Origin of the sequence: Helicobacter rappini (genome assembly GCF_900198625.1) — a bacterium.
GTDB lineage: Bacteria > Campylobacterota > Campylobacteria > Campylobacterales > Helicobacteraceae > Helicobacter_A > Helicobacter_A rappini.
This window is the reverse complement of record NZ_FZPK01000038.1, coordinates 1-57,671: the sequence shown is the minus strand read 5'-3', so window position 1 is coordinate 57,671 and position 57,671 is coordinate 1. Positions and strand designations below refer to the sequence as shown.

Here is a 57,671-nt window from a genome sequence, read left to right as displayed (position 1 = left end):
CGCCCTACAAATATCATCATAGCTATGCACTCGCTCAAGCATTTGCAGTTTATCATCATAGAAGCTTTGCACCCCAATGCTTAATCGATTCGCCCCAAGCCCCTTTATCTCGCTAAGCCAAGAGTGTGTAATTAAGTTTGGATTCATCTCAAAAGTAATCTCACAATCACTCGCACACAATGGCATTAAAAGATTAAATATCTCTTTATAATGTTTGGAATCTACAAAGTTTGGTGTGCCACCGCCAACAAAAATGCTTGTAATCTTTTTTACACTAAAATGCTTTAATGTGTGCTTTATATCCTTTAGTAATGCTTGAAAATATGGCGTAATCATATTCTCTTTATTGACTTGTGAGAAAAACGCACAATACCCACATTTAGAATCACAAAATGGAATGTGTATATATAAAAGCAAAGAAATCCTTTTTATATGTGAGTTGTAAAATCTAAAGATATACAAATGCTTCTATCTTAAGATTCTAAAACGCTCAATCATTTAGAATCTAGCTATGATATAAAGTATCAATCAATTCACCTTGTTTTAAAAAAAAGTAGTGATCACCATCTAAAACATGTGTTTTTGCATGTGGCATGAGAGAGCAAATTATGTGAAACGCACTTAATGGTGTAGCACTATCGTCTTTACCCCAAAAGATTGTAGCCTTGTGTTTGAAAGCCTTATAATACGGGGCGTAGTCTTCCTGCACGACTTGCTTAAAGACTTCATACATTATAGGACTTAGCTCTTTTGCATCATCTGCCCTTAGGGCGTTTATATTTAAAGGTAGCTTTTTTAGCACCTTTGCGGTGGCTATTTTAAATCTTACTTTGAGTGGTTTTGGCAGTAAGATTCCAGCACTACTAAGCAAAATAATTTCAGAATCTAGCAATAAGGCTATCTTACCGCCAAAGCTGTGTCCAGCGATTATGCGATTTTCTTTAGTAATATTGCATGCTTGTAGAAAGAGTGAAATAATATTTGCATAATCTTGTGTAGTTAAAAAGACTTCATTAGGACTTGCACCAAATCCGGGCAAATCAATATAAATGTGATTATAGTTACAAAAAACTTTATTAAATGCTAATGCCATAAGTTCCTTATTACTTCCCCAGCCATGTAGAAATATGATATATTTTTCTGCGTTATTATCTATCATATTATAGGCGATATGAAACTTGTTATTGTGATATAGAATCTCTTTTGCCGCCATAAATACTCCATGTAATCTAAAAGGTTAATTTTAATATAAAAACATTTTTTCTATCTATTTTTTTGTATAATTATGCTTTTTATTTTTTGAAAAAGGCAATAAACATGACAGAACCAATGAGTAAATATGGATTCAATAAACTAACACAAGAATTAAAAGACTTAAAAGAAGTGCAAAGACCAAAAGTAGCCCAAGAAATAGATATAGCCCGATCTCATGGAGATTTGAAAGAAAATGCCGAGTATCATGCTGCAAAAGAAAAACAAGCATTTATTGAATTTAAGATTAATGAACTAAGTAAAATGCTATCAAACGCACAAGTCATTGACCCATCAACCCTGCCGCATGATAAAGTGAGCTTTGGTAGCACTATAACTATTCTTAATCTTAATACAGATAAGGAAGTCGTCTATACGATTGTAGGCACAACTGAAAGTAATCCTTCAAAAGGGCTTATATCCTTTAACTCACCATTAGCAAAAGAATTGATAGGTAAAGAAGAGGGTGATGAGGTGATTATAAATCTTCCAGCAGGTGAGACTGAGTTTGAGATTCTAAAGATTGAGTATAAACCTATTAGCTTTGAGTAGTTGAGTTAGGAATAAAGAATTTAATCGCTTATAGTATAATATTTGTTTTATTTTTAGAAAGCATAAAGGAAAGATATGTTTCATGCGACAACGATTTTAGGGTATGTTGGACAAAAAGATGGTAAGCCCTATGGTGTGATTGGCGGAGATGGGCAGGTTAGTTTTGGTAACTGCGTGATGAAAGGCAATGCGACAAAAATCCGCTCTCTTTATAATGGCAAGATTCTAAGTGGTTTTGCTGGAAGCACGGCTGATGCTTTCAGTCTTTTTGATATGTTTGAGAGAATCTTGGAGGGTAAAAAGGGCGATTTATTAAAATCTGTGATGGAGTTTAGCAAAGAATGGCGTAAGGATAAGTATCTAAGAAGACTTGAAGCCATGATGATAGTTTTAAATGCTACACATATTTATGTGCTAAGTGGCACAGGTGATGTCGTAGAGCCAGAAGATGGCAAGATAGCAGCTATTGGCAGTGGTGGAAACTATGCTTTAAGTGCGGCTAGGGCTTTAGATAAATTTAGCGATATAGCACCAAAAGATCTAGTCTTAGAATCCTTAAAAATTGCTGGAGAGATTTGCATTTATACAAATACAAATATTAAATTATTGGAGATTACAGAATGAACGAATTAATTATCACACAAACGCCACGAGAGATTGTATCCTATCTTGATGGCTACATTATCGGGCAAAAGGACGCAAAAAAGGCAGTCGCCATAGCCCTTAGGAATAGATATAGAAGACTACAATTACCAAAAGAAATGCAAGATGAGGTAACGCCGAAAAATATCCTTATGATTGGCTCTACTGGTGTGGGTAAAACAGAGATTGCAAGGCGTATGGCAAAGCTTATGGGGCTGCCGTTTGTGAAAGTTGAGGCAAGTAAATATACTGAAGTGGGCTTTGTTGGTCGTGATGTAGAATCTATGGTAAGAGATTTAGTCAATGCAAGTGTAAATCTATTGCAAAATAAGCAAAAAGAAGATTCTGCTGATAAAATAGATGACTATATCCTTAATAGAATCACACAAAAGCTATTACCGCCCTTGCCAGCAGGTGTTACCGAGCAGAAAAAACAAGAATATGACATAAGCTTTGAGAAAATGAAAGAGCGTGTAAAAAGTGGGGCAATGGATGATACAAAAATAATGATTGAGATTGCCAAGCAAGAAGAAAAGATTGATGAAAACCTGCCAGCAGAAATTATAAAAGTGCAAGAATCTCTCATTAAAGCCTTAAACATGAAAGGCGATAAAATCAAAAAAGAAATCACAATTAAGGAAGCAAAAGAGCTGTTACGCCCAGAGGCACAAAATGCCGTGCTAGATTCTGATATGATTAAAACTGATGCATTGAAACTTGCGGAGCAAAGCGGTATAATTTTTATCGATGAGATTGATAAAATCGCAGTTGCCTCAAAAGATTCTAGCAAACAAGACCCAAGTAAAGAGGGCGTGCAAAGGGATTTGTTGCCCATTGTGGAAGGCAGTGTGGTGCAAACTCGCTATGGACAGATTAAAACCGATCATATTCTATTTATCGCTGCAGGGGCATTTCATTTTAGTAAGCCAAGCGATCTTATCCCAGAATTGCAAGGGAGATTCCCATTGCGTGTGGAATTGCAAGTGCTTGATGAAGAAGCACTCTATCAGATTCTAACACAGACAAAAAACTCGATTATAAGGCAATATGAGGCATTGCTATCAGTCGAGGGCATTACTTTAAAATTTGAAGATTCTGCTTTAAGGGCATTAAGCAGATTATCCTTTCATGCGAATGAAAAGACTGAAGATATTGGGGCAAGAAGACTGCATACTACAATTGAGAGAGTGCTAGAAGATATTAGCTTTTGTGCGGAAGACTATAAGGGGCAGGAAGTGGTTATTACAGAATCTATTGTAGAAGAAAAGCTTAAAGATTTAGTAGAAAATGTGGATTTAGCTAGATATATTTTGTAGAATCTGCTGAGTTAGGATAGCGTATTTTAAATGTGTTATGTAGGATTTAAGATTCTACAACAAGTTGTCATGTTGAGCGTAGCGAAATATCTAATATGGAATCCAAAAAAAAAGATATTTCGTGCTTACGCACTCGCACGAGCAAAGATCTTGCCCACACTTGCAAATATGACAAGAATTTTAGATTCTATGGGATTAATGTATAAAAAGAGTTCGTATTAAAACAAACTATTTCTATCACATAGAATCTTGGATTTCATAGGATATTAAGCAAGAAATTGATACAATTACAGCTTTTAAAGGAGCAAATATATGGATAATTTACTAGACAATACGATAATTAAACCTGTTCGCATTGATGATTCTATAAAAGAGAGTTATCTTGACTATTCTATGAGTGTTATTGTCGGTAGAGCCTTGCCTAATGCAAGAGATGGATTAAAGCCTGTGCATAGACGAATACTTTATGCGATGAAGCATAATCTAGGGCTTACAAGTAATGCAAAGTATAAGAAATGTGCTAAGATTGTGGGGGAAGTAATGGGTAATTATCACCCGCATGGTGATACCGCAATTTATGATGCACTTGTGAGAATGGCACAAGATTTTTCTATGCGTTTAGAGTTAGTCGATGGACAAGGTAACTTTGGGTCTATTGATGGCGATAAAGCCGCTGCTATGCGTTATACTGAAGCAAAGATGACAAAAGTCGGCGAAAGTATGCTATTTGATATAGAAAAAGACACAGTGGATTTTGTCCCAAACTATGATGGCTCTGAAAAAGAACCAGCGATACTGCCGACTAGATTCCCAAATTTGCTTGTAAATGGTTCTAATGGTATCGCCGTAGGTATGGCGACTTCTATCCCACCACATAGACTTGATGAAGTAGTCGATGCCCTAATTTATAGAATCAATAATCCACAAAGTGAAATTGAAGATATATTGCCTTTAATTGAGGGACCAGACTTTCCAACAGGTGGGATTATACATGGCAGACAGGGCATTATTGAAGCCTACAAGACAGGACGCGGTAGGATTAAGATTCGAGCGAAAGTGCATGTAGAAAAGACTAAAACAAAAGATGTTATCGTAGTCGATGAGATTCCATATCAAGTGAATAAAGCAAGGCTTTTTGAGCAAATTGACACATTAGCAAAAGATAAAGTGGTAGAAGGTATAGCTGAAGTAAGAGATGAGTCCGATAAAGATGGTATGAGACTAGTTATCGAGCTAAAACGAGAAGCTATGAGTGAAATCGTGCTAAATCATCTCTATAAATCCAGTGCTATGGAGACTACTTTTGGGATTATACTACTTGCTATTGAGGGCAGAGAGCCAAAGATATTTACACTTTTAGAATTGCTTGATATTTTTATCTCTCATAGAAAAACGATAGTGATTCGCCGCATTATATTTGAGCTAGAGAAAGCAAGGGCTAGAGTGCATATTTTAGAGGGATATAGAATCGCCCTTGAAAATATCGATGAGATTGTAGCCCTTATCCGTGCAAGTGAGAATCCAGAAAAGGCACAAAGTGAGCTTATGAGTCGCTTTAGCCTTACAGAGATTCAGAGTAAAGCTATATTAGAAATGCGATTGCAACGCTTAACAGGACTAGAGCGAGATAAGATAGAGAATGAATACAGGGAGCTTGTAGCCCTTATCGCTGAATTAGAATCTATTCTAAGAAGTGAAGATAAGATTAATGGCGTGATTAAAGAAGAGTTGCTAGAAGTGCAGAAGCAATTCTCAAGCCCTAGAAGAACGCTTATTGAAGAAAATTATGATGCTATTGATATAGAGGACTTAATCCCAAATGAAGCAGTCGTTGTAACCATGAGTCATAGGGGCTATGTGAAGCGAGTGTTGCTAAAAACTTATGAAAAACAGCATCGTGGTGGTAAAGGCAAAATCAGCGGCAATACGCATGATGATGACTTTATACAATCTTTCTTTGTAGCAAATACGCATGATACCATTATGTTTATCACAAATCGCGGACAGCTTTACTGGCTAAAAGTGTATAGAATCCCAGAAGCAGGCAGAACTGCAATCGGTAAAGCAGTCGTAAATCTCATAGGCTTACAAGATGGTGAAAAGATTATGACGACCATTACTACAAGTGATTTTAATGAAGACAAATCGCTTGTATTCTTCACAAAAAATGGTATTGTAAAACGCACAAATCTAAGCGAATATAAAAATATCCGCAATAATGGCGTAAGGGCAATAAATCTTGATGAAGATGATGAACTCATCAGTGCTAGCATTATAGATTCTAGTGTGAAAGAGCTTTTCATTGCTACAAAAGAAGGGCAGTGTATCCGCTTTGCCGCAGATTCTATACGCGATATTGGCAGGGTTGCTAGGGGCGTTATTGGCATTAAATTTAAAGTAGCAAATGATAGCGTTATCGCGGCGACAACGATTAAAGGCGATGAAGATAAGCTATTAAGCATTAGTGAATTAGGCATTGGCAAGCAGACATTAGCGGGGAGTTATAGCACGATTAATCGTGGTGGAAAAGGTGTGATTGCCATGAAGCTTACAAATAAAACGGGCAAACTTGTGAGTGTTTTAAGCGTGAATGATTCTAATATGGATTTAATGGTGCTAACCACTTCAGGTAAAATGATACGCGTGCCTTTAGAATCTATAAGGGAAGCAGGACGCAATACAAGCGGTGTAAAAATCGTTAGCCTTGGAAATAAGGATAAAGTAGCATTTGCAAGTATTTGCAATAAAGAAGAGAGTGAAGAAGACAGCGAATCTAGCACGGGACCAACGCTTAATTTTCCAGAATGACTATAAGATTCTAAACACAGGATTTAAGAATGAACTTTTTTAGTGAAACACAAAATACAATCAATGAAGATATTTTTTTAGAAAACTACAACAAAGCCCTTGCGGCATTAACACAATGTCAAAGCAGTAAGAATATAAACTCATGCTTTACATGCAGCATGCTTTTTGATTGCACGATACGAGAGCAATATGTAAGTGCCACTTATGAAAGCATGAGCAAAGGCGAGGAAGGGGCATTTGACTTTAATTAAATTTATTCTAAGAATGAGTTAGAATCTAGTTTTTAAAGATTTTTATATCTTTATTTTGTGTTATCTTTATTAAAGGCTATAAGCATTATTTTTCATATCTTTAAATTAAGACTATTAGCATGAAGATGTAAAGCCACGAGATTTCATACAAGCAATACAAACTAAATAAGTTTCTATCAAAATAGCAAGTCTATTGCTTTGTTGTATCATATTCACATTTATAGCGGTTTAATAAGATTCTATCTTGTGCGCCAAATACATTTGCTATTGCCTCTAGCATGGAATCTGCCTTCTCATCATCTGCCATTGCTTTGATTTTCATCGTTGGAGCGTGTAAAAACTCATTAAATGTGCTATGCAATAGCTTCTCAACATTCTCTCTCAAAGCTTCTGGGATAAAGCCTTTTTTAATCGCTCGATTAATCTCTTTATGGCTTGCAAGTTTTGCTTGTTCTCTCATCGCCTTAATTACAGGATTTACGCCAAGCCCAGATAGCCAATGTGTAAAATCAAGCACAAACTGCCCGACTATACCCATCGCCATTTTTGCACTCTCTTTTCTTGCGTTAATGTGCGTAGCTGCTTTGCTTTTTAAACTATCCACATCAATCACCTCTATATTATCATAGCCTAAAGCCTGCAATGTAGCAGTGTCAAATGAGAGATTTCTAGGCATTGAGAGATCAAAAAATATGCGTTTTTTCTCCACTTTTTCTAGCATTTCATGCGTTACAATCACACCACCTGCCACCGCAAAAAAGATAACATCATACTCATTTATATGTGTTTGCAATAGAGTAAAATCAAGCAAAGAAACATGCTCTAAATTATGTGTTTGTAGTAATTCTTGTGCCTTTGTTCTTGTGCGATTACAAAGTGTGAGATTTACATTATGTTTTGCTAGATTCTTAAGACATAAAAGCCCCATTTCACCAACACCTACGACTAGAATCTTTGCATTTTTAAGCGTATTGTCTAAATATTCAAGTCCAAGATTCACAGCGATTGAAGCAACTGATACGGGATTTTTAGAAATATCTGTAAGCGTTCTCACTTGTGCAGCACATCGAAACGCAAAGTGCAGTAGCCTTGTCAATGCTTTAGCACATAGATTATTGTCATAGCTTAGTTTATATGCGGCTTTCATCTGTCCGCTAATCTGTGTTTCACCGATGACTACTGACATAAGAGAGCTTGCTACACTGAATACATGATGCACCGCATGGCTTTGCAATGCAATATATGCACTATCTTGCAAAATATCCTTATCAATGTCTTTAAAATTTGCAAGTTTTGCGATGATTTCATGGCAGATTGTTAGAGCATGATGGTTAGAATCCCGATTGCCATTACTTTCTAAAATAGCTTTATCTTGACAAGAAGTTGCATGAAGTGTTTCATCATGTCTTAAGTAGCAATGATTAGTTTCTGTAGTCTTAATCTCATTTTGTGTTACAATGAGATCTTTAGAATCTTTTGTTGCTATACCTTGCAAATACACATAAATTTCACATCTATTGCAAGTCGCAAGCAGCATAGATTCTAGGATACCATCGATATTATTTAGTTGTTTAAGTAGCGTAATAGTATCAGTATCATCAAAATGCAACTTCTCTCGCAAAGCCACACCCACATTTTTATGCGAAAAGCTTATAACCGCATACATTATATCCCTTTCATTAAAAATCTCGCTCAATCATAGCTTGTATAATGGCATAGAGTTTTTGATTATTCAGCATAGAAGCGATATGTAATGCCTTATTGCCATACTCTAATGCCTTCTCTCGTGCTTTCTGCAATGGGGAATCTAGTAGCAAATCTTTTAGTTTTTGTGCGTCTTTTGCATTTAAGTCTTGTTTAAAGAGTGATTTTAGCCACACTTGTTTTTCTTTTGGAAGTGCATGATAAAGGTAGATATAAGGGAGTGTTGTCTTACCTGATTTAAAGTCGCTTAGGGCTGGTTTGCCAAGCTTTGTGCTATCTTGTGTAATGTCTAAAATATCATCTATGATTTGAAATGCCATGCCTAGATTAAAGCCGTAGTCATAGTAGAGTTTGTGTATATCTTTGCTAGAATCTGGACTCTGCGTTGTCTCTTTACTAAAGAAACTGCAGCTTTGCCTTGTTTTGATACTTTTTACAGATTTTGTGGTGTCGGCTCGCTCACTTACCTTTAGGTAACTCCCTTCACCTCCCCCTTGAGAGCCACAAAACGAAGTTTCTTTAGAAAAATCACTCAAAGATACTTCCGCAGGGTCTTTATCCATATTCCCACTAGAACCTAGTTTCTTGTCATTTTGAGCCATAGGCGAAAAATCTTTTTTAGATTCCATACTAGATATTTCGCTACGCTCAATATGACAATTTGTAGCAAATTCCAATCCTCTCGCATTTTCTCCACTAGATTCCATATTTTTAGAATCTAGCAATTCCACTTCACTCTTTAGCAACGCCGCACATTCGGCACTTGCAGCAATCAAACTCGCACTTTTATGTCCTATCATGCTAAGATATTTTTCTTCATATTCATTAAAGCTTTGTTCTAGATTCACATCTTCTAGCTCACCAACGCTTAATTCTACAACGCTTTTTGATAGCGATTGTGCTATGCTTTTTGGAAAATGTGAGAGTTCAAAAAACGCACGAGAATAGAGAATGTCTCCTAGCATAATCGCATTTTTATTGCCAAATTGTGCGTTAAGGCTAGGCTTCCCACGCCTTAAATCACTCGAATCTATCACATCATCATGCAATAATGACGCACTTTGTATAAGCTCAATAACCGCACAAAGCCGATATGCCTCATCGCTATCAACAACGCTTAGCACAAGCTTAGATCGAAGCATTTTCCCGCTTTCTAAATGCTTATACAAAGTAAGCGCTTCATCGCTATTAATATCTGCAATCATCTCTGTGGCAAGCTTTGCAATCCTATCAAGCTCCATTATATTCCTTTATATGTGTGCCATGTTTTTAAAATTCTAAATGCAAACTATTATTTTAACATGAAAAAGGCTATTTTTGATAATTTAGATTCTAAAGCTATGTGTTTTATTTGTTTAAAAAAGATGAACATTTCTAAATGTCGAAATTAAATTTTATTAATTATTATGACTTGCAAATCGAGGTGTCTAGAGAATGTGGAAATTATAACACCAATTACTAGTTTAACTGCTCTTAATATTTGTGAAACATGTTAAAACAAGCATCAAGAATAAACATCACATGGTTTTATTTAAGATCCATGTGGTATAGACAGCGTTTTCTCTTGATGTTTTTATGAAATCTTAACTCTATTTCTTAATATTTGTTTTCAAAGTGCCAATACCTTGTATTTCACATACGACTTCATCGCCTGCTTTTAAAAACTTAGGTGGTGTAAATCCCATGCCAACGCCACTTGGAGTCCCCATAGATATGATACTACCCGCCTTTAGTGTAAAATATGAGGATAATTCAGCAATGACATGTGGCACATCAAAAATTAGCTTAGAAGTATTGCTATTTTGCCGCAACTCACCATTCACATAACTTTTAATATCAAGGTTTGTAATATCCAAATCATCACGCAAAACAATACACGGACCCATAGGAAATGCACCCTCTAAACTTTTACCCGCATACCACTGCTTATGCTTTTGTTGCAAATCCCTTGCGGAAATATCATTGCCTATCGTGTATCCAAATACAAAATCGAGTGCATTTTCTCTTGTTGCATGGCGACAATCCTTGCCGATGATTACCACGAGTTCGACTTCATAATCTAGCTGACTTGTATTATTTGTGATGAAAAAATCACCATTTGGTGCGTTGCATTCATTAATGCGTTTGCTAAAATAGACTGCTTCTTCGCGTTTGCCATCGAATGCTTCATTCTTAAAACGCATAGATTCTACTGCGTGTTCCATGTAATTAATGCCAAGACAGATAACATCTTGCATAGGCGTTTTAATAGGTGCGAGTAGCGTTATATCGCTAAGTGGTATGAGTGGATTTGGCTTATTTAGATATTGCTTGAAGCTGTCATAATGCACGATAAAATCGTTCATATTATTGCTTATATCAAGCGGCATAACCATTGTATCATTCTCACATAAGATTCCCAAAAATTCAATGCCTTTATCTAAGAATCTTACAAGCTTACCATGTAATTCCATTCTTTATCCTTTTATGATCATTGCATACTTTTAATGATAGCATATAAGTGAGTAGTATTATTGTCTAGTCAAGTCTTTTTGGAATTTCTTGTGTGCGAATGCAGACACAATATATTCAAATATTTGTTATTAATTATTTACAAGAAAACTGCTAAATCACGAAAAAAATGGAGAGAGGATAGCCAGAATCATAAAGTATCGCAGTTAAATGGGTTTATTAAGATCTAACAAAAAATGGCCGGGAGAGAGGGATTCGAACCCCCGGAGGTGTGACCCTCAACGGTTTTCAAGACCGCCGCTTTCGACCACTCAGCCATCTCCCGCATATTCTAAAATATAGCAAACACTTTTTATGGAGGCGACACTCGGATTCGAACCGAGGAATCAAAGCTTTGCAGGCTCATGCCTTACCACTTGGCTATGTCGCCGATTATCTCATACATACAAAAGTGGTGCCCAAGACCGGACTTGAACCGGTACGGACTAGGTCCGAGGGATTTTAAGTCCCTTGTGTCTACCATTTCCACCACCTGGGCAAACAAGTCTATGATGATAAAAACCATCATAGACTCTTTAGTCATATTTGCAAATAATAATGGGGTATATTAGTTACCCTTTACGATAGTGGTGTATTGACCATACAGACCAAGATAATTTTTAGCCTCTTGATCTATAAGCTTGATATCAGTGATACCACCAGCTTTAGCGGCAGCCTCTACCGAACAATCACCCAAAGCCACAAGACTTAAAATGCTTGTGCATGTAGCTGTGCCCTCTTTAGAATACTTAGCACTATCACCACCAACACCTTGTTTTACGCCTGTATATAAAGAACCCATAGGATATGGTGCAGCACAACCACTAATCAACAACGAACCAGCTAATAAAGAAGCAACTAACAACCCTTTTTTCATCATCTTATCCTTACAAAAAAATCAACAAAAATGGAGCGGGAAACGGGGATCGAACCCGCGGCCCCAACCTTGGCAAGGTTGTGCTCTACCACTGAGCTATTCCCGCAAAACAAATGAGAGTGAAGAATTATAACATAAAAAACGATATTTTACAAAAAAATGTAAAATGGTGCGGAAGAGAGGAATCGAACCTCCATGCCTTGCGGCGCTAGATCCTAAGTCTAGTGCGTCTGCCAATTTCGCCACTTCCGCATAAAAACAAAGTGAGATTATACCGCAATAAACTTAAAATAAAATAAAATTTCTAGTAATTATTTGATTTTAATGCGGAATAAGATTGACACTTCTTTTTGTGTGAGTATAAATTTTTTAAATATATCATGCGTAGAAAACACGAATTTATGTTTGACTCTGAAAATAATATGAAAGATTAAGCATAAAGTCATATTGGGCTGATAAGCTGTGTCGGTCTTACATAAGGGAGTATTGAGACGACTTTGCGTTACAAATCATCTCTCTTTTCATAGGACTTATGCTATAATCCAAACATTGTTTCAAAAATAGTGGTAAGAAAAACATGGTAAATAGAATATATTGTGCGACACAAGATGGACTAAATTCTAAAATCATTGAAGTTGAGGCGACTTTTACGCGTGGATTACCTACCTTTAATATCACAGGACTTGCTTCAAGCTCTATTAAGGAATCTCAACACCGCGTTACAAGCGCACTTGCTAATCTCTCCATAGATTTTCCACCGCTAAAGCTAACCATCAATCTCTCGCCTTCAGATTTACCAAAAAATGGTAGCCATTTTGACTTACCCATCGCACTTTTGATAGCTGCGAGTAGAGAGAGTATTGTGCTTGATTCATGGTTTGCCTTTGGTGAGTTAGGGCTATCTGGTGTGATAAAAAATGTGCCTTTAATCTATCCTATGCTACTTGATATTTCCCTGCAAAAGCCAAACGCAAAGGTGATTCTACCAAGTGAGGCAAGGGCGCTTTATAGTAAGATTCCAAATCTATCTATGTATTTTGCTAGTGATATATTAGAGGCACTTGAGATTCTAAGAGGGAATATAGCACAAGCAAGTACAAGTAGTGATTTTGAGTTTAAATCCTTTAAGATTAATGATATGCCATTTTATTATGACACCTCTTTTGAGCTAGATTTTGCTGATGTGAAAAATCAGGAAAGAGCGGTCAAAGCGGCATTGATTGCTGCGTGTGGATTCCATAATATCTTGTTTGAAGGGAGTCCGGGCTGTGGTAAAAGTATGATTGCAAAGCGTATGCAATACATTCTCCCACCACTTAATCTAAAAGAGATGATAGAGAGTGTAAAATTGCAAGCATATAATGAGCAAACACTATGCTATAAGCCTATAAGGAATTTTCGATCGCCCCACCAAAGTGCATCAAAAGCTAGTATTCTAGGCAGTGCGACGCACCTTAAGGTAAATCCGGGCGAGATCGCCCTAGCACATAATGGCATTATATTTTTTGATGAATTGCCCTATTTCAAAAGGGATATTTTAGAATCTTTGCGAGAGCCACTTGAGAATAATCAGTTGGCTATCTCAAGGGTGCATTCAAAGGTGATATATGATACTTCATTTCTCTTTATCGGTGCGATGAACCCTTGCCCGTGTGGGAATCTACTCTCACCCACAAAAGAGTGTCGATGCAAGGATTCTGAAATTAGAAGTTATCGAAATAATCTAAGTGAGCCATTTTTAGATAGAATAGATCTTTATATACAAATGCAAGAGCATATAGATACACCAAAACAAACTAGCGTTACAGAATCTAAAGATATGCAAAAAATTGTCTTTAGCGTATTTAAACGCCAAGTTGAGCGAGGGCAAATGGATACAAAAGGAAATATTATCTTTAATGGTAAGCTATCGCCTTTGCAAGTGGAGCAATACTGCCCGCTTAGCCTAGAGTGCAAAAATCTTCTAGACCAAGCAAAAGCAAGGTTTAATCTAAGCTATCGAGGCGAACAAAAGATAAGAAAAGTCGCTAGAACCCTTGCTGATATGCAAGATTCTAATAACATACAAAAAGAGCATATTTTAGAAGCCCTAAGCTATCGTAAGGTGTGAGTGATTCTAGTGATATTAAAAACATACTTAGGTTTTAGTATAATTCTAATGCGTTTAAAGAAGAAAGGCTTTAAGTGGTTATCGGTAATTTTCATTATATTCATATAGGCCATGTATAGTTTTATGCAGTCTTTAACCAATCTTACAATCCCTCTCTATTTCAGTTCCTACAAGGCATCAACATAACCCATATAACACATTTAATAATCTTGCATTGCTTTATAACTCCATATTGTTTACATGTGTTTCAACCTTTTAGTGAGTCTTAAACAATGTTGTGAGTGTCAGATGTATTATTTGTTTTTTTGTTTCTTGGTGTTAGATTTAAGTTAATTAATTGGGGCTTTATACTTTAATGGCTACATACATATCAACATTAAGTGATACAAAGTTAAGCCGATATACAAATATGTAAATATACATAATAACCTTTCAAAATCCATTATTACAGCATTATTCATTGAAAGACTTTATGGTGTTATTAGTAAGTGTTGGCGTGTGATACATTATTGCCATCAGCGACATGATTAAACATTGTGTATAATACCCGCATACATTATATTTGCAAAGTTATCATTCAATATTAAAATCCACATGCAGCAAGCTTATTTGCATTATTAACTTCCGTTAAATCATTCCTATTAGCTAAAATGATTTTATTTAGCAGACAACCAATCTCTAGTGTCTTACGGAGATGTAAGATGGATACTATCGGTAAATTTTCTATACAAACTGCAAAAAATAGTGTAGAATTACGACTTGCATAATTTTTAGATATTATGTGCTACATTTAAATCGCTTAAAGCGTAAGATTTGATATTTGAAAGTAAGGAGAAAGACATGAACAACATGATGAAAAAAGGACTGCTAACATGTGCAATATCGCTTGGTGCAGCACAAGGGCTAATGGCAAGCAAGATAGATTTAACGACGCATGGTAGGCTTAGTGCTGGTTTCTTTGGGTATAGTGCGCCAAAAAATGGCTCAAGTAATTTCAATAACCTTGGTTTAAACGCTTATGTAAAAGCTGATTTTGGTTTAAATGAAAATTGGAATGTAGGTATGGGTGCGGCTGGCATTTGGAATGTGTTAAGCATTTTCCCCATAGATAACAATCTTTTGCCTTATACTTCAAATGGTGATGTCGCAGATATTTACATGGTGTATAAAAACAATGGATTAAAGGTTGTGGCTGGTCGATATAATATAGATACAGGCTCAACAATCGTGCGTAGCAGTGCGTTTGTAAATGGGCATTTGCAGGGTGTAAGTGTGCAGTGGAATCCTAGTGGCAACACTTCCGCATATAAAGTTTGGGCACACTATATTAACTCATTTCTTGACAATGGCTATTTGCCCGGTAGGATAGGCTCTGATCTTGCTATGCTGAATCCATATTTTGATAGTGGTAAGGCAAAGATTGGTGGTGAAGTGTTCTTATTTGGTGCAGATTATAGTAAAAAAGGAATCTTTTTATCACCTTACCTATTAATCAACACAAAAGCACCAAATGGCACGACAAAAATGGGCTTTAATCCTGTTTTTCAGATTGGAGCTTCTGCGAAATATACATACAAATTTAATCCAAATTGGCATTCAATCACAAGTGCGAATCTCATGTTTCAATATGGCGACATGGCAAACAATAACGCTGCAGCCGACAATTTCTTAGGTTTTATATATGCAGATGAAGAGGTAAAATATGTCCGCTATGGCACAAACAAGGCAGGCAAACAATATGAAATCTATTCTATTAGTTTTGGTGGTGGTGCAAGATCGGTTTTAGCAAACGAGCAAGGCAAGGTTTTCTCACTTAATGACAGGACAAGATTCTATGGTAAGTTTCTCAATGGTGCTGGTATAGGTCAAGGTGGCACTTGGACATTGTATCTATTTGGTAAAATGAATCACCGACTTTTTGAAGCACAAGTTTTAGCTGGTGGTGGGACTTACACAGAGATTAGTGCTGTTGGTTTATGGAAAGCATACAGACAAAACAGAAATAGTGATGAGGGTTCATTCTTAGGATTTGATGTTGGCGGTGGCTATGTATTCGCACATGGTGCTGGTGCTGCTAACCATGGACTGATGGCATTTGCTAAGCTTTCATATTAAGATATGGTATAAGCATTTTATGTCATGCCGCCAACCATCTGTTGTTGGGTTGGCTATGGATTTAGTGGGCATATTTTTTTGGAATCTCGATGTTTAACCACACCCCATTGGGAACTTTTTAGGGCACATTGTATAAATTCATGCATCTTGCTTATACAAGCTACAATAAGCCCGTATAACAAAAATTCCAATTTGTCATATTAAGTCCTTGAGAAGACAGAAATATCTCCTTTTTAGAATCTAGTGCTCACTATGTTTTATTTTACTCAGCATAACAAACGCTGGATTTGATTATTCTTTATACCGATTGTGATAGTTTATCTTTAGAATCTAAGTTTAACTTGATTTTGCAAATGCTTAAATCAATGAAATATTATTGTTGTTCTAGAGCATTTTTTAATTCAAACTCTGCTTCTTCCAGCATTTTGTTTGCCATATTGATATGTGTTTGTGCATCTTTGTATAATTTCATGCCATCTTTTAGATTTAGTGTGTTGTCGTTTAATTGCTTGATTATGTCTTTCACTTTTTCCACATGTGTTTCAAAATCAATGTCTGTTGGTTGAGTCATGAAGTATTCCTTGCTTTTTTGATTTTAGAGTAGATGATTATACCAAAAATATGATTAATTTAAATTTACAAGCTGTATTTAAGATTATTTTGGCTATAATCCTAGGTTTTATTTTATATTCGTTTGGAGATAAACTACCATGAAAAAAGATATTCACCCTAAATATGTTCCTTGCAAAGTAACCTGTGTAACAAGCGGTAAAGAAGTTGAGGTACTGAGCACAAAGCCTGAATTACGCATTGATATATCAAGCTTTTGTCATCCATTCTATACCGGCAGTGATAAGATTGCCGATACAACGGGTCGTGTAGAGCGATTTAGAAAGAAATATAATCGTTAAGCCCCACTTCTTTAAAGTCTCTCCCAAAAGGGTGAGAATTGCATGTGTTAAATTAGATTAAAGGATCTGTTTAATACTAGAAAACTTGTTGTTTTACTTCTCTACTTATCGTCAAATTCATAAGTCCTTGTTTTAGACTTTATACTTCGTTATAAGTGTGTTCCTGTAATATTTTTTCTGTTAAGTAGATCATTAAAGTAAGGCGGGGGTGTTTCGCAATCACTTCGTAGGAAGCCGTGTTGTCTAGTGGGATTTGTTTGCTTAATATGTGGGGCATGAGTTGCAGCAAATGCGATGAGTTGCTGATATTATAAGCCCTATTCTGCAATCACATTTAAATTTAACTTAGCTTGTAGTCCATGACCAAGTTTTACAACCGCTTGAAATTTGCCAAGAGTTTTTATCTGTGGAATCTCAAAGGCTTTTTTATCGATTGAGATTCTGTGCTGGGTTTGCAATTCATTTGAGATTTCATCTTTTGTGAGTGATCCAAAGAGATGATTGTTTGAGCCGACTTTTTTTGAGATTGTAAGCTCGATTTTTTCTAGTGCTTGTTGCATTTGCTTTGCTTCTGCAATCTGTAATGCTTCTAGTTCTGCTTGTTTTTTCTGCTCTGCTTTGTATTTATTGATAACTTCATTTGTGGCATGCTTCGCAAGTCCTTTAGCAATGAGAAAGTTATTGGCATATCCATCTTTTACTTCTTTTATTTCCCCAGCTTTGCCTAGATTTGCTACATCTTTGATTAATAAAACGCGCATTTGACACCTTTAAGTTGATTTGCTACTATATCGCCGTTATTTTAGCAGAAAAAAAGGATAATTGTTGCAAGAATTTATGGGGTTTTGGTTTGAGATTAAGACAAGCAAACGCATTAAGAGATGGCGTATTGTGTGTAATGTGGAGGGCTTTTTTATTTTTCATTTTCCATATCGCACAAAAAATACACTACAAATTGCAGAACAATATATAAAAGAAAATCATGCTAAAATGAATACATTTTTATTAAAACAGCAAACAAGATTCAATACAAATAATGACTTAGCGACGCAATATCTAAACGAGTATCCAAACTCACTTGTAGTATTTGGGACACAATGTTTAGCAAAAGATTGCACTATAGAATCTTTATGTCAAAGATTATATGCAAAATCAAAAGAAATATTAGATGAATACGCTTTGAAAATGCAGTTAAACTACACAAAGCTAATAATTAGTTTCGCAAAGTCATATCTTGGGCAATGCAATAGTAAGGCTCAAATAAAGATTGATTATCGCAATGTGTTGTGCGATGAGAGATTACTGCGTTATCTTGTGGTGCATGAGTTGGCACATATTAGACACCCAAACCACTCTAAACTCTTTTGGCAAGAAGTAGAAAGATTCTATCCTAATTACAAAAATACACGCAAAGAATTAAAAATTATGGCAAATAGAAATGCGACTATATTAAAACACTATGGCTTATTGCATAAAAGATTGTGCTGACTTTTAACAACCAAAAATATTCATTAACTATCTTATATCCAAAAAAAGCTCTTTTGGTGTGGTAAAAATCTCAAGATAAAGTCTATCATTGCTATCATCTTTGTTATATAAAAAGATTCCATGTTTAGTAATTTTTTCTAAAATATAGATTTTGTCATTGTAGTTAATTGTGCTATAAAGGCTAATCCATTCTTCATTAATTAAGGCTTTATTATTAAGTATGGCATGGAGTTTTAGCGGTGCTTGTGGCTCTTTATGTTCCTGTGATAATGGCTCAATGGGTAAAGCCTTATATTCTTTCGGTCTTAAAAAATCTATTATAAAAGAAAAATCTTTGTGTGGAATATCTTTTTGTTGTTGTATAAAATAAAGTTTAGATTCTATATCATCTGTTGGTGTAATAAAGAATCTATCTTTAAACACAATAAAAAGAAAAGCTATGCAAACAAAGATTGCAATAAATCTTTTAGAAAAGGTTTTTAAAGTTATCATATTTGATATGTCCCAACAGAAAATACGATTTTTATATCCTGTGTGAATGGCATATCATTTATGGAATCTAGATTCCCAACCACTTGGGCGGGTGCAGGGCTTTGGGGTGCAAAATGTATAGAATCTAGATTCTCTGCATTTGTAGATTCTAGACTCTTGCTGTCTTGTGCCTTAACTCCCATATTCCACCCATAAGGCATAGAATCTAGATTTCGTATTGTCGCATTTGACAATGAAATCTCATGTATAAAAAGTGTAGGCAATGCTTCAAGGGCGTGTATAAATTCATAGCATAGCATTGCCTTGCAAGTAAAAAATAAAGTGTAGTGATTTGTTGTATAGGGCAGTGTAGTTTGCATTCGCCTTTGTTTTAATTCTTTATTGGAACAAATCGCATTCTTACATTTACTCGTAATCTCATAATCTTTAAAAAGCAAGGCTATATTGCTTTGCATAGTTGTAATATCCACTTGTTTGCGTTGTGTAAGCACCCACTCATCATATTCGATATAGCTAAGCAAAGTAACACAAGACACTACAAACAAACATAAAAGGATAATGCGTTCAAATACGCTTTTTCGTAATAGATAAAGTGTGATTGTATGCAAGATTTTTTGCATTTAGCTAGGCATTTTTACATTTAGCACAAATCACAAAAAGTCGCATGTCATGGCTTATAAGCTGTGTGCCAAACTTCTCTGCAATATCAACTTGCAATCTCTCAATATCAGAATCTACAAATTCAATAATCTCTCCACATTGCAAACAAATAATATGGTCATGATGGGCTTTAGCAGCAATCTCATATCTTCTACCTGTTTTATCTGCTTCAAGTGCTGTGATAAAATGCTCTTTTTCTAAGAAACTTAAGATTCTATACACAGATGAAATGCTTGTATTCTTATCTTTAATGCGTAATTGATTAGCGATTTCTTCAGGGCTTAAATGCGTGCCACTTTTGTAGAGAACACCTATAATTTCTTCTCTTTGTTTTGAGTTTTTTAAGCCATTTTTCTTGATTGAAGTGCGTAGTCTAAGCAGTATAGAATCTAGAGTTTCTAATCGTTTAGTAATTGCTTTATCCATGAAAATCCCCTTAATAATGAATGTGAAAAATAATATAAAAGTAAAAACTAATCTTAGAAATAAAATTGCAGAATTATAGCAAATAAAAGCTTAAAGTGCAGTATTTTTTCTCAAAATATCAGTAAAAATAGTAATAGACATACAGACAGAAGACTTGATTAGACTCACATTTATTGTGTTTATTATGTGTGTATAAAGTATGCTACAATACGCACACTATTCTACTACAAAATGAGGGAGTGATGAAGCATTTTTATAGTTCTTTTGTTGTAACTTTGATTGGGCTAGTTTTGGCATTTTATGTTGGGGCGTGGCAGGCGATTTATATATGTATTTTACTCTCTATCTTAGAAGTTAGTCTCTCATTTGATAATGCTGTGGTTAATGCAAAAGTGCTTGATACAATGGATATAAAATGGCAAAAGCGATTTATTTATTGGGGGATTCCCATCGCTGTGTTTGGTATGAGATTTATTTTCCCCATTGTTATTGTGGCAGTAGCTGCAAGGCTTGGTATGCTAGAGACTTTGAATCTTGCCTTATATTCACCGCAAGAGTATCATAAAACACTTGAAGAAACGCGTTTTGAGATTTATGCCTTTGGTGCGGGATTTTTACTTATGGTATGTTTGCAATTCTTTTTTAGTGAAGATAAAGAGGTGCATTGGCTAAGTTTTATTGAAGATAATGTTATTATGCGATTTTTTATGAAGTTTCCTAACTTTGCTTTATTGCTTGCTATCACACTTGGAATCATTCTACTTGCCCTAACGGATAATATACTTGTAGGCATGGCGTATTTTTGTGCGATTGTGCTGTATTTAATCATTCATTCGGCGGATAAATTTCTTGGGGCTGGTGGTGTGCGTAATGGACTTATGGGCTTTTTGTATTTAGAAGTGCTTGATGCAAGTTTTAGTTTTGATGGTGTGATTGGGGCATTTGCCTTGAGTGAGAATATTTTTATTATTATGATTGGGCTTGGCATTGGGGCTATGTTTGTGCGTAGCTTGACGCTTTATCTTGTAGAGCATAAGACACTGCAAAAGCTTATCTATTTAGAGCATGGCGCACATTATGCTATTGGGGCATTAGCTATTATTATGCTATTAAAGATTTTTATGGAAGTAAGTGAGATTATCACAGGGCTTATTGGCGTAGGATTTATTGGTATTGCCTTTATTTGCTCTCGTGTTGCAAATAAAAATAGTATGTAAAATTCACCTTTTTTGTTATAATTCCACATTTAAAGGAAATGAGTATGACTAGTGAAAACACGCAGAAAGACAATAGAGTATCTCGCAAAAAAATCTATAATCCGCACTCAACAGAAAGTGTCAATGAAAGGCGTATATTTGGTGGGAATCCAACCGCAATATTTGAGTTAAATAAGATTAAATATCAGTGGGCTTATAATCTTTTACGCACAATGTTTGCAAATACTTGGTTTCCAGAAGAAGTGAATATGAATCAAGATAAACGCGATTATATGGAGCTAACCCTGCAAGAAAAGCAAGGCTATGATAGAGCATTAGCCCAGCTTATTTTCATGGATTCACTTCAAACAAATAACTTAACAGACAATATCAATCCATATATTACATGCCCAGAAATAAATATGCTTTTAGTGCGTCAAGCATTTGAAGAATCTTTGCACGCACAAAGCTATGCGGTTATGGTAGATTCTATATCTGCAAATACTGATGAGATTTATCAAATGTGGCGTAAAGATGACAAACTTCGCTCAAAAAATGACTATATTGCTGATGTATATACAGACCTTGCAAAAAACCCAACAGAAACAAATCTTATAAAAGCCATGTTTGCCAATCAGATTCTAGAGGGAATCTATTTTTATAGCGGTTTTGCGTTTTTTTACACACTTGCTAGAAGTGGTAAAATGCAAAATAGTGCAGAAATGATACGCTTTATCCAACGCGATGAAATTACACATTTAACGATTTTTCAACAAATGATTATCTCTACGCGTAAAGAAAGACCAGATCTTTTTACACAAGCATTACAAGATGAGGTTATGGAGATGTTTCGTCAAGCAGTAGATTTAGAATCTAGCTGGGGGGAATACATTACGCAAGGGCAAATTCTAGGCTTGACTGCAAAAATTATCCGTCAATATATTGAGTATTTAGCGGATAAAAGATTAAAAGCGGTTGATTATCCTATCCTATATAACACGCAAAATCCCATACAATGGGTAGATGAACAAGTAAATTTTAACAATCAGCGGACAAACTTTTTTGAAGCAAAAGTGCGTAATTACACACGGGGAGAATTAAAATTTGAAGACGATTTTTAAGACCTTTTATACATTGCAGCTAAAGACAAAAGCAAATTGGGAAGATAATCTAGCTAGACTTGAAGCAAAAGTGCTAGAGTGTGAAAAAGATTCCTACATTCTTGCAAGTGAAGTTTTTCTCACAGGATTTGCATATCAAAAAATGGCAGAGGCAAGTGAGTTTAGTGAGATTGCCACGCGAAAATTGCAAGAGTTAAGCAAGGACAAAACCATTGTAATCACGATGATAGAACAAGAGGGCAGAAAATATGTCAATCGCTTGAAAGTATTTCATAAAGGACGCATAGCCTATACACAAAAAAAGGCAAAGCTTTTTCCTTTAGGTAACGAACACTTGCATTTTAAAGCGGGGGATATAAAGGATATTAAAACCTTTATGCTTGATGGAATCTTATGTGCGGCTCTCAATTGTTTTGAAGTCCGCTTTATTGATTTATGGAAAAAGATTCAAGGTGCGCAAGTGATTTTTGTCCCAGCCGCATGGGGTAAGGCAAGGAAAGTGCATTTTCAAACGCTAACGCGTGCTTTAGCCATTGCAAATCAAAGTTTTGTTATTGCTAGTTCATGTGCGGGCAATGAGTATGCAAAAGGTAGTAACATTATCACACCTTATGGAATCGTGTATAAAAATGATTCTAAAGAGATGATACAAGCACAAGTAAATCTCGCTGAAGTTACAAAAATGCGAATACATATAGACACAGGAATCCCACACGCATGAAACTTCATGAAATAAAAAATATGGAAATGCTAAAAGATGTCAAAGATAGCTTTGATTCTAGAATCATTGCTGCATTACGCCAAACTGATAGGGAGTTTTTTGTCCCCTCTGTCGTAAAACATTCCGCATTTCACCTTGATAATGCCCTGCCTATAAGCGATGAGCAATGGATTAGCGCACCACTCACTGTGGCAAAGATGACAACCTATCTCATGGCGTATGATTTAGGCGATAGCGTATTAGAGCCAGATAATGTGCTAGAAATAGGGCTTGGGAGTGGTTATCAAGCGGTTGTATTGTCTCATCTTATACGCAGAGTTTTTAGCATTGAGCGTATAGAATCTCTATGGCTTGAAGCAAGATCGCGTATAGCACAACTACAAATTATGAATATCAATATAAAGCTTGATGATGGTATGAATGGTTGGGCATCTTTCGCCCCCTATGATAGAATCTTACTTTCTGCATGCACAGAGAGTATCCCAAAAACACTAAGCGATCAATTGCAAGTAAATGGTGTGCTTGTAGCCCCAATATATCATAATGGCGGACAAGTTATCGCACGATTTGTAAAACAAAAAGATCATACACTCACAAGCCATATTTTAGAATCTTGCTCTTTTGTGCCGATTAAACAAGGCGTTATGCGTATGGGTTAAATAAATGCGCATTATTTTTTGTCTCAAAGGTAGCAAAAGTTTGAGTTAGATTTTTAGCTATTATAAAGAAATATGAGTAATCACAAATGGACTAAATCCATAAACCACTATCCCCTGTATTTTTATCTTGATATGGTCTTTGCATAGGATTTGGATTCTCAAACTCAAATAAAAATGGATTTATAGAATCAAGCCCTTCAAAAAAATTATCAAAAGAATCTGTATTATTCCCAATGAAATTATACTCTTCAAGTCGCTGTAACAACCCATCGCTATCATAGATTTTTCTACTTACAAGCCTATTATTGCGATATTTTTCCTCTTTGTGAAGTTTATTATTAATATAATACTTTTTTACCTCTTCATTATCTTTATAAAATATCGTTTCAACTAAAGAATTGGCATTATCTTTATCGTAAAAATTTGTTTGTAAAAGCTTATCATCTTGATATAAACACTCTTTTCGTTTTAACCCATTGTTGTAATAGGCTATTGTATGTGTGCGATTGCCATGATCATAAAAATCTTCATATTTCAAAACACTATCACCATACCATTTTTGTATCCCATGCTTCACCCCTGAAATCTCTTTACATGGTGTATCGCCATCTCTAGATTGACAGATTTTAAAAGTATGACTAGAATCAGAAATATAAGTTGTCTCACTTTTAATTACATTGCTATTATTTATATCATAATCAATATACACAAGAGTATTATGCGCTTCATCTTTTTGTTTGGTTACAACCCAAACGATTGCAACAAGACACGCACCAAATGCAATGAAAAAGCCCCATTTCTTCATCATTTTCCTTTATCTTTCGCAAAATAGGCAAACATTGTAGCATTAAAAATCCAACATATTGGCAATATTTTTAATAATAAACATCTAAGGATAATCGCAAATATCTAGAATCTTGTATCAATTATCCAAGTATAAACTCTGCCATATCTAAGATTCTATTTGCATAGCCGCTTTCATTATCATACCATGCCATTATTTTTAGCATATTGCCAACTTGCACACTTAAATCTTTTGCTACAATGCTACTATACGCACTCCCTAAAAAATCACTACTTACACGATATTTAGAATCAATGCTTAATATGCCTTTCATACTATCATTTGCATACGATTCTAATAAAGCATGTATCTCATCTAGTTTTGTGGCTTTATTAAGATAGAAGTTTAAATCTGCCATTGAAACATCAATCAAAGGCACACGCACACTCTGTCCGTGAATTTTACCCTCTAGATTCGGTAAAACTCGCTTTAGACCGATAGCCGCCCCCGTTGTGGTGGGGATAATATTATTTGCGGCTGCCCTTGATCTTCTTTTATCGCTTCTGTGTGCGTTATCAAGTAGATTCTGATCGTTTGTGTAGCTATGGATTGTAGTCATTGTAGCACTTGTGATTCCATAATGTTTATCAAGTATGGCACAAATAGGGGCAATGCAATTTGTCGTGCAAGACGCATTTGAAATAATTAACTCACCATTATATTCCAAGTGATTGACACCAAGCACGAATGTCTTTGTATTATCTTGTGGTGGGGCTGAAATGATGATTTTTTTCGCACCTTTTTGTAAATGGTGCTTGATAGATTCTGTCGTGAGAAATTTACCACTTGATTCAATCACAATATCTACTTCACCAAAATCAATGTCTTTTGGGTTATTATGATTGCTTACATGTATTTTTTGATTATCAATACATAGTGTGTCATTGTGATAGGAAATATTGCGACTAAGTGTGCCATGTGCGCTATCAAACTCAATGAGATAAGTCAAAATCTCCCATTGTGCAATATCATTGAGTGCTTTGATGGTATGTCCCCTTTTAATCGCCTCACGCAAGATCGTGCGACCCATTCTCCCAAGCCCATTTATCCCTAGTGTCATATTCTAACCTTATGTAATCCTAGATATATAAATTATGTGGATTATAGCTTATTTTTGTGTGTATGGGTTGTATTGGCAGAAACTCTTTGTATGTTTTCAAAGTTACATGGCTTCTATATTTAAACAAAGAGAATAGTCAATGCACACTACACTTTATTTTAGTGTTGTATAACCGCAATGAAGCGTAGCTAACTTGTGAAATATAATTGATAGAAAATAAACATTTCCCATCAATTTTTGTGAAATTTTTATTAATTTTCTGGCCACACACGCACAGATTTAATCTCATATTTATTTACAATATCAAAGAATGTTTTCATCAGTCCATGACCTCTACTTTTGTTATAAGCGTTGATCATCTTTTGTGCTTCATCACCGAGATTCATCGCTGTGCTATCTAGCGGCGTGATAAGGATTTTCACGCTTCTTTTCTTTGCATTTGGATCTAAAAGCTGTGCATGATCTGACACTATCTTTTGCAAGCTTTTCTTTAGATGTGGTGCTAAATATGGGCTTTGCTCTACAAAAGTCATACCACCAGCACGACTAGCTTCTAAGCTAGAATAGTATTGGGCTGTAATGCGTTTCTTCTCGTTTGCCCTTTCAATTCTCTCATCTTTTGATAGCGGGATATTCTCATTAAAGGCAAGATATTCTTTTGCAAAGGTTTCAAACGCACTTTTTGCAAGTTTATTAGCACGGACATAAACGCGTGCTTCCTGCATAGTATAGTTGTATTGGCTAAGCCACGCTACGACTGAATCGCTAAAGTTTTGCATTTCTTCTTCATATTGCTTTTGAATCTTGTCGTATTTGTCTTCATAAGACTTTCTTATCTGCTCTTTACTTTCTTGCTTTTGCTCGATTTCTTTCTCTATGGCGTATGTTTGAGATTGCGACCTACAGCTATTGCAGCCACAACCATATTCATGTTGCGTATTTCTTTGCGATACTCTTAGCATATCAATATCTGCATCAATATCATCTAGCATATCAGCAGCTTCTTGTTGCAAGGCTTCTAAATCATTTTCATATTTTGTTTGAATGCGATCATACTCTTTGCTAAACTCATCTACCTTTGCAATATACTGCACTAAAAGCGTAGGCATAGTTTTATATCTAAATGATTTAGATTCTACAAGTGTATTTGACTCTAAATGTAAAGTCGCCACATCGGCTTTAATGACACATGTCCCATTGGCATTACTTTGTAAGTCTTTTAGTGTAGAGACACTATTGCATGTAAAGCTTTTAGGGATAAATTGATTGAGATCTTCCCCAAAATTTGCGGCGATATTGCCTGATACCTCTTGCTTCACTTCGTTATCACTTAGCCATATATCAGCACGCATATCTTTGAGTTGAAATAAGAAACCATCGACATTTTTGAAATAGCATGTCGCATGAACGCTATCTCCAGCACAATGATACGCAACACCAGCTTTTGCTGCATCTTGCAATGCCCACTCCATAATATCTAACGCACCATTTTTTGCGAAACTCACTCCACACACAGCCATGCTTAACGCACCTGCGGTTATTAACTTTTTTAGCATACCCTTATCCTTTCAGCATTTTTAGAATGTAAGCCATTATATTAGTGTTTTTTAGATTAAAAGTTTATTAATTTTATGTTATTTTTGCAAAAGATATTATTGCTGTTGTGATATGTTGGCTGGTTTTGTGGCGAAAACCACCATAAAATTGCAAACATGTTGTATGAGACTATTATGACTTTAAAGACTTGCCGCAGATTTTACTTAATTCTGGGTCAGTTTTAAAAACACGAGATTTAGCAATGTTTGTATTAATGTAGCTTAAAGTCTGATTACTTGTCGCTTCATCTTTAGAATCTTGCGTGTTGGAGTCTTCTGTTGTGTCTGGGTTTTCTGCCAAAATATCACTTTGAGTATCACTTGAAGAATCATGTGATAAAAAATCTGTTTCTATATTGTTTTCACTATCACTTATATTAACTTCATTGTTAGAATCTATACTTGCATTATTTTCATTTGATTGCTTTGTGTCATCTATGTCTTCAATGGTATCTGCAAAAATACCTGCTAACTCATTTTCTATTTCTTGCTCTAAACTCTCTAAGTCATCATGCGTAGAATCCATATCATCTAATAGATCATCAGTTTGCGTTAATGAAGCCATATCATCATCTTGGGTAGAATGAAATGGGTTAGATTCTAGCGTATCTGTAGTTATATTTTCATCTGTCATAGAATCTTGTATCTTTACATGTTCTTGTGTGGATTCTTTATGTTCGTCTAATTCAACTGAATTGTCTTGTGTAGAATCTTGTGCAAAAGTGTCTATCTGCAGATTTGATTCTTCTAAATCAAAATTAGCTTGTATATCATCTGCCCCATTTGTTTCATTAGAATCTAAGTCTAAATCATTGGTTTGCATGAGTGGGCTAACAGAATCTTCGCTAGTCATTAAGTCTATATTTAAATCATCTTGCGATATCATTTCTGCGTTAAGCAAAGAATCTAAAATGCCAGAATCTTGTGTTGTCTCATTTGTAGAATCTAGATTTTCTAAACCCAGCATTTCATCAAAGGCATTTATATTTATGGGCGATTCGTGAGTATCTATTTGTTGCGTATTTTCTGTTGATACATTGTCTAGTGATATGTCTTTGGCTAATTCTAGCTCATCTTCTTGCATATTATCTGTTATATCTGTATTAAGAATGCTTTCTTGTGTATCGCTTGTCTCAGTTGCATTTTTGCATTTCTCTATTGTGCTAGATTCTATATTTTCTATATCATTAAGCCCTAATTCATCATTTGTCGTATCTGTTTCTGCTGGTTCTTGTGTTAATTCATCAGTAGAATCTTCTTGCCTATATTGTGTTGATAAATGTTGTAAATCTTCCAAAGCTTCTGGGGCGCTCTCGTGCATAGCTTGTAGGTCAAGCAAAAGCTGCTGGGCTAACTCTTCGCTTGAATCCATGCTATTTTTAGAATCTATATTTTCTTGTTCTACATCATCTTGGAGATTCTGCGTATCATCATTTGGGGCTATATTAGAATCTTCATTCAACAAAGATTCTAATGATATATCTGTATCTTGTGATATATTTGCATTTGTGGGCATTTCTAAGGAATCTGTGTCATCAGTCTCTATTAAACCTTGCAAATTTGCTTCTGTATCTTGTGATAAAATCTCTGCTTCATTGCTTATTTCACTAGATTCTAAAGATTCTGTGTTGTCGCTTGTTTCTTGTGAAAATTCACTTATGGGATTTATAGAATCTTCTTTAGATATTATTTCTTGTTCTGTGTCTATTTGACTTATTATATCAAGTTGCAAATCGCTCTCATCTTGTAAGTCATCATTATCTTGTGTGTCGCTATCTTGCAAGTCATTCCCTTGTAAAAAACGCAATGCTTGCATATGTGCTTCTTGTGTGTCCTTGCTAGATGGCGTGATTTCTAAAAGATCAGTTTCTATATTAGAATCTGTGGTTAAAAAATGCAGCGGCTCTTTATGTGAAGATTCCATATCGCTTTCATTTAAGTTTAGAGAATCTGTATCTATTAAATCTGCTACATTTTCTATCTCGCTAGATTCTATAGAATCTTGAGAATCTTGCAAATTGTCCTCTATGCTTTCTGTTTGAAGATTATTATTTTCTTGTTCCGTCTCACTTTGTTTTAAAATATCTTGTATTGTTTCTGTGTCGTTTATCTCTGTATTATCTATTGTGTTAGTGAGATTAGATTCTAGATTTTCATCATTTTCTAAAAATTCTTTGCTCTCACTCTCTAAATCTATACTAGATATTTCCTTTTCGCTTTGCTCAAGGTTAATATGACAATTTGTAGATTCTAGATTTTCTATGGCTTCTGTAGTGGCAGATTCTGTTGAATCTGTGGAATCCAATGTCTTATCATTTTGCGTGTTAAGCGAAGTATGACAAGCCGCTTTAGATTCTAGATTCTCACTATCTGCCCTAGATTCCACGCCCTGATTAGAAAGCATAGAATCTAGCTTTTCTAAGCTCTGCTCACTTATAGAATCCAAAGTCATTGATGATAAATCCTGCGTGTCTAGCTTGTGTAAAGATTTATCGTCTTTCATTTGTATTGTAGAATCCACTTGCGCGCTTGTTAAATGCTGTGTGTCTTGTGCTTTTGTGTCATCATTTTCTGTATTGGTAGAATCGAAAAAGCTCATATCCTCGTGGCTTATATCTTGCAAGGCAAGTTTTAGCTCATTTTGCCTTTGCTTTGATTCTTCTTCATCTTTTTCTTCTTGGACCACTACTTCTTTTGGTTTATTTTTCTGTTTTAATAGTTTTTCCACACTTTGCAATTCAGATTCTAAAAAGTCTCTCCACGCATTCGTGCATAAAGCCTTTGCCGTGATAAAAATATCCTTATCGCCCCTACCACTCACATTTACTACTATAATCTTATTTTTCTCTTTCTTTGCGATCTCAAGCACACCAGCTAAAGCATGACTTGATTCTAATGCAGGCAAAATCCCCTCATGTCTCGCAAAAAACTGCAATGCCTCCAAGGCAGAATCATCACTAGCAGCCATAAACTCCACGCGTCCAATATGCTTTAAGTGTGCGAGTTGAGGTCCAACCCCAGCATAATCTAGCCCCGCACTAATAGAATGCGTATTTGAAATCTGCCCATGTTTATCTTGCAAAAAATAGGAGCGATAGCCATGTGCTATACCGATACTTGCCCCACTATTTTCAGCAAGTCGCATGGCATGTTTATTTGCTTTAAAGTCATCGCCCCCAGCTTCTACCCCTACAAGCTTTACTTCCATATCTTCTAAAAATGCACTAAATGCCCCCATAGAGTTACTACCACCACCAACACATGCGACAACATAATCTGGCAGAAATGTGTTTAAATACTTGCTTAAAGCTTTTTTTATTTGCTTTTTTATCTCTTTGCCAATGATAGATTGAGAATCTCTCACAATATCAGGGTAAGGATAAGGACCAAGCGCACTGCCTAAGACATAAAAATATTCATGTGGGACTTTACTCCATTGACGCAAGGCTTCATTTACCGCGTCTTTTAGTGTCTTTGTGCCACTCTCTACTGCCACCACTTCTGCACCAAACTGCTCCATTATAAATACATTTGGTCGCTGTCTTTGTATATCTGTCGCACCCATGAAAATCGTGCAAGGCATCTTTAAAAAGGCACATACACTAGCCACCGCTACACCATGCTGCCCTGCACCCGTTTCTGCGATAATATGTGTTTTTTTCATTCGCTTTGCAAGTAGAACTTGGGCTAGGGCGTTATTTATCTTATGTGCGCCTGTATTTGCCAAACCCTCAAACTTGAGATAGATTTCATTCCCAAGTATTTCGGAAGCGTTTTTTGCATAGATAAGGGGTGTTGGTCTGCCAACAAATGTTTTTAGAAGTCGTTTTAACTCTTTTTGAAAGCCTTTTGTTTGGAATATCTGTTTATATGCTTTTTGTAAATCATTTAGTGCTGGATACAATATCTCGGGGATAAAGCACCCACCAAACCTAAAATCGCCCTCTCCAAAATACCCTTTTTCACTCTTTAAAAATATCCTATTATCCATGCTTCCTCTTTCAATATGGCAAAATACAAAACAAATACCGCCTATTTTATCATTTTTCTGTGATTTTTTGACTTTTGGGATAAATCAATATCGTGTTGGCAGTGCTTACTGGTATGATATATGTGAAAAATAAATGAAACTTAGAATCTTATGGTGTAAAATAGCATTTAAGGATTCTAAATGGATTAATCTCTTAAATTCTAACAACAGATATTATCTAAAAGATTCTTTATTGCTTTAGAAAGCAATACTTACGCGGTTTGCCTGAAATCTAATTTATGGATTTCAACGGAAATTCTTGCTATACAAGCTTGAAGCCAATATCCAATACAGAATCTAAAAAAGGACAACAATGTATTACGCAAATATACTTACAGGCGGTATAGGTTGTGGGAAAAGCACAACCGCAAGGCTTTTAGCATTGCACGGATTTAAGATTATTGATGCGGATATAATCGCACGAAAAGCATTGGAGGCAGCTAAAAGTAGCGTTGTGGCGGCATTTGGTGATGAGATTTTAGAATCTAGTGATTGCTATGCTATGCGTAAGCAAATATCTAGCATAGATTCTAAAGCCACTAGTTTGACCTCATCTCAAAATGAAGCGTATTTGGAAAATGAAAGGGAGTTGGATTTCATAGATTCAATACAATCTGCTACTGCTCAAGTAGCAGAGAGCAAGGAATCTAAAAATTGTCATATCAACCTTAAGCAAAGCGAAGGGGAAATATCTAGCACAGATTTAGAGAGTAAAGGCAAAGCTTGTTTAGAAACTCAAAAGAATCTTGATTCTGAGATAACTTATCGTGCTAAGCCTTTAGGCAAAGTATCTAGTATAGAATCTAAAGCAAATTTTTTGCTTGAACTTCAAGATGACAATGTTCTAAACTCCGCAACAATTTTAGATAAAGATATTCCACCTCTTCTAAACGACCAACATGACAAAAAACACAATTTAGAATCTAATACTAAAGCAATAATAATTAGTCGTGAAAAATTAGGCAATATAGTATTTAACAATGCTGAGAAAAAAGCGAAGTTAGAATCTATACTTCACCCACTCATTCATCAGCTTATTATGCAGGAATGCGAAATATTGGAGGCAAAGAAAAGCCCATACTTCATAGATATTCCCCTTTATTTTGAAAGCAAATATGAGTATAAAAAGCGATTTGTTATCTGTGTATATGCCACAAGGGATATGCAAATACAACGCATACAAGCCAGAAACAATCTAAGCCTTGAAGATGCGATAAAAAGAGTGGATTCACAAATTGATATTGAGATAAAGCGAAGTAAAAGCGATTTTGTCATTGAAAACACAAGCGATTTAAAAACGCTGCAAAAAAATATAGAATCTTTTTTACAAACTTTTTTAAGTCAATATTAAAAAATGGCAGAAGTGATATTGCATAACAATAATTTGTTACAATAACACCTTTTTTAAGCTATGGAGTGAGAAATGATAAGATATTGTTGTGCTTTTATGCTATGTATTGTGTGTTTTCAATATATATATGCTTTCGATCAAGAAGCTGATACAAAAGATTCTATAATAAATGAGCAATTTATGACAGAAGAAGAGTATGGCAAATATCTGTATCAAGAACCACGAGGCATTAGCTGTAAAAAATGTCATGGCGAATATGGCAAGGGCAAACAGCTTGTAAGCTACACGCATAGGGGTAAAGAAATAGAGATTGAAGCACCAGATATTACAGGACTTGACTTGCAAAGATTTACAGAAGCCTTGCGTAAAACACATGCGGTTATGCCAAAATACTACTTAACAGATTCTGAAATCCATGTGCTATATAAATACATTAGAACGCATGAGTAATTGATTTGAATGGGTGTAAATTCTAATATTGTCAGAATCTAAACCCATTGCATTACATGCTATTCAATTTTATACGATAGAATACATTTCTTACACTAAATTATATTAAGGTTATATTTTATGGAACAAAATAAGAAAAAAGTTGCATTATTAATGAGTGGTGGTGTCGATAGTTCATATTCTGCCTATTTATTGCAACAGCAAGGCTATGAAGTTTTGGGAATCTATCTCAAACTTCATGATAAAGAAGAAAAACATGCAGTTTTTATTAGAAACTGCGAGAAAGTATGTGAGTTTTTGGGCTTAGAATTTAAGATTATAGAAGCAAAAGAAGAGTTTAAAAAAGCCGTTTATAATGAGTTTATAGAATCTTATAAACGCGGTGAGACGCCTAATCCTTGTGCGTTATGTAATCCACTAATGAAATTTGGACTAGCCTTAAATGCGGCACTTGGCTATGGCTGTGAGTATATCGCAACGGGGCATTATGCACGCATTATAAGCATAGATGGCATAAAGCGGATACAAGAGGCAAGGGATAAGAGCAAGGATCAAAGCTACTTTTTATACGCCATTAGTCAAGATGCGATTAATCGCCTTATTTTCCCGCTTGGCGATATGCTAAAAGAAGAGGTAAAACCTAAGGCGTTTGCGGCTTTGCCAATACTTGGAGATTTAGAATCTTATAAAGAGTCGCAAGAGATTTGCTTTGTTGAGACAGATTATATTGATATTTTAAAGAAGCATGTCAGCGTGGAAAACAAAGGTGTTGTGCGTGATACGCAGGGAAACATCGTTGGCGAACATAAGGGCTACATGCAATACACTATTGGAAAACGAAAAGGTTTTAGTGTCAAGGGCGCGCATGAGCCGCATTTTGTGCTAAAGATTAATCCAAAAGATAATGAAATCGTTGTTGGCAAAAAAGAAGAGTTAGAGACTTTTTGTGTAACCGCACTCAATAAATCCCTGCCAAATGAGTTTATAAATGGTGAATATAAAGCAAAAGTGCGTTATCGTAGCACACCAAGCAATGCGACTATTACTATACAAGATGATAAAATCATAGCGACATTAAAAGAGCCTGTATATGGCGTAGCAAAAGGACAGGCTTTAGTGATTTATAAAGATGATATTGTGCTTGGTGGCGGTGTGATTATATAGGCTAGATTCTAGCATTGTGTAAAATATCACGGAGAAGAAAATAAAAGCTTGTGTGTTTTGAATTGTTTCCATTGCAATAAGCAGTTATGTTTAGATTCTATGATGAAATTCTTTTCAATCATATATGATGGGTTGTTGTGGTAGGATTTGGGGTTGAAGTCTTGGTAGGGACAGAGAACAGGGCTTTTAGAATGAAGGCTTGATTCATGGTAATATTTTCGCAACTCTGCCTTAAAGTTTAAAAACTTTAAATGTTTTGCTTGAAAAAGATAAGAAATAAAGGTAAGATTCTACCTTTATCACTAAGTATTGTTTTGGTATTATAAATGGGTTTTATCAGCACACAAGATAAGGGCAAGATAAAGGAATTATATGGGCAAACTGTATTTAAGCATATTTTCATTTGATTCACGCATAGATTTTCAAAACGGCTTTGTAAGACAAGAGGTGCATTATAAGGCAAACGATACGCTAAAAGACATTTTTCAAGCGGTAGATTCTAAAAACTTTGGGTATCAAGAGTTTGGTATAGATCTGCAATTTATACATTGCAGGATCAATGGTTATGCAGTGTTTGGGAATCTTGGGGTAAAAGAGATTGTAGAAAAGCTTGGTTGTTGTTTAGAGATTGAGCCTTTAAACAAGCGATATGCAAAGAAGGATTTGTTGCTTGATTTGGACAAGGCGTTTGCAAGGTATAATGACTTTTTTTATGCAATGGATTTTATCGCACCAAGTGATAGAGAAGAGTTAAAAAAATACCTACTTATAAACTTTATCGTGCCAACTTATGATGACTCATATTGTGGCGATGGCTTTTTATTGTATATTAAATGGCTGTGTTTGCGTTATCCATTGTATAAAGAGAAGTTATTGCGTTTTATTTCTTGCAGGGAGAGTGGCATTTTCTGGCATGTTAGCACTGCAAATTTTATGCTACCGCATAATAGGGCGATAGATACGCAGATAGAATCTTTACAAAGTGCTTTGATTTCACCTACATGTAAGGATAAAGAATGGCTAGGGTTTGGATCTTACATTAACTCACAATATCAATTTACATGTAAAAATCGCATAGCCGATTACAACGCCGCAGAGAGTTTTACGCCATTTATTCAAAGCATTTTACATGCTAATACATATTAATAAAGGATCTTTATGTATCTCATATATGATTGCTTAAAAAATAGCCCATTTAGCATTGCGACACAGCAGGTTTTAAAGCACTTAAATATACCTTATACAACGCTGGATGCTAATAAAAGCTTTAAGGCACATGGCGGATATTTTGGCAGAATAGGTGCATTAGAGCAGTTTATATTCGCAAATGTGTATAATATCGCCCTTGCTAGTCTTGAAGAGAAAAAGCTATTAGCCTTAGAAGAAGATTCTTATGCCAATCTCATTTTTACACTTGATTTGTTACGAAATAATCAGTCTTTAAGGGATTTTGTTATAGCTGAATTGCAAAGTCAAAGCATTATCCTTGATATAGATATATTACAGAATCACATTGCCTATTTTCCAGCAATACTTGCTAACTATATGACAGAGATAGAGCAGTCTATAAAATATAGCTTTGGTAAAAATGAGAGAAATTTACCGCATATCTCACCGAATAATACCACAAAAGGCTTTAGCTCTTGTGCCTTTTATGGTAGCAGGCATGCAGATTGTAATATGCAGGGCGAGTATAAACATATAGAAAAGTTATGCAAGATTCTGGGTTTAACCTATCTTAGTAAGCCCTTTAGCCTGCAATCCTTCACACATTTAGCACATATTGATTCTGAAAAGGCGTATCAAAAAAGCGGGGATCTTTTGTATGAAGGGATTGATTTAGGGGTGGATTTCTTATGTGTATTTGCAGATTCTACCTTTGATATGTTTGATAATAAGCAGGATTTATGCACGAAATATTGCAAGAGAGATCCTATCAGCATAGCAAGTCTCAATATGGCACAGATATTGCTAGTTTGCTTTGGTAAGGCAGATGAAGCAGGGTTTGAAACACACAAAATAAATCCAGATTTTATGCAGCACAATAAGGCTTCCAAAAATGCTTCATAGCACTATTTATTGCGGAGATTTTTAAGAGTATGGCAGTCATTTTAAAGATTTTTTTTGCTTGTTTTGTCGGCATGGCATGGTATCATTTAAATGGACCGGAACAAGCACCAATTGCTGGGATTCTAGCAGCTATGATATTACTTGCTTCATTTATCAAGCCAATTAGCTATCAAGACCCAAAAGAAAGAGATGAATATCGCCATAAGATTCAAGAGGCAAGGGAGAAAAAACGCATTCTAGCAGAAAAACAAAATGAAGAGAAAAAGCTACTCAAAAAACAAGCACTTGAAGCTGAAGAAATGCGTAAGCAAGAGTTAAAAAAGAAGTTAAAACTCTAGATATTTTCATATAAGGAAACCAAATGGAATTAGTATTATTTTTAATCGCTGCGGGGATTATATTCTACCTTTATAAGACCTTTCAAGGCTATCTTAGCAATCCAATCGTCCCAACAGATAGAGATACTTTGCAGCCGCAAAGACAGCAAGACTATGTAGAAGAGCGTCCAATACTTAGCCCAAAAGAAAAACTAAAACGCACAGAATATGGCATTATTGTGAGTATTTTAGGGCGATTAAGCTTTGCTGATGACAAGAGCTGTATGTTAGAAGAGAGACTTGTAAAGGGCATTATTGATGATATGGCAAAAGATTCTGACCAGCCAAGTGAGTTGTATTTAGAAATCTATAAGGAATCTAGAAATGATGATATACAAGAGTTAGCAGAACTCTTTGCAAGCGAGACAATTGGGCAGTATAAAAAGAGAGTAAAAATAGTGGAGTTTATGTTTGCATTAGCTTATGCTGATGGGAATTTCTCACAAGAAGAAGAAGATTCTATCATCAATGTTGCTGCGATTTTAGAGATCGACAACGCTGACTTTAATCATCTGTATGATAGCTTTAAAGCCTTGAATGAAGAGTATGTGCCGCTTACAAAAGAAGAGGCAATGAATCTTTTTGGGCTTAATGATGGCTTCACAAAAGAAGAGCTGGATTCTAAATACAACGACTTTTTCAAACAAAAAAGGCAAAATGTAATTGATCCAAAAAATCTAGGCAAACCATATAATGAAAGCGGCGGGCAGGATTTACGAAAGATTTCTGAAGCTTATGCAGTTCTGTTAAAAGAGGTGGATTGATTTTAAATCTAAAATGCACCCTTAACCCTGCACCCACCCATAAAGGTGTAGAATCCAAACTCTTTTAAAATACACAAGAATCCCTGCGCTCACTTATACAAGGTATTGAGAATTTAGATTCTAATGCCTATCAAACATCTCAGAATCAATTACTCAATAAACCTCAAGCATTTCATACGCTGTGTTTCGTTTAGCAGGGATTTCGCCAATATCTTGTATAAGCTTAATCATCTCATTTTTACTCATAGAGTAGCATGCCCCAGCTGATGAGACGACATTTTCTTCCATCATAGTGCTACCTAGATCATTTGCACCAAATAAAAGGGCTAACTGCCCTATATGACTTCCTTGCGTTACCCAGCTGCTTTGGATATTTGCAATATTATCAAGGTATAATCTGCTACATGCTAAAAGTCGCAAATACCTATTTGAACTCGCCTTTTGTAAATGCGGAAACTCAGCACTAAGCGGCGTATTTAAAGGTTGAAAACTCCATAAGATAAACGCTCTAAAGCCACCAAACTCATCTTGTAAATCCCTTACTCTACGCCAATGCTCTATAATATCTTCATCTTTTTCGATACTCCCAAACATCATTGTAGCAGTAGTTTTCATATCAATTTTATGTGCTTCTCTATGCACCATGATCCACTCATCAGCACTAAGTTTTTTAGGAGCGATAATATCACGCACAGAATCACTAAGGATTTCTGCCCCAGCACCCGGGATTGAAGAGAGTCCAGCCTTTTGCAAACGCACTAAAACTTCATGTATTGTTAGCTTTGAGATTTTTGCGATATAGTTAATCTCAATCGCCGAAAATCCATGTATCGTAATGCTTGGATATTTTTCAGCAATGTGTTTTACAAGATTCTCATAATAATCAATCTTTAGCTTAGGATGCACCCCACCTTGAAATAGAATCTGTGTGCCACCAATAGCTAAAAGCTCATCAATCTTAGAATCTATCTCATCAAAGCTTAAGATATATTCCCCCTCTTGCCCCAACTTTCTCTTAAACGCACAAAATTTACAATCCACCCAGCAAATATTTGTATAGTTAATATTCCTATCTACGATAAATGAAGTGATATTATCAGGGTGTAATGCCTTCTTAGTTTCATACGCCATTTTGCCTAACTCTTTGAGAGAAGCATTTTGCATGAGATCTAATATTTCAGAATCTGTATAACGCTTATTTGTCATTGTGTTCTCGCTTGTATAAATTGCGTAATTATAATGTATTTTTATAGGTTTTTGCTTTGTAGTGTAAATTTATATCCATGCTTTGTTTTGTTATAATTTCGCATTGACTACCCATTTTAAAGACTAGAAAAAGGATTCCAATGAATGATAATCAGCTATTGCCATACACAATAAAAGGAAAACAGCTTGATAGTAATATGCTATCACTAGATTCTAAAGGACAAAAGCTTATCTGGCGGACAGATAAATCTCAAAGTGAGATAGAATCTATTTTGCAAGAAATACATATAAAAATACAAGAGATAGCAAAAAGTTTTGATATAAACACAGATGAGATAATGCTTTATAGCCTACCACTTATTTCATCTAAAAAGATCATGAAAACACAGAGAGAAACACAGAATCTGCATTCATGCCATTATGATTTTAAACAATCTTCTTACACGCCTTTTATAGCCAAAGAGATACTAGCCCAAAGGAATTTAAAAGAGAAAAAAGGCGATTTTCTTAATAAGAAACTTATAGCCCATGCAAATAAAAAACTAAAAAGAGCAAAAACAAAGCATTTACTTTTTTGTAAAAATAGCCCAAAATATACCCCCAAGATTCCACAAATTACAATCAATGCAAATATTTTCTTATGTCAAAATAAAGACTGGATTACAGAATACAAGCAAAGTATAAAACCTGTTATATGCGCTAGATTCTATATCCGCCCAAGTTGGCATGAAGAAAATAGGGATTATGAGAATCTAATCATTGACCCATCACTTAGCTTTGGGAGCGGACACCATGCGACAACAGCTATGTGTATTGACTTGCTTAGCGAGATGGAGTTAAGAGATAAAAATATACTTGATGTAGGTTGTGGCAGTGGCATTTTATCCCTTGTTGCCGCAAAACTGCATGCAAATATATATGCGTGTGATACAGACATAGAAGCTTGCAATCAAAGTAAGAAAAACTTTGCGACAAACAACCTTTCATACAAAGAAGTATGGCAGGGTAGCTTACAGAGTTTAAAGCAATTTGAAGTGCCAAAAAGCTATGATGTAATATGTGCAAATATTGTTAGCTCTGTGCTTTTACTGCTTAAAAAAGATTTAATATTTTATCTCAAACAAGATGGAATCTTGATTTTATCTGGCATTTTACAAGAGCATGAAGCAAAAATACTTGAAAGTTTTAAAGAGCTAACCCTACTAGAAAAAAAGCAAATTGATGAATGGTTATGTTTCAAGTTTATAAAAAAATAATATAATTGCGTAATTTTGTATTTTTAAAAGAGGAAAAAATGGCAAATAATGATTCAAACAATGGCAAACCGCCAATATCAAAAAATCCTGTTTTTATTTTTATTATTCTTGGAATTGTATCAATCATTTTATATAAGTCTTTTTCTACTGATGATTCTAGTATTTTTGGTAGATTAGGTGGCAATAGCATTAGCCAAACGATTGAATATTCAGAGTTTAAGCAGCTTATTAAAAGCGGGCAGATTCAGAGTGTATCTATCGGTCAAACGATGGTAAAAGGTGTGAGTAAAACTATCAATCCCACTATCTATTACACAACAAAAAAAGTGCAAGATACAACGCTTGTGCCGCTTTTAGACGAACATAAGGTAAGCTATAGCGGATTTAGTGAGCAAAACTTTTTTACAGATTTAATCGGTTGGCTACTCCCTATGTTTATTTTCATAGGACTTTGGATGCTTTTAACAAGTCGCATACAACGCAATATGGGTGGCGGTATGTTTGGGTTAGGCAATGCAAATAAGCTGATTAATGCAGAACGACCAAATGTGCGATTTGATGATATGGCAGGTAACAAGGAAGCAAAAGAAGAGGTTGTAGAAGTCGTGGATTTCTTAAAATACCCTGATAGATATGCAGCGGTTGGTGCGAAGATTCCAAAGGGTGTATTGCTTGTAGGACCTCCGGGGACTGGTAAAACCTTACTTGCAAAGGCTGTCGCAGGGGAAGCGAATGTCCCCTTTTTCTCAATGAGTGGTAGTAGCTTTATTGAAATGTTTGTGGGGCTTGGTGCAAGTCGTGTGCGTGATTTATTTGAAAAGGCAAAAAAGGAAGCCCCAAGTATTATCTTTATCGATGAGATTGATGCGATAGGAAAAAGCCGTGCTGCTGGTTCTGTTGTCGGTGGAAATGATGAAAGAGAGCAGACACTAAATCAGCTTTTAGCAGAAATGGATGGATTTGGTAGTAATGCACCTGTTATTGTTTTGGCTGCTACAAATAGACCTGAGATTCTTGATCCAGCACTTCTTAGACCGGGCAGATTTGATAGACAAGTATTAGTTGATGCACCGGACTTTAAAGGGCGTATTGAGATTCTAAAAGTGCATATTAAAGGTGTGAAATTAAGTAGAGATGTGGATTTAAATGAAATCGCGAAATTTACAGCTGGTTTAGCAGGTGCTGATTTGGCAAATATTATTAATGAAGCAGCATTACTTGCAGGTAGAGAGAATAAAAAAGAAGTCTCACAAAAGCATTTCAAAGAAGCGATGGAACGAACTATGATAGGCTTAGAGAAGAAATCCCGCAGACTTTCACCAAAAGAGAAAAAGATAGTCGCTTATCATGAAAGCGGACATGCTTTAATGGGTGAGGTTACAAAAGGGGCACATAGGGTAAATAAAGTCTCTATTATCCCGCGTGGCATGGGTGCGTTGGGCTATACGCTACACACACCTGAAGAAAATCGCCATTTAGAACAAAAGCATGAAATGTTAGCAACCATTGATGTATTGCTTGGTGGTAGGGGCGCTGAAGAAGTCTTTTTAGAAGAAATATCAAATGGTGCTTCTGATGATTTACGCCGTGCGACAGGCATTCTTAAAAACATGGCGGTATATTATGGTATGACTGATGTTTCTGGGCTTATGGTGCTTGAAGACTTTACTGCTAGAAATAGATTCCTTGGCGGTGGCGGTGGTAACTCAAGAGAATATAGCAACGAAACCGCACAAAAAATGGATACCTTTATCCAAACAAAGCTAGAAGAGCATTACACACATGTCAAACAAACTTTACGCGATTATCGCGGTGCTATTGAGACTATGGCACAAGAGCTACTTGAAAAAGAAGTGATTGAGGGCGAGAGGGTGCGAGAAATAATTGCTGCTTATGAAACAGAACAAAATATGGAAAGCCGACTTGTGCCAATTGAGGAGCATTAATAAAATATTGTAAAAGTGTTTTTGCGACATGGGTATAAATTGTCACTACGATTTTTGTTGCGTCATATTAGATAAACTTAATATAGGGGTTATGAGACCCTCTCCCCCGTTTTTCAGAATTGCGTGTATTTTTTACAGAATCTATATCTCCATCAAGCCCAAGTAGAATAAAAGGTAAGCAGACAAATACCCCAATATCAGGAGAAGCATATTATTAAACATGCTATATAGTGTTTTTGTGGGTAATAGGTAAAATGGGCTAACTTTATTTTTCTGTTTTTACTTATTTTTGTTTAACATTTAATACATTTACTATACATAATTCTTTGATTAAATTTAGCAGGGGATTTAGATTCCCATTTTTGCAATATTTATTCCATGATGCAAAAAAGAAAGGCTTTTGCGAAACCTAGAAATCGCAGATTCTTATTCCTACTTGTTTTAAAATGCGGAAGATATATTGGTGTAGCCTATAGACACATAGCTATATATTAGTTGCCAACAATTATAAAAATCTTACAAACAAAACAAAATCATAATAGCCAAAACGCAAATCAGTCCATTTTACTCGAAACTCCACTGGAAGTCCCAAGTCATGTAAAAACTTTGGAATTTCTACAATATCATTTTCTAAATGATATGTGATTTGGATTTACAAAACAGAACAAGAGATAAAAGTTGTAAAAGTAGATTAATTATAGTTTAAGCTGCATATAACTCAAACATAAGGCAGAGAATGCCTTGATAAGATTATGTAAAATGTTATATTTGTTTGCAATAAAATAAATACGAATGCAATATTATGAGACACTGCACTATGCACTAAATGGAGTTGCAACCGAATCTTCGCGCCATAAAACAATATTATCAGTTTATGCCACAACTATTGGTGCATGTAAGAAATGAAAGGCAATATAAATACAGAATCTACAAAGAGAGTATTTGAGATGCACAAATCCCAGCCTAGAATCTAGAGAAAAACTAGGGGAAGAAATCTTGCAATGGTAACAAAACCACATCCCAAATATATAAGAAGTTAGCTAAAAATTATCTCAAGGTCCATTACAGACGAGATTCATAGCGTCTTAACATATAAAGTCGCTTTAACATTTTTTTCTTAGCGTTGATTTTGCGTTTTTTGCGTTGCTCTGTTGCAGATTCAAAGAATCTTCTTGAGCGGCATTCTGTTACGATAAGATTTCTATCAGCTTGTTTTTTGAATCTTCTGTATGCTTCATCAAAAGTTTCGACTTCTTTTACTTTAATTCCCGGCATGTTATCACCCACTTTCTTTTAAGATTAAAAACTTTGATTGTATCAAAAAATTATTAATAAATATAAATATTTTTTGATTTTATGCTAAAAACGATTTATTTATGCAACTATTATACAATTATAAACTATTCACACACAATCAAATCATCTCTCTCTGGGCTTGTAGAGATAAAGCCTACTTTGCAATCTACAAAAGATTCTATAAAAGCGATATATTCCTTTGCTTCCTTAGGTAAGCTATCAAAGTCTCTTAATCCAGCTGTTTTATCCCAACCTTTAAAGCTTTTATAAATAGGTTTTACATCTAAGTCATAAGGCACATAATCAATAGTTTCGCTCTTGTATTCATAGCCAATGCACACTTTCACTGATGAAAAGCCATCAAGCACATCGATTTTCATCAACGCAAGTTTCGTGCAACCATTAAGCCTTACAGCGTATTTAATCGCTACTAAGTCAAGCCAGCCGCATCGTCTCTCTCTGCCTGTTGTCGTGCCAAACTCAAAGCCCTTTTCTCTTAATAGCTTGCCTGTTTCATCAAGTAATTCCGTTGGAAAAGCACCATTGCCAACTCTTGTGCAATACGCCTTTGTGATGCCTATTACCTCATCTATATCCCTTGTGTTTAAGCCTGTGCCAGAGAGACAGCCTGCAATGCTTGTGTTTGAGCTTGTTACAAATGGGTATGTACCATGGTCTATATCTAGCATACTGCCTTGTGCGCCTTCTAGCATGATTTTTTTATTCTGTTTGATGGAATCCCAAAGCAATTTTGTAGTATCTGTGATGAATGGAGCAAAGATTTTTGCATAGTCTAATAGCTCTTTTACTAAAGATTCTAAATCTAAGTTAAGGTTTAAATGTGCTAGATTTTCAAAATTTGCTTGCAGTTTTACTCGTAACTTTTCTTCACAAAGCAAATCGCCTATTTGTATGCCATTCCTTGCGATTTTATCGGCATAAGTAGGTCCTATGCCTTTACCCGTTGTGCCAATAGTTTTTGTGCGTTTATTCTCGCCTAAGTTATCAAGCATAACATGATAGGGCAGTATCACATGTGCTTTATGTGAGATAAAAAGCCTATTTTCTAAAAGCCTTATATTATCACTTGCTTGTGGATTTAATGCCTTATTTAACTCTTTTAACTCTTGTAATAACGCATTTAAATCAATCACTACGCCATTAGCGATAATGTTTTTACATTGCGGATATAAGATACCACTTGGGACTAAGTGCAGGGCGTATTTTACACCATTTACTACGATTGTATGCCCCGCATTATGTCCGCCTTGATACCTTACTACATAGTCATAATCTTTTGCGAATCTATCAACAACCTTGCCTTTACCCTCATCGCCCCATTGCACACCGACAACAACATCTGCCATTATATATCCTTTTTATTTTGCTTTAATAGATAATGCACTACATTATCTGTATAGATTCCAAAACCACAGCTTTTTACTTCATCAATGCAGGATATACCTCCAGATAAAAATGTGAAATTTTGAAGCACCATGCGGAAAAATAAATCATCATAATACTCAACCGGCACAGGCAAAAGCGGGGCGCATATAAGATTCTCATAGCTTGATGAACATAGCTCTAAAAGCCTTTCTATCTCAATGCGTAAGAAGCTAGGACATATTGCTAGAAATTCTTTCAAGCTTGCTACATCATTGACTTGCAAAAGCTTTGCAAGGAAGCCAATACTTTGTAATCTCTCAATATTTAATGTCGCAAAGTCCTTATACTCTAACTCTGTATTCTCCGCACAAAGCTTTGCAATACTTGCATTTGTGATTTGTAAAAGCGGCTTAATACCTAGCTCTTTAAAGATACAGATACCAAGCTCTAGAATCTTTAGATATTCACTCTCATCAAGGCATTCTACTCCGATTTGATTATGCTCTATCGTAGGATAGCTAAACACAGGCTGGATATAAAACCACTTTTTCTGCGTAGTGCTACGACCAAGCCGCTTTGTGATAATCCGCACGACATCAATGGTGCTATCATTCCGCATTGCTATTTGATGATTTTTCTCACTGCTTAGCTGGATTACATCTCTGTTTAAAAAGCTTTTTTGGTGTTCTTGATAAACAAAAGTAGGGCTTACAATCTCTTCAAAACCATGCTTATAAAAAAGATTCACACTTAGATTCTCAACCTTTCTTTTAAGTGCTGCTGATAGCCCAAAATGAAGCTTACTGCCTTCTGGAATCTCATGCTCTAAAATCATATTTCGCCTTTTATCTTTAAGCAAACTCGCAATTACAAAGCCTTAATTATAGCTAATACTTGATAAACAACGCCATTTTTTAGATTCTAGCCTTGCTTTGCAAAAAAAGATTCTGTGTTAAGAAAAGATTCTATACTTTTTAAAGCACTAGATTCTATCTTTATATCAAGCATAAGTAAGGCAAAAGGTAGATTAAAATCTAGACATTTTACATAGTCTTTTTGTGTCATTAAAATATGTGTTGCTTCATATTTTTCTAAAAGTGCTTTTAAGGTGTTTAAATCAAATTCGGCGTGATCTGCTAAGTAATATTCATATATAATGTTGTCTGGCAAATAGGGCTTTAGGCGACTAGGATTTGCTATTGCAGTGGCTAGGATATATGTAGTTTCTGTGCTAGAATCTTGTATAGAATCCTTTACATGAGATATACTCACACTTCGTTTGTAATCTTTATCTTCTTTTAAATGCAGGTCGCATTTTGTATAAAAAGATTCTGGAAAGCGATAATATCCACTCGGCAACACAAAGGGAAAATAAGGCTTTAGCTTTGGCTCTAATAAAATATCAAACTTATTAAAATTAAACCTATACGCATCATCTAGTATCACTATGCTTTGTTTAGAATCTTTTGTTTGTATATATTCTAGTGCTTTTATGCGGCTTTCACTCACTATCACGCTAGCCTTTGTCTGCGTAGCAATAAGCATGGCTTCATCGCCACTTTGTGCTACATTGACTAATATCTCTCCATTACTGCTTACTTGTATTAAGCCTTTAGATTTTCGCTTATAGCCCCGCAATACCACATAAATATCTGTGTATCCTTTTGTTTGTAGATAGTTTGTTAATGCAATGCAAAAAGGCGTTTTACCACTCCCACCACTCACAAGATTCCCTATACTTAGAATCTTTACATTAAAGTTTCTTTTCTTTGTAAAGCACTTTTTATACAGCGTAATAAGGGCATATATACATGAAAATGGCAATAAAGCAAAGGCTAGAATCTTATGCCAAAAACTTGGATAGAAGAAATAAGATTCTATAAAACCCATTTTGTTTGTGCTAGATTCCATAGAATCTCTATCTTGCTTATCATTATGTTTAAATGTATTTATTTGCATAAGATTCCCCTGATTTCAACTTATTGTTAGCATTTTCATGAAAAGCAAATTTTATAGAATCTTTGTGTATTTGTTATGTCTCTTTGTCATGACTTTATGATAAAAGTAAATAAGATTCCATAAATTGACATCACGCATATTTCAACAGATTAAATATGTTACAATTTTACACTTATTTACACATTTATGCTTAGAAGCTGATAATTTTTATTTACTTTATCTGTATTTTGTGGTTTTATAAAACAATGCAAAAAACATGTAAAGGGTGGTCTAAATGGTAAATAACAATACACAAATCTACAAAAAGAAACAGCCTTTAAATAAAAAACTTGCAAAAAGTTTAGTATTCTGGGTATTTATAGGCTTGTTTTTAGGTGTGCTTTTTGGGACAATAGGAAGCTTTCATAGTCCAGATAACCCTTCTGTTTTCACTCAATTTTTTTATGATTTTTCAGTGCATTCTAAGGAATACACCATTGACCCCTTTATAAAAGGGCTAAAATTACTCATGGGTCCTATCATATTCCTTACAATCATTACTGGGATTATACGACTAGAAGATCTTAAGACACTTGGCTCACTTGGCTTTAAAACCGTTATTTATTTTGAAGTCGTCAGCACATTTGCCCTTATTATCGGTGTCTTTTTTGGTGAGATTATTAAGCCCGGGCATGGCATGCACCTTGATATTGCAAGTCTTGATGCAGCAAGTGTGCAAGGCTATATAGAAGCGGGTGCTAAAGAGCAGCAAAGTGCAGGTGGAGAACTCTATAATATCCTAATGAGTGCAATACCGCATGACCCCATCACGCCATTTGTGGAAGGTAAAACATTGCAAGTGCTTGTTATGGCGGTTTTAATCGCTATCGCGCTATCTTTTACAAGTAAGAATTTCAAAGAAGCAGCCCTAAAGTATTTTGAAAGTATGCAAGAAACATTTTTTAAAGTGCTTACAATTTTGATTTGGTATAGCCCATTGGCGACATTTGGTGCGATGGCATTTTTGATTGCAAAGTTTGGCTTTAGCTCAATTAGTGGTATGGCATTATTACTTGTAACTATGGCACTCGCTGTAATTGTGTTTATCTTTGGTGTGCTAGGCATTATCGCGGCAATGGCGCGTGTGAATATCTTTAAATTCATGCGATTTATCTACCGCGAAGTGCTTGTTGTCTTTGCGACCTCAAGCAGCGAAACCGCTCTAGCACCCCTTATGCGTAAGCTTGAAAAGGCAGGGATACAAAAGGCTTCAGTAGGCTTAGTGATTCCAACTGGATATAGTTTTAACCTTGATGCGACAAATATCTATCTAAGCCTTGCGGTTATTTTCTTAGGACAAGCCTTTGATATTCCATTGACACTAGAGCAGACCATTACGCTAATCATCATTTTAATGGTATCTTCTAAAGGTGCAGTGGGCGTTACGGGTAGTGGCTTTATCGTGCTTGCAGGGACACTTTCAGCATTAACGACCACAGATGGTTCGCATTTGATCCCCGCAGTAACCGTTGCCGCTATACTTGGCATTGATAAATTTTTGAGTGAAATGCGTAGCGTTGGGAATCTATGCGGCAATGCTGTTGCATGTATGATTGTAAGCATTTGGGATAAAAGAGTAGATATGGAAAAATTCCGCTATGCACTCGATCACCCTGAAGAGTTTAGGGTGTTGTAATAGATTCTTAGATTCTTGTTTAGCTGCGTTGTCTCTTGCATGACTTTGCAGGAATACGACATCGGCTTGGTCTTTACGCTTCCCTTATTAACACAATAACGCTTTTTAACTTCTCAATCCACAAAAAACACTTAATCACACACACATAAACATACGAGCACATAAAAGCCTTATTAAAGGGTTTATAACAAGTTGCCCTATAATGCTTAATATGCTATAATGCTCTTTTGCTGCCACTGAATCTTGTATAATCCTATGTGTATTTTTGAATGTATTCTAAAAAAGGATACGCAAAGCATCACTGTGTATTAAAGTATGCTTGCTTAAAGGCATATAAAACTACATGTTCCTTGTATGTATCATATTGTTATATAATCCCATTACCATGGTAATTTTGCTTAACCCTAGAATTTGCAGCAAAAGCAAATTCAAGGCTAAATAGAGCTAAAAGGGGATAAAATCTTTATACGGAATTTTACTAAGCCCAACATGACAATTTTAGAATTTGGCAGATTGCAACAATATGGACTTTATGTAAGTTTTCTATAGTGCTTGAACGCTAAATAAAGTCGGTATTTAAAAGTTTAAGATATTAAGCAACAATATGTTGCTATGGAAAATTAAATCAGTTATTAAAACTTCTTAAAACCCATACTTATTTCTTGCATTTTCCAAATCTTCTTCTGTGTCAATGCCTATGCTTTCACTCTCTACATGCGCAATTTTAATGGGTTTGTTGTAGTAAATTGCACGGAGTTGTTCTAGCTTTTCAATGTGTTCTAGCTTTGTTTCTGGCAAATTTGCGTATTCTTCAAGTGTTGCTTTAAAGAATCCATACAAGCCTAAATGCCCTAGATAATTTATAGGCATAGATTCATTGCAATCTCTGCAAAATGGTATCGCTGTGCGAGAGAAATATATGGCATGTTGTAAGTGATTGGTTATCACTTTTACTAGATTCGGATTTTGTGCTTGCTCGGCCGTTATGCCCTTCGCACAAGTTGCCATAAAAATGTCAGGCTGCATACAATCTTTTAACGCTTGTATCACATGGTGTTCTAAAAATGGCTCATCTGCTTGTAGATTTATAATCATGCAATCATCATTTAGCCCTAAGATTCTAGCAGCTTCAAGCACACGGAGACTGCCATTTGGAATGTCTGGGTGAGTTAGGACCGCCTTTATCTTATACTGCTTTGCGATATTGTATGTTTCAGTGGAATCTAGGGCTAGGACGACTTCATCGATTGCTTGTGCGTTTTGTGCGCTTTTAATAAACATGGGCACACCGCCTATATCACATAAAATCTTATTTGGAAACCTTGAGCTAGCAAGTCGTGCTGGAATAATAATCATAATATAGCCTTATATGAAAATATTATATTCTAATATAAAATTAACAAAATTTAGAATGTTATGAAATAACATAAAACAATATTTAAATCAAATTTGCGTAAAACTTTGCAATAACTCTACTTTAAAAAAATCGTTTTTTGTAGATTTTTATCGCATTTTCACTGAAAATATACTAAAATAACAAAATCTATAGATTTCAAAAAAGGTATCCGATGAAAATTAGTCCAGAAAAAATCGATGAAATGTTTCCAAATGAAGGAGAAGATTTTGCAACAATGTTAAGCCGTTCAGAACAATCTGAAGATAATGTTTTGAGAGAAGGAAAAATCGTAAAGATTGATGATGAAAGCGTTATGATTGATGTGCAAGACAAAAAAGAAGGTCGCATGAGTATCGATGAGATAAAAGATTCTAATGGGAATCTTTTGTTTAAGCAAGGCGATAGCATTCTTGTGCATGTGTCAAAAAAAGGTGGTCTTAGAGTATCTTACAAAAAAGCCATTAAGTATGAAAAAGTTGTAAATGAGATCAAGGCTCTTGGCACTGATTATAAAGATAAAGTGGTAGAGGGTGTAATACGAGGGAAAAATAAAGGTGGCTATATTGTAGAATCTGCAAATGGTGTTGAGTATTTCATGCCAAGGCATTATTCAGCTCTAAGCCGTGATAAAGATGATTCTAAAGTGGTTGGAAAGCCCATAAAAGCTTGTATAGTTGATATACGACCAAATGGCAACTCCATTGTAATTTCAAGAAAGCGTTATCTTGACACACATACTGCCGCACAAAAAGAGAATGCAAAAAAGATTCTTGATAGCGGTTTGGCTTATGAAGGTGTCGTAAAAAATGTTACAAAATTTGGTTTATTTGTTGAGATAGGTTCTGTTGATGGACTCGTGCATTTTACAGAGATTAGTCATCGGGGACCTGTGAATCCTGAAAAGCACTATAAAGTCGGCGATAAAGTGCAAGTAAAGCCACTTGAATATAATGAAGAGAAAAATAGGCTATCACTTTCTATACGCGCTCTTTTTGATGATCCATGGAAAGAGATTAAAGATGAGATTAAAGTTGGCTATGTTATACGCGTTACGGTAAGTAATATTGAAGATTATGGTGCGTTTGTAGATTTAGGCAATGATGTTGAGGGCTTTTTGCATATCTCTGAAATGTCGTGGGATAAGAACATTAAACAACCTAGCGATTGCTTAAAAGTAGGCGAAGAGATTAATGTTGAGGTTATAGAGATTGACCCTGATAATAGACGCTTACGAGTAAGTTTAAAGAAGCTGCAAGATAAGCCTTTTGTGCGATTTACAAAAGAGCATAAGGTAGGCGATGTGATAAAAGGTAAGGTTGCGACTATTACAAATTTTGGTGCGTTTGTGAATCTTGGTGCTGTTGATGGATTACTGCATAATGAAGACGCATTTTGGGATAAGTCTAAGAAATGTGCCGATGAGTTTAAGGTTGGAGATTCTATTGAAGTAAAAATTGATAAGATTGATACTGCCAATGAGAAAATTTCACTTAATAGACGCTATCTTGTAGAATCGCCTAGTGAGCAGTTTGCAAAAAAATACGCTATTGATGATGAGATTTCTGGGCAGGTTATTGATATTAAAGACTTTGGCGTATTTATCAAGGTAGAGAATGAAAATATTGATGCACTTATTCGCAATGAAGATTTAGGCAATATTGCTAGAGACAGCATTAAGGTGGGCGATACTATCAAGGGAGCATTAGTGCAGGTTGATAGAAAGGCAAATCGTGTGCGATTATCTGTGCGTAGATTACAAAAGAAAAAAGAGCGTCAAGAATTAAATGATTATAATTCTGATGAGAAAGTTACATTAGGCGATACATTAGGCGATAAGTTTAAGAATCTCGGTAAAAAATAATATCTTTGTGTGTAGGGTTTTGAATGATAAGGGGCATAATTGCTGGGCTTATACTTATTGTTGTGCTTGGTGGTGGCTATGTTTTATATGCGTTTTATCAAAAAATGCAAAATGCTGATGTGCAAGTAGAAGAGTCTGTTGCCAAGATCCCACAAAAGCAGGTAATAAAAAATATCCCAAAAATGGAAACCATACAAGATGATGTATGGATTAGCAATGCAAATGAAAAAGCAATTGCCACTACTTATCAGTTTCCTTCAAATGTGCTAGATATTAATATTGAAGTCAAACGCTATGAAGACTTAAAGACAGATTATACAAAGGTGCTAGTCAAGAATCTTGATGACTACAAGTTTTTTTGTTTGAATGAGATTTTGCGACAAAAGCATATCGACTTTTCTTATTTTAAGCATAAAGATACGCTTGACTTGTTGCTATTTATGCCAAATGAAGCGCAACGAGAAATGGTTCTAGATGATTTTAAGTATTATGGTATAGAGTATGAGATTAGTTTGAAAAAATAGATTCTATCTCAATGATTTAAAGGAATGACATGAAAAAACATATTATAGTATGCGATCATATCCATGATGAAGGTTTAAAGATTCTAAGCACACAAGATGATATTTCTATGGAGAATCTAGCCCATTTACCAAAAGATGAGCTACTCACTCATTTACATAAAGCTGATGTGCTTATCACTAGAAGCTCAACTGGAGTTAATGAAAAGCTTTTAGAATCTGCATATAAAGATTCTAAAAAGCTGAAAGCTATCGTGCGTGCTGGCGTGGGTGTGGATAATGTCGATATTGATGCGTGTTCTTATAGAGGTGTTGTGGTTATGAATGTGCCTACTGCAAATACGATTGCTGCAGTAGAGCTGACAATGACTCATCTTTTAAGTGCTATTCGTAGATTCCCAAGCGCACATACACAGCTAAAAGTCGAGCGTAAATGGAAGAGAGAAGATTGGTATGGTATTGAGTTAAAGGATAAAAAGCTTGGTGTGATTGGCTTTGGCAATATCGGTAGCCGTGTTGGAATCCGTGCAAAAGCCTTTGACATGCAAGTAATCGCCTATGATCCATACATTAATCCAAATAAAGCGCTTGATTTAGGCATAGAATATACAACGAATTTTGATGACATTCTAGCCTGTGATATTATCACTATCCATACGCCAAAGAATAAGCAAACTACAAATATGATCACAAGTAAAGAAATCGCAAAAATGAAAGATGGTGTGATACTCATCAATTGTGCGCGTGGTGGCTTGTATAACGAGAATGATCTTTACGAGGGATTAAAATCAAAAAAAATCGCATGGGCTGGACTTGATGTATTTGATTCTGAGCCTGCTACAAATAACAAACTTTTAGATTTAGACAATATTTATGTAACGCCACACATTGGAGCAAATACGCTTGAAAGTCAAGAAAAAATAGCAATAGAAGCTGCACATGCCGCCATTTCAGCAGCAAGAGGATCAGCTTTTCCAAATGCACTCAATCTCCCCACAAAAACGCAAGATATGCCAGATTCTATTATCGCATATCTTGAGCTTACACAAAAGCTTGCCTATTTTGCCGCACAAGCAATTGATGGGGCAATAAGTGCATTGCATGTGTATATTAATGGCGTTGAGCTTGAGAAATACAAAGACGCATTTTTGACATTTGGACTTGTTGGAGCATTGAAACCTTCTCTTGATGATAAAATCAATTATGTAAATGCCCCATTTGTTGCGACTGAAAGGGGCGTGCAAAGCAGTGTAGAAGTCAAACATAATGCAGGACCTTATAAGAATCTTGTAAAAATTACTCTCAATACTGCTAAAGAAAGCATGAGTGTAAGCGGCACAATCTATGATGGACATATTGTGAGATTCAATAATATTAATGGTTTTGGCATGGATTTAGAGCCCAATGGCAATATGATTCTTGTGCGAAATACCGATGTCCCGGGCGTTATAGGCAGCATAGGACATACAATCGCAAAGCATAAAGTAAATATCGCGGACTTTAGACTCGGCAGAAAAACAGATTCTAGTGAAAGAAATGCATTAGCCTTAATACTTGTTGATAGTGCGGTATCTACCCAGCTATTAGATGATTTAAAAGCCATACCAGAATGCTTAAGTGTGCGTAATGTGCTTATGTGATTAAAGAATGAAAAATCATGAATATAGGGAAGTTAGCACAGCCAAAACCTATTTTATACATTCTATTTTGTATTATATATGCCTTTTTTAGTGCCTGTGCTAAGAAGGAAGTCCCACCCAAACAAGATATAAAAACACAAGTTAAAACAAACCAGCCAAGCATACCATTTGCCACAAATAAAGCAGAAAGTAATAAATGGTATAAAGAGCAGTTTCTACCCATTCTCAAACAATCATCAAGCAAAAAAGGTGCAGAAGAATACGAGCAGTTTGCAAAGCTTTATTTTGCAGATTTAAGTCAAATACGAGATTATGATAAGCGCATTCCACAAGATAAACTTTTGCAATCTGTTAGCTTTACACTCTTTGCACAGGATTTATTTAGAGAGTTTTTATTCTTACAGGAAAGAGGCTTAATAGTTGCCCCATGGGAAGCCTTTGCAAGTGATATTGAGTTTGGCAATCATATCTTAAGTGCAAGTTTTGTAGCAAATATAGCCGCAGAGATAGAAGAACTTGAAAATGAAAGCTATGAGAATCTCAATAACATCGTATTAGCACACAACCTTTTATATCTCACACAAAAATATACCTATGCCACACAAACCAGCAAAGCAACACAAAAAATCACTGAAACAACACAATATGTATTGCCAGATTCCCTATACTCTTTTTTATTTTATAGAATCTTATATGCCAAATATATGGAAAAATTTCAAAGCAATTCCATATTGCATGTAATGTCAAGGCAATTCCCAGATGCCACCCTAAAAGCTAGCAATAAGATCTTATACACACAGCAAAAGCATAGCAATGTAAAGACCATGCAAAAACACTTTTCCTTTACACCTTTTGAGCCTACAAATCCCACAGCTATTATGCAGTGCAAAGCAGGAAATACGCACTATCCAGCACAAAAGGAGTGCATACAAACCACCTTTATATCATGGTTAGTTTATTTGCAATCTAGCTTACAACGGCACAATTCCCCTTATGTGCTACCCATTTTTACAGATTCTAAACTCTGTTTGCTACTTACACAAGATGACATTATTATCTATCCACATAATGAAAGTAACTTTTGTAAGAATCTGACTACTACATGGCAGAGTTATAGGGCTAAATCAAAATAGATTCTAGGCTTAAAATGCTTTCACTTGATTTGTTTTTTTTGTAAAATCCTTTTGCGTTTTATTGTTTGTGATAAGACTGAATACATTATGGGAGAAGTTAGTATGAGTTTTAGAAAAAAGATTTCACTTAGTGTTATAAGTGCAGCTTGCGTGTTTGCTTTTATAGCGTGTGGAAATAATACAAGCACACCAAAATGCGGCGATAAAGATGTGCAAGAAAAACTTACCGAAATTTTAAAATCACACATGGAAGATACTCCATTTACTAGGGACATAGGACTGGAAAAAATCGTAAAAGGCACGAAATTTCAAAATTTCATTACAGATGAAGTGAATGACACAAGAAAAAAGGTTACTTGTAAAGCACATGTGAAAATCGATGTCAATGCGGCAAAAGATTTTATGTATCTAATAGGCAGAGTAGAACTTAAAGATACTTTAGAGTTTAAGTCCGGCGAGGAGCTAACAGAGAAAAATATTGAAGAAATTTTTATAAGAACCGCTGAAAAAAACAAGATCAGCGATAATATGTCTAAGGCACAAAAAGAGAAGATAATAAACGAGGCAAAGAAAAAGGCAAAAGAATTTAAAGAAGAGATGTCTAGGGGTGCAGAAGAGAAAGAGATAAAATACACTGCCCAAAGAACAGATGATGGCAACCTTATAGTAAAAGAAATAGAAGACTATTATGAGTAAATGCGGGTTTTATTTTTTTTAGATTCTATGTTTCAGAACACAGCTTTGTTTGCTATTTGCTTTTTGAACTTTGTTTGCAGGGAGTTTTTAAATTCTATCTTTCCTGCTGTTGCGTATTATTGCATGCATACAATGAGTCGTTGGATATTTTATGATGATTAAAGTAGCTTCGATTAAGAAGTGATGAAAAGGGGCTTAGAATCTCAATGGAAAATTCATTACATTTCTGGACTTTTTTATAAACATAAAGTGGAATATAAATACGAAATGTTGTGCAATGCCTTTGGTTTTAACAAAAATGAAGTGATACCTACAATGCTACGCATTCCGCTTATTCTTGTTGTTATTGTCGCAGTAGGCGTATCCCTGCTTATTCATTTGCAATTTAGATTCATCGTATTTTTATGTGTAGTGGTGGCTTTTATACTGACTTATATTTTTTAGAGATAAAGAAACAACACAAAACATTGCTACAATCACAAGACAATATATTTTTCTCTACACAAGAATCTAGCTCATTTGAATCACGAGAAACACCTGCTTTTACTTCTAACCATACAAACATAGAAGCACAAAGCGATATTACCGCAACTGCTGGAAACTAAATCGCTCACAAAGTAGGAGAATCTGTTATCACAACTGAGAGGGATTCTGTTACAATAAAGGCAGGTGGAATAGAAGTCATAATAGATTCTAAAGGGCTTGTAGTAAAAGGTGGGGAGGTAAAGAATGAGTAGAATCTATGAGTATTTAATAAAAATGCTAAAATACGCAATAATGCTAAAGAGATTCTAAAATGGGCAAAAATTTATACTAAGCATGGTGTTTGCAACTCTATTTATACCTCAAGATGTCAATGCAGAAAGTAGCAATGAGGCAAAAACCTAGCTTTGATTATGCTAAGACAACCACAAAAGCAGAAAAGATTATTTGCAGTGATGAGAGTGGGGATCTACAGAATCTAGACAGATATATGAGCAAGATTTATACACAGCTTAGGAGTGAGCTTAAAAAGTAAATGACACCAAAAGGCTAAATAGCATATTGCACTCTCAAATAGCATTTATCAAAGAAGCAAATACAATGCCTTTATCTGATAATTTGCAAGATTTGTATGAGGATAGAATTCTACGCTGTTGCAAACTCTAGGTGAAGTGCTTGATTTAAACAATAATGAACTATGCAAGTATGCAAGAAAAGATAGGTTTGATGAGAACAAATGGCAGGAAGCCCCCAAATCCATCAGGCCTCCATTTAGCATAGGCTTTTGTGCTTTTGGAGCAAATGCTAAATATGGCGGCTTTTATGATTATTGCACACAAGGGGAGAGATGAAACAAGCAGAAATGGCACAAGCCATCAGAGAAAATCCCCCTATATCAGTTTTCCTCGAAGCTATAAAGGACAGATTGATATTGATAATGATGGTGTGCTAGAAGATGCGATTCTCACAGGGGGGGGGGGGGGAGTATTTTAGTGCGCTTTGGATATATAGAAATGGTAAATTAGACACAAAATCAAGTGATAGAATTTATGGCGATGATTTGCATTTGAGTGGAGAAAAAATGAGCTATAAGGTTGCGATGTTTAATGAATTGCCCTACATGGCATTCACTACTTATGCCTTTCCAAGCAATAAAAACTCACAGCGATTAGAATTTGCTGATGCGGAGTATCCTTTACTTAGCTATTTATCCTACGGGGTCATGGAGTTTCAATGGAAAACCTATGTTGTTCTCTATAATAGGAGATTTTTTATGATAACGATTCTATGCATCCAACAACGCGCATTTATCTCCTAGAAGGCAACAAAAGAGATATTAAATGCACTTATTGAAAATAAAATTAAGGCAAGATGATGTTTAACACAGCAAAAAATATTGAATATGAAAAAGAAGTATTAAAGATTATATTAGTGAGTGAAGATTTTAAGAAGTCCCCATATAATGATAGAGCAAAAGGCGACAATAGTGGATATTTAACCATTAGGTTATGGCATTAATTTACAAGTAAGAATTGGCTGATTGCTACATTAAATGAGCTGGGCTTATTTGGTGGCATAGCAAATTTAAAATCTCTTATAGATGTAAAGGCTTTAGATAATAAAGCTATGACTACCCCATAATACAGATTCAGTTAATAGCAATGTCTTTAGTGATAAAGGATTCCCTCTTATTGCTACACCAAAGCCTAATACATTTAAGAT

56 protein-coding genes, 5 tRNA genes and 1 pseudogene (1 of these 62 running past the window's edge) are annotated in these 57,671 nt (G+C 35.4%); 36 read left to right on the top strand and 26 right to left on the bottom strand.

From position 1 onward, the window contains the following. Both hemW and C6H17_RS08055 read right to left on the bottom strand, forming a co-directional pair. Positions 1-417 carry the 5' end (the start) of a radical SAM family heme chaperone HemW gene (hemW, locus tag C6H17_RS08060; RefSeq protein WP_005219917.1) on the bottom strand. It extends 624 nt beyond the left edge of the window, so the window shows 417 of its 1,041 coding nt (coding positions 1-417); its start codon is at positions 415-417; the stop codon falls past the left edge of the window. An 88-nt stretch (positions 418-505) separates the two neighbouring features. After that, positions 506-1,213, bottom strand: coding sequence for an alpha/beta fold hydrolase (locus C6H17_RS08055; RefSeq protein WP_005219918.1), 708 nt, complete (start codon positions 1,211-1,213; stop codon positions 506-508). A 104-nt stretch (positions 1,214-1,317) separates the two neighbouring features. Here C6H17_RS08055 and greA point away from each other — a divergent pair, with 104 nt between their 5' ends. The 6 genes from greA (at position 1,318) to C6H17_RS08030 (ending at position 6,820) form a co-directional block, all read left to right on the top strand. Beyond that, positions 1,318-1,803, top strand: coding sequence for a transcription elongation factor GreA (gene greA / locus C6H17_RS08050; protein WP_004084148.1), 486 nt, complete (start codon positions 1,318-1,320; stop codon positions 1,801-1,803). Positions 1,804-1,878: 75 nt separating this feature from the next. Continuing rightward, on the top strand, positions 1,879-2,427 hold the full coding sequence (gene hslV / locus C6H17_RS08045; RefSeq protein ID WP_004084149.1) for an ATP-dependent protease subunit HslV: 549 nt from the start codon (positions 1,879-1,881) through the stop codon (positions 2,425-2,427). Beyond that, on the top strand, positions 2,424-3,761 hold the full coding sequence (hslU, locus tag C6H17_RS08040) for an HslU--HslV peptidase ATPase subunit (RefSeq protein WP_005219919.1): 1,338 nt from the start codon (positions 2,424-2,426) through the stop codon (positions 3,759-3,761). The genes hslV and hslU overlap by 4 nt, the downstream gene beginning before the upstream one ends. 30 nt (positions 3,762-3,791) lie before the next feature. Beyond that, the gene (locus tag C6H17_RS12220; RefSeq protein WP_005219920.1) at positions 3,792-3,983 is read left to right on the top strand and encodes a hypothetical protein; all 192 of its coding nucleotides are present in this window, start codon (positions 3,792-3,794) and stop codon (positions 3,981-3,983) included. 90 nt (positions 3,984-4,073) lie between these two features. Then, entirely contained in the window at positions 4,074-6,569 is a 2,496-nt protein-coding gene (gene gyrA, locus C6H17_RS08035) for a DNA topoisomerase (ATP-hydrolyzing) subunit A (RefSeq protein ID WP_004084151.1), read from the top strand. 29 nt (positions 6,570-6,598) lie between these two features. Then, entirely contained in the window at positions 6,599-6,820 is a 222-nt protein-coding gene (locus tag C6H17_RS08030) for a hypothetical protein (RefSeq protein ID WP_004084153.1), read from the top strand. Between the two features lie 190 nt (positions 6,821-7,010). On the opposite strand, the gene hemA is transcribed toward C6H17_RS08030, so the two are convergent. The 9 genes from hemA to C6H17_RS07985 all read right to left on the bottom strand — a co-directional run bounded on the left by hemA (position 7,011) and on the right by C6H17_RS07985 (position 12,143). After that, positions 7,011-8,486, bottom strand: a complete 1,476-nt coding sequence (gene hemA / locus C6H17_RS08025) for a glutamyl-tRNA reductase (protein WP_005219921.1) — start codon at positions 8,484-8,486, stop codon at positions 7,011-7,013. Positions 8,487-8,499: 13 nt separating this feature from the next. Further along, entirely contained in the window at positions 8,500-9,765 is a 1,266-nt protein-coding gene (locus C6H17_RS08020; RefSeq protein WP_005219922.1) for a polyprenyl synthetase family protein, read from the bottom strand. Positions 9,766-10,113: 348 nt separating this feature from the next. Beyond that, positions 10,114-10,977, bottom strand: coding sequence for a fumarylacetoacetate hydrolase family protein (locus tag C6H17_RS08015; protein WP_005219923.1), 864 nt, complete (start codon positions 10,975-10,977; stop codon positions 10,114-10,116). Positions 10,978-11,212: 235 nt separating this feature from the next. Next, a tRNA-Ser gene (locus C6H17_RS08010) sits at positions 11,213-11,300 on the bottom strand. A gap of 30 nt (positions 11,301-11,330) precedes the next feature. After that, positions 11,331-11,405 (bottom strand) — tRNA-Cys (locus tag C6H17_RS08005). 22 nt (positions 11,406-11,427) lie between these two features. Further along, positions 11,428-11,513 (bottom strand) — tRNA-Leu (locus C6H17_RS08000). Positions 11,514-11,582: 69 nt separating this feature from the next. Beyond that, positions 11,583-11,891: a TRL-like family protein gene (locus C6H17_RS07995; protein WP_020995780.1), complete on the bottom strand. Its 309-nt coding sequence runs from the start codon at positions 11,889-11,891 to the stop codon at positions 11,583-11,585. 31 nt (positions 11,892-11,922) lie between these two features. Further along, positions 11,923-11,997 (bottom strand) — tRNA-Gly (locus tag C6H17_RS07990). A gap of 61 nt (positions 11,998-12,058) precedes the next feature. Continuing rightward, a tRNA-Leu gene (locus tag C6H17_RS07985) sits at positions 12,059-12,143 on the bottom strand. 325 nt (positions 12,144-12,468) lie between these two features. On the opposite strand from C6H17_RS07985, the gene C6H17_RS07980 reads away from it, so the two are divergent. Next, on the top strand, positions 12,469-14,001 hold the full coding sequence (locus C6H17_RS07980) for a YifB family Mg chelatase-like AAA ATPase (RefSeq protein WP_005219924.1): 1,533 nt from the start codon (positions 12,469-12,471) through the stop codon (positions 13,999-14,001). An 840-nt stretch (positions 14,002-14,841) separates the two neighbouring features. Beyond that, positions 14,842-16,116, top strand: a complete 1,275-nt coding sequence (locus C6H17_RS07975; RefSeq protein ID WP_020995781.1) for a hypothetical protein — start codon at positions 14,842-14,844, stop codon at positions 16,114-16,116. Between the two features lie 373 nt (positions 16,117-16,489). On the opposite strand, the gene xseB is transcribed toward C6H17_RS07975, so the two are convergent. After that, a complete protein-coding gene (gene xseB, locus C6H17_RS07970) occupies positions 16,490-16,687 on the bottom strand; it encodes an exodeoxyribonuclease VII small subunit (RefSeq protein WP_005219926.1) in 198 nt (65 codons plus the stop codon). A 139-nt stretch (positions 16,688-16,826) separates the two neighbouring features. Between xseB and rpmE the strand changes: the two genes are divergently transcribed. Next, positions 16,827-17,027 (top strand): 50S ribosomal protein L31, encoded by a 201-nt coding sequence (gene rpmE, locus C6H17_RS07965; protein WP_005219927.1) that lies wholly within the window; start codon positions 16,827-16,829, stop codon positions 17,025-17,027. A gap of 317 nt (positions 17,028-17,344) precedes the next feature. Here rpmE and rplI read toward each other — a convergent pair whose 3' ends face one another. Then, complete coding sequence (rplI, locus tag C6H17_RS07960) at positions 17,345-17,788, bottom strand: 50S ribosomal protein L9 (protein WP_005219928.1); 444 nt, start codon at positions 17,786-17,788, stop codon at positions 17,345-17,347. A 64-nt stretch (positions 17,789-17,852) separates the two neighbouring features. Between rplI and C6H17_RS07955 the strand changes: the two genes are divergently transcribed. Next, the gene (locus C6H17_RS07955; RefSeq protein WP_004084172.1) at positions 17,853-18,515 is read left to right on the top strand and encodes a M48 family metallopeptidase; all 663 of its coding nucleotides are present in this window, start codon (positions 17,853-17,855) and stop codon (positions 18,513-18,515) included. Positions 18,516-18,542: 27 nt separating this feature from the next. On the opposite strand, the gene C6H17_RS07950 is transcribed toward C6H17_RS07955, so the two are convergent. From C6H17_RS07950 to C6H17_RS07940, 3 genes are read right to left on the bottom strand one after another with little or no spacing between them, the layout of a single operon-like run. Continuing rightward, entirely contained in the window at positions 18,543-19,007 is a 465-nt protein-coding gene (locus C6H17_RS07950; protein WP_005219930.1) for a hypothetical protein, read from the bottom strand. After that, on the bottom strand, positions 19,004-19,627 hold the full coding sequence (locus tag C6H17_RS07945; RefSeq protein ID WP_005219931.1) for a hypothetical protein: 624 nt from the start codon (positions 19,625-19,627) through the stop codon (positions 19,004-19,006). Before C6H17_RS07945 ends, C6H17_RS07950 begins: the two co-directional genes overlap by 4 nt. Before the next feature lie 4 nt (positions 19,628-19,631). Next, complete coding sequence (locus C6H17_RS07940; RefSeq protein ID WP_004084175.1) at positions 19,632-20,093, bottom strand: Fur family transcriptional regulator; 462 nt, start codon at positions 20,091-20,093, stop codon at positions 19,632-19,634. A 242-nt stretch (positions 20,094-20,335) separates the two neighbouring features. On the opposite strand from C6H17_RS07940, the gene C6H17_RS07935 reads away from it, so the two are divergent. From C6H17_RS07935 to C6H17_RS07920, 4 genes are read left to right on the top strand one after another with little or no spacing between them, the layout of a single operon-like run. Then, on the top strand, positions 20,336-21,310 hold the full coding sequence (locus tag C6H17_RS07935; protein ID WP_005219932.1) for a DUF475 domain-containing protein: 975 nt from the start codon (positions 20,336-20,338) through the stop codon (positions 21,308-21,310). Between the two features lie 44 nt (positions 21,311-21,354). Continuing rightward, positions 21,355-22,410, top strand: a complete 1,056-nt coding sequence (locus tag C6H17_RS07930; RefSeq protein WP_005219933.1) for a ribonucleotide-diphosphate reductase subunit beta — start codon at positions 21,355-21,357, stop codon at positions 22,408-22,410. Then, entirely contained in the window at positions 22,394-23,131 is a 738-nt protein-coding gene (locus C6H17_RS07925; protein WP_005219934.1) for a carbon-nitrogen hydrolase family protein, read from the top strand. The genes C6H17_RS07930 and C6H17_RS07925 overlap by 17 nt, the downstream gene beginning before the upstream one ends. Continuing rightward, positions 23,128-23,790 (top strand): protein-L-isoaspartate(D-aspartate) O-methyltransferase, encoded by a 663-nt coding sequence (locus tag C6H17_RS07920; protein ID WP_004084179.1) that lies wholly within the window; start codon positions 23,128-23,130, stop codon positions 23,788-23,790. The genes C6H17_RS07925 and C6H17_RS07920 overlap by 4 nt, the downstream gene beginning before the upstream one ends. A gap of 91 nt (positions 23,791-23,881) precedes the next feature. On the opposite strand, the gene C6H17_RS07915 is transcribed toward C6H17_RS07920, so the two are convergent. The 4 genes and pseudogenes from C6H17_RS07915 to trpB all read right to left on the bottom strand — a co-directional run. Further along, positions 23,882-24,595, bottom strand: coding sequence for a hypothetical protein (locus C6H17_RS07915; RefSeq protein WP_020995782.1), 714 nt, complete (start codon positions 24,593-24,595; stop codon positions 23,882-23,884). Positions 24,596-24,716: 121 nt separating this feature from the next. After that, positions 24,717-25,694 carry a type I glyceraldehyde-3-phosphate dehydrogenase gene (gene gap / locus C6H17_RS07910; protein WP_005219936.1) on the bottom strand — a complete coding sequence of 326 codons (978 nt, stop codon included), beginning with the start codon at positions 25,692-25,694 and terminating at the stop codon, positions 24,717-24,719. 251 nt (positions 25,695-25,945) lie between these two features. Beyond that, the gene (locus tag C6H17_RS07905) at positions 25,946-27,250 is read right to left on the bottom strand and encodes a hypothetical protein (RefSeq protein WP_005219937.1); all 1,305 of its coding nucleotides are present in this window, start codon (positions 27,248-27,250) and stop codon (positions 25,946-25,948) included. Positions 27,251-30,062: 2,812 nt separating this feature from the next. Further along, a pseudogene (trpB, locus tag C6H17_RS13005) lies at positions 30,063-31,280 on the bottom strand (tryptophan synthase subunit beta); the annotation flags it as partial. A 352-nt stretch (positions 31,281-31,632) separates the two neighbouring features. On the opposite strand from trpB, the gene coaE reads away from it, so the two are divergent. The 7 genes from coaE (at position 31,633) to C6H17_RS07865 (ending at position 37,495) form a co-directional block, all read left to right on the top strand. Further along, positions 31,633-32,670: a dephospho-CoA kinase gene (gene coaE, locus C6H17_RS07895; protein WP_020995783.1), complete on the top strand. Its 1,038-nt coding sequence runs from the start codon at positions 31,633-31,635 to the stop codon at positions 32,668-32,670. A gap of 72 nt (positions 32,671-32,742) precedes the next feature. Continuing rightward, positions 32,743-33,120: a c-type cytochrome gene (locus tag C6H17_RS07890; protein WP_005219940.1), complete on the top strand. Its 378-nt coding sequence runs from the start codon at positions 32,743-32,745 to the stop codon at positions 33,118-33,120. Between the two features lie 102 nt (positions 33,121-33,222). Further along, complete coding sequence (mnmA, locus tag C6H17_RS07885; protein ID WP_263363186.1) at positions 33,223-34,284, top strand: tRNA 2-thiouridine(34) synthase MnmA; 1,062 nt, start codon at positions 33,223-33,225, stop codon at positions 34,282-34,284. 372 nt (positions 34,285-34,656) lie between these two features. After that, entirely contained in the window at positions 34,657-35,430 is a 774-nt protein-coding gene (locus C6H17_RS07880; RefSeq protein WP_040463173.1) for a DUF5644 domain-containing protein, read from the top strand. A gap of 12 nt (positions 35,431-35,442) precedes the next feature. Then, a complete protein-coding gene (locus tag C6H17_RS07875; protein ID WP_005219942.1) occupies positions 35,443-36,354 on the top strand; it encodes a hypothetical protein in 912 nt (303 codons plus the stop codon). 29 nt (positions 36,355-36,383) lie between these two features. After that, positions 36,384-36,692, top strand: coding sequence for a hypothetical protein (locus tag C6H17_RS07870; RefSeq protein ID WP_005219943.1), 309 nt, complete (start codon positions 36,384-36,386; stop codon positions 36,690-36,692). 23 nt (positions 36,693-36,715) lie between these two features. Next, entirely contained in the window at positions 36,716-37,495 is a 780-nt protein-coding gene (locus C6H17_RS07865; protein ID WP_005219945.1) for a TerB family tellurite resistance protein, read from the top strand. A 153-nt stretch (positions 37,496-37,648) separates the two neighbouring features. On the opposite strand, the gene C6H17_RS07860 is transcribed toward C6H17_RS07865, so the two are convergent. Further along, a complete protein-coding gene (locus C6H17_RS07860) occupies positions 37,649-38,701 on the bottom strand; it encodes a dehypoxanthine futalosine cyclase (protein WP_004084196.1) in 1,053 nt (350 codons plus the stop codon). Positions 38,702-38,841: 140 nt separating this feature from the next. Here C6H17_RS07860 and prmA point away from each other — a divergent pair, with 140 nt between their 5' ends. Beyond that, positions 38,842-39,957, top strand: coding sequence for a 50S ribosomal protein L11 methyltransferase (gene prmA, locus C6H17_RS07855; RefSeq protein ID WP_020995784.1), 1,116 nt, complete (start codon positions 38,842-38,844; stop codon positions 39,955-39,957). A gap of 38 nt (positions 39,958-39,995) precedes the next feature. Further along, the gene (gene ftsH / locus C6H17_RS07850) at positions 39,996-41,903 is read left to right on the top strand and encodes an ATP-dependent zinc metalloprotease FtsH (RefSeq protein ID WP_005219947.1); all 1,908 of its coding nucleotides are present in this window, start codon (positions 39,996-39,998) and stop codon (positions 41,901-41,903) included. 1,062 nt (positions 41,904-42,965) lie between these two features. On the opposite strand, the gene rpsU is transcribed toward ftsH, so the two are convergent. The 4 genes from rpsU to C6H17_RS07830 all read right to left on the bottom strand — a co-directional run bounded on the left by rpsU (position 42,966) and on the right by C6H17_RS07830 (position 46,544). Further along, positions 42,966-43,178, bottom strand: coding sequence for a 30S ribosomal protein S21 (rpsU, locus tag C6H17_RS07845; protein ID WP_005219948.1), 213 nt, complete (start codon positions 43,176-43,178; stop codon positions 42,966-42,968). Positions 43,179-43,303: 125 nt separating this feature from the next. Beyond that, positions 43,304-44,566 (bottom strand): adenylosuccinate synthase, encoded by a 1,263-nt coding sequence (locus C6H17_RS07840; protein WP_005219949.1) that lies wholly within the window; start codon positions 44,564-44,566, stop codon positions 43,304-43,306. Continuing rightward, positions 44,566-45,420 (bottom strand): ATP phosphoribosyltransferase regulatory subunit, encoded by an 855-nt coding sequence (locus tag C6H17_RS07835; protein ID WP_005219950.1) that lies wholly within the window; start codon positions 45,418-45,420, stop codon positions 44,566-44,568. The genes C6H17_RS07840 and C6H17_RS07835 overlap by 1 nt, the downstream gene beginning before the upstream one ends. 86 nt (positions 45,421-45,506) lie before the next feature. Beyond that, positions 45,507-46,544, bottom strand: a complete 1,038-nt coding sequence (locus C6H17_RS07830; RefSeq protein WP_020995785.1) for a tetraacyldisaccharide 4'-kinase — start codon at positions 46,542-46,544, stop codon at positions 45,507-45,509. Between the two features lie 274 nt (positions 46,545-46,818). Here C6H17_RS07830 and C6H17_RS07825 point away from each other — a divergent pair, with 274 nt between their 5' ends. After that, a complete protein-coding gene (locus C6H17_RS07825; protein WP_005219952.1) occupies positions 46,819-48,219 on the top strand; it encodes a cation:dicarboxylate symporter family transporter in 1,401 nt (466 codons plus the stop codon). A gap of 642 nt (positions 48,220-48,861) precedes the next feature. Here C6H17_RS07825 and kdsB read toward each other — a convergent pair. Continuing rightward, entirely contained in the window at positions 48,862-49,575 is a 714-nt protein-coding gene (kdsB, locus tag C6H17_RS07820; RefSeq protein WP_005219953.1) for a 3-deoxy-manno-octulosonate cytidylyltransferase, read from the bottom strand. Between the two features lie 218 nt (positions 49,576-49,793). On the opposite strand from kdsB, the gene C6H17_RS07815 reads away from it, so the two are divergent. The 12 genes from C6H17_RS07815 to C6H17_RS12200 all read left to right on the top strand — a co-directional run bounded on the left by C6H17_RS07815 (position 49,794) and on the right by C6H17_RS12200 (position 57,467). Further along, positions 49,794-51,476, top strand: coding sequence for a 30S ribosomal protein S1 (locus tag C6H17_RS07815; protein WP_396279396.1), 1,683 nt, complete (start codon positions 49,794-49,796; stop codon positions 51,474-51,476). Positions 51,477-51,499: 23 nt separating this feature from the next. Further along, entirely contained in the window at positions 51,500-52,000 is a 501-nt protein-coding gene (locus C6H17_RS07810; RefSeq protein ID WP_005219955.1) for a hypothetical protein, read from the top strand. 29 nt (positions 52,001-52,029) lie between these two features. Then, positions 52,030-53,637 carry a phosphoglycerate dehydrogenase gene (serA, locus tag C6H17_RS07805; protein WP_005219956.1) on the top strand — a complete coding sequence of 536 codons (1,608 nt, stop codon included), beginning with the start codon at positions 52,030-52,032 and terminating at the stop codon, positions 53,635-53,637. Positions 53,638-53,654: 17 nt separating this feature from the next. Further along, the gene (locus C6H17_RS07800; protein WP_005219957.1) at positions 53,655-54,770 is read left to right on the top strand and encodes a hypothetical protein; all 1,116 of its coding nucleotides are present in this window, start codon (positions 53,655-53,657) and stop codon (positions 54,768-54,770) included. 102 nt (positions 54,771-54,872) lie between these two features. Further along, positions 54,873-55,466, top strand: a complete 594-nt coding sequence (locus C6H17_RS07795) for a hypothetical protein (RefSeq protein ID WP_020995786.1) — start codon at positions 54,873-54,875, stop codon at positions 55,464-55,466. Between the two features lie 183 nt (positions 55,467-55,649). Further along, positions 55,650-55,910: a hypothetical protein gene (locus tag C6H17_RS12215; RefSeq protein WP_005219959.1), complete on the top strand. Its 261-nt coding sequence runs from the start codon at positions 55,650-55,652 to the stop codon at positions 55,908-55,910. Positions 55,911-55,933: 23 nt separating this feature from the next. Beyond that, positions 55,934-56,071: a hypothetical protein gene (locus C6H17_RS07790; RefSeq protein WP_223808366.1), complete on the top strand. Its 138-nt coding sequence runs from the start codon at positions 55,934-55,936 to the stop codon at positions 56,069-56,071. 251 nt (positions 56,072-56,322) lie between these two features. Continuing rightward, positions 56,323-56,484, top strand: coding sequence for a hypothetical protein (locus C6H17_RS13000; protein WP_005219961.1), 162 nt, complete (start codon positions 56,323-56,325; stop codon positions 56,482-56,484). 118 nt (positions 56,485-56,602) lie between these two features. Further along, positions 56,603-56,800 (top strand): hypothetical protein, encoded by a 198-nt coding sequence (locus C6H17_RS12995; RefSeq protein WP_051355123.1) that lies wholly within the window; start codon positions 56,603-56,605, stop codon positions 56,798-56,800. Next, positions 56,772-56,942, top strand: coding sequence for a hypothetical protein (locus tag C6H17_RS12990; RefSeq protein WP_223808367.1), 171 nt, complete (start codon positions 56,772-56,774; stop codon positions 56,940-56,942). The genes C6H17_RS12995 and C6H17_RS12990 overlap by 29 nt, the downstream gene beginning before the upstream one ends. Beyond that, positions 56,905-57,267: a hypothetical protein gene (locus C6H17_RS12985; protein ID WP_051355124.1), complete on the top strand. Its 363-nt coding sequence runs from the start codon at positions 56,905-56,907 to the stop codon at positions 57,265-57,267. Before C6H17_RS12990 ends, C6H17_RS12985 begins: the two co-directional genes overlap by 38 nt. Before the next feature lie 56 nt (positions 57,268-57,323). Next, positions 57,324-57,467, top strand: a complete 144-nt coding sequence (locus tag C6H17_RS12200; protein ID WP_020995787.1) for a hypothetical protein — start codon at positions 57,324-57,326, stop codon at positions 57,465-57,467. Positions 57,468-57,671: the final 204 nt, after the last annotated feature.

Excerpts from the sequence above, each read along its gene's own strand:
- C6H17_RS08055 (WP_005219918.1), bottom strand. The coding sequence starts at position 1,213 with ATGGCGGCAAAAGAGATTCTATATCACAATAACAAGTTTCATATCGCC.
- greA (WP_004084148.1), top strand. The coding sequence starts at position 1,318 with ATGACAGAACCAATGAGTAAATATGGATTCAATAAACTAACACAAGAA.
- hslV (WP_004084149.1), top strand. The coding sequence starts at position 1,879 with ATGTTTCATGCGACAACGATTTTAGGGTATGTTGGACAAAAAGATGGT.
- hslU (WP_005219919.1), top strand. The coding sequence starts at position 2,424 with ATGAACGAATTAATTATCACACAAACGCCACGAGAGATTGTATCCTAT.
- C6H17_RS12220 (WP_005219920.1), top strand. The coding sequence starts at position 3,792 with ATGTGTTATGTAGGATTTAAGATTCTACAACAAGTTGTCATGTTGAGC.
- gyrA (WP_004084151.1), top strand. The coding sequence starts at position 4,074 with ATGGATAATTTACTAGACAATACGATAATTAAACCTGTTCGCATTGAT.
- C6H17_RS08030 (WP_004084153.1), top strand. The coding sequence starts at position 6,599 with ATGAACTTTTTTAGTGAAACACAAAATACAATCAATGAAGATATTTTT.
- hemA (WP_005219921.1), bottom strand. The coding sequence starts at position 8,486 with ATGTATGCGGTTATAAGCTTTTCGCATAAAAATGTGGGTGTGGCTTTG.
- C6H17_RS08020 (WP_005219922.1), bottom strand. The coding sequence starts at position 9,765 with ATGGAGCTTGATAGGATTGCAAAGCTTGCCACAGAGATGATTGCAGAT.
- C6H17_RS08015 (WP_005219923.1), bottom strand. The coding sequence starts at position 10,977 with ATGGAATTACATGGTAAGCTTGTAAGATTCTTAGATAAAGGCATTGAA.
- C6H17_RS07995 (WP_020995780.1), bottom strand. The coding sequence starts at position 11,891 with ATGAAAAAAGGGTTGTTAGTTGCTTCTTTATTAGCTGGTTCGTTGTTG.
- C6H17_RS07980 (WP_005219924.1), top strand. The coding sequence starts at position 12,469 with ATGGTAAATAGAATATATTGTGCGACACAAGATGGACTAAATTCTAAA.
- C6H17_RS07975 (WP_020995781.1), top strand. The coding sequence starts at position 14,842 with ATGAACAACATGATGAAAAAAGGACTGCTAACATGTGCAATATCGCTT.
- xseB (WP_005219926.1), bottom strand. The coding sequence starts at position 16,687 with ATGACTCAACCAACAGACATTGATTTTGAAACACATGTGGAAAAAGTG.
- rpmE (WP_005219927.1), top strand. The coding sequence starts at position 16,827 with ATGAAAAAAGATATTCACCCTAAATATGTTCCTTGCAAAGTAACCTGT.
- rplI (WP_005219928.1), bottom strand. The coding sequence starts at position 17,788 with ATGCGCGTTTTATTAATCAAAGATGTAGCAAATCTAGGCAAAGCTGGG.
- C6H17_RS07950 (WP_005219930.1), bottom strand. The coding sequence starts at position 19,007 with ATGATAACTTTAAAAACCTTTTCTAAAAGATTTATTGCAATCTTTGTT.
- C6H17_RS07945 (WP_005219931.1), bottom strand. The coding sequence starts at position 19,627 with ATGCAAAAAATCTTGCATACAATCACACTTTATCTATTACGAAAAAGC.
- C6H17_RS07940 (WP_004084175.1), bottom strand. The coding sequence starts at position 20,093 with ATGGATAAAGCAATTACTAAACGATTAGAAACTCTAGATTCTATACTG.
- C6H17_RS07935 (WP_005219932.1), top strand. The coding sequence starts at position 20,336 with ATGAAGCATTTTTATAGTTCTTTTGTTGTAACTTTGATTGGGCTAGTT.
- C6H17_RS07930 (WP_005219933.1), top strand. The coding sequence starts at position 21,355 with ATGACTAGTGAAAACACGCAGAAAGACAATAGAGTATCTCGCAAAAAA.
- C6H17_RS07920 (WP_004084179.1), top strand. The coding sequence starts at position 23,128 with ATGAAACTTCATGAAATAAAAAATATGGAAATGCTAAAAGATGTCAAA.
- C6H17_RS07915 (WP_020995782.1), bottom strand. The coding sequence starts at position 24,595 with ATGAAGAAATGGGGCTTTTTCATTGCATTTGGTGCGTGTCTTGTTGCA.
- gap (WP_005219936.1), bottom strand. The coding sequence starts at position 25,694 with ATGACACTAGGGATAAATGGGCTTGGGAGAATGGGTCGCACGATCTTG.
- C6H17_RS07905 (WP_005219937.1), bottom strand. The coding sequence starts at position 27,250 with ATGCTAAAAAAGTTAATAACCGCAGGTGCGTTAAGCATGGCTGTGTGT.
- coaE (WP_020995783.1), top strand. The coding sequence starts at position 31,633 with ATGTATTACGCAAATATACTTACAGGCGGTATAGGTTGTGGGAAAAGC.
- C6H17_RS07890 (WP_005219940.1), top strand. The coding sequence starts at position 32,743 with ATGATAAGATATTGTTGTGCTTTTATGCTATGTATTGTGTGTTTTCAA.
- C6H17_RS07880 (WP_040463173.1), top strand. The coding sequence starts at position 34,657 with ATGGGCAAACTGTATTTAAGCATATTTTCATTTGATTCACGCATAGAT.
- C6H17_RS07875 (WP_005219942.1), top strand. The coding sequence starts at position 35,443 with ATGTATCTCATATATGATTGCTTAAAAAATAGCCCATTTAGCATTGCG.
- C6H17_RS07870 (WP_005219943.1), top strand. The coding sequence starts at position 36,384 with ATGGCAGTCATTTTAAAGATTTTTTTTGCTTGTTTTGTCGGCATGGCA.
- C6H17_RS07865 (WP_005219945.1), top strand. The coding sequence starts at position 36,716 with ATGGAATTAGTATTATTTTTAATCGCTGCGGGGATTATATTCTACCTT.
- C6H17_RS07860 (WP_004084196.1), bottom strand. The coding sequence starts at position 38,701 with ATGACAAATAAGCGTTATACAGATTCTGAAATATTAGATCTCATGCAA.
- prmA (WP_020995784.1), top strand. The coding sequence starts at position 38,842 with ATGAATGATAATCAGCTATTGCCATACACAATAAAAGGAAAACAGCTT.
- ftsH (WP_005219947.1), top strand. The coding sequence starts at position 39,996 with ATGGCAAATAATGATTCAAACAATGGCAAACCGCCAATATCAAAAAAT.
- rpsU (WP_005219948.1), bottom strand. The coding sequence starts at position 43,178 with ATGCCGGGAATTAAAGTAAAAGAAGTCGAAACTTTTGATGAAGCATAC.
- C6H17_RS07840 (WP_005219949.1), bottom strand. The coding sequence starts at position 44,566 with ATGGCAGATGTTGTTGTCGGTGTGCAATGGGGCGATGAGGGTAAAGGC.
- C6H17_RS07835 (WP_005219950.1), bottom strand. The coding sequence starts at position 45,420 with ATGATTTTAGAGCATGAGATTCCAGAAGGCAGTAAGCTTCATTTTGGG.
- C6H17_RS07830 (WP_020995785.1), bottom strand. The coding sequence starts at position 46,544 with ATGCAAATAAATACATTTAAACATAATGATAAGCAAGATAGAGATTCT.
- C6H17_RS07825 (WP_005219952.1), top strand. The coding sequence starts at position 46,819 with ATGGTAAATAACAATACACAAATCTACAAAAAGAAACAGCCTTTAAAT.
- kdsB (WP_005219953.1), bottom strand. The coding sequence starts at position 49,575 with ATGATTATTATTCCAGCACGACTTGCTAGCTCAAGGTTTCCAAATAAG.
- C6H17_RS07810 (WP_005219955.1), top strand. The coding sequence starts at position 51,500 with ATGATAAGGGGCATAATTGCTGGGCTTATACTTATTGTTGTGCTTGGT.
- serA (WP_005219956.1), top strand. The coding sequence starts at position 52,030 with ATGAAAAAACATATTATAGTATGCGATCATATCCATGATGAAGGTTTA.
- C6H17_RS07800 (WP_005219957.1), top strand. The coding sequence starts at position 53,655 with ATGAATATAGGGAAGTTAGCACAGCCAAAACCTATTTTATACATTCTA.
- C6H17_RS07795 (WP_020995786.1), top strand. The coding sequence starts at position 54,873 with ATGAGTTTTAGAAAAAAGATTTCACTTAGTGTTATAAGTGCAGCTTGC.
- C6H17_RS12215 (WP_005219959.1), top strand. The coding sequence starts at position 55,650 with ATGAAAAGGGGCTTAGAATCTCAATGGAAAATTCATTACATTTCTGGA.
- C6H17_RS13000 (WP_005219961.1), top strand. The coding sequence starts at position 56,323 with ATGCAGAAAGTAGCAATGAGGCAAAAACCTAGCTTTGATTATGCTAAG.
- C6H17_RS12990 (WP_223808367.1), top strand. The coding sequence starts at position 56,772 with ATGATTATTGCACACAAGGGGAGAGATGAAACAAGCAGAAATGGCACA.
- C6H17_RS12985 (WP_051355124.1), top strand. The coding sequence starts at position 56,905 with ATGCGATTCTCACAGGGGGGGGGGGGGGAGTATTTTAGTGCGCTTTGG.
- C6H17_RS12200 (WP_020995787.1), top strand. The coding sequence starts at position 57,324 with ATGTTTAACACAGCAAAAAATATTGAATATGAAAAAGAAGTATTAAAG.